Annotated in this window: 51 protein-coding genes and 2 pseudogenes (1 of these 53 running past the window's edge); 38 read left to right on the top strand and 15 right to left on the bottom strand. The window is 39.5% G+C overall.

The features are described from left to right. The 26 genes from FC093_RS21260 to FC093_RS21135 all read left to right on the top strand — a co-directional run. Nucleotides 1–2138, top strand: the 3' portion of a protein-coding gene (locus FC093_RS21260; RefSeq protein ID WP_137263831.1) for a GumC family protein. The gene continues 229 nt to the left of window position 1, outside the view; the window shows 2138 of its 2367 coding nt (coding positions 230–2367); its start codon lies off the left edge, out of view; it ends in the stop codon at nucleotides 2136–2138. A gap of 53 nt (nucleotides 2139–2191) precedes the next feature. Further along, nucleotides 2192–3988, top strand: a complete 1797-nt coding sequence (locus FC093_RS21255) for an ABC transporter ATP-binding protein (RefSeq protein WP_137263830.1) — start codon at nucleotides 2192–2194, stop codon at nucleotides 3986–3988. A 34-nt stretch (nucleotides 3989–4022) separates the two neighbouring features. Continuing rightward, nucleotides 4023–4871 (top strand): glycosyltransferase family 2 protein, encoded by an 849-nt coding sequence (locus tag FC093_RS21250; protein ID WP_137263829.1) that lies wholly within the window; start codon nucleotides 4023–4025, stop codon nucleotides 4869–4871. Next, on the top strand, nucleotides 4868–5740 hold the full coding sequence (locus tag FC093_RS21245; RefSeq protein WP_137263828.1) for a glycosyltransferase: 873 nt from the start codon (nucleotides 4868–4870) through the stop codon (nucleotides 5738–5740). The genes FC093_RS21250 and FC093_RS21245 overlap by 4 nt, the downstream gene beginning before the upstream one ends. Before the next feature lie 25 nt (nucleotides 5741–5765). Then, the gene (locus tag FC093_RS21240; protein ID WP_137263827.1) at nucleotides 5766–6896 is read left to right on the top strand and encodes a glycosyltransferase; all 1131 of its coding nucleotides are present in this window, start codon (nucleotides 5766–5768) and stop codon (nucleotides 6894–6896) included. An 11-nt stretch (nucleotides 6897–6907) separates the two neighbouring features. After that, nucleotides 6908–8065: a glycosyltransferase family 4 protein gene (locus tag FC093_RS21235; protein WP_137263826.1), complete on the top strand. Its 1158-nt coding sequence runs from the start codon at nucleotides 6908–6910 to the stop codon at nucleotides 8063–8065. Then, a complete protein-coding gene (locus tag FC093_RS21230; RefSeq protein ID WP_137263825.1) occupies nucleotides 8052–9224 on the top strand; it encodes a glycosyltransferase in 1173 nt (390 codons plus the stop codon). Before FC093_RS21235 ends, FC093_RS21230 begins: the two co-directional genes overlap by 14 nt. A gap of 55 nt (nucleotides 9225–9279) precedes the next feature. Next, nucleotides 9280–10476, top strand: a complete 1197-nt coding sequence (locus tag FC093_RS21225; protein WP_137263824.1) for a hypothetical protein — start codon at nucleotides 9280–9282, stop codon at nucleotides 10474–10476. A gap of 7 nt (nucleotides 10477–10483) precedes the next feature. Beyond that, on the top strand, nucleotides 10484–11503 hold the full coding sequence (locus FC093_RS21220) for a polysaccharide deacetylase family protein (RefSeq protein ID WP_170971178.1): 1020 nt from the start codon (nucleotides 10484–10486) through the stop codon (nucleotides 11501–11503). Continuing rightward, nucleotides 11475–12446 (top strand): GNAT family N-acetyltransferase, encoded by a 972-nt coding sequence (locus FC093_RS21215; protein ID WP_137263822.1) that lies wholly within the window; start codon nucleotides 11475–11477, stop codon nucleotides 12444–12446. Before FC093_RS21220 ends, FC093_RS21215 begins: the two co-directional genes overlap by 29 nt. A gap of 27 nt (nucleotides 12447–12473) precedes the next feature. After that, a complete protein-coding gene (locus FC093_RS21210; protein ID WP_137263821.1) occupies nucleotides 12474–13544 on the top strand; it encodes a glycosyltransferase family 4 protein in 1071 nt (356 codons plus the stop codon). An 81-nt stretch (nucleotides 13545–13625) separates the two neighbouring features. Beyond that, nucleotides 13626–14801 (top strand): glycosyltransferase family 4 protein, encoded by a 1176-nt coding sequence (locus FC093_RS21205; protein ID WP_137263820.1) that lies wholly within the window; start codon nucleotides 13626–13628, stop codon nucleotides 14799–14801. Continuing rightward, nucleotides 14785–15396, top strand: coding sequence for a sugar transferase (locus tag FC093_RS21200; protein WP_137263819.1), 612 nt, complete (start codon nucleotides 14785–14787; stop codon nucleotides 15394–15396). The genes FC093_RS21205 and FC093_RS21200 overlap by 17 nt, the downstream gene beginning before the upstream one ends. A 3-nt stretch (nucleotides 15397–15399) precedes the next feature. After that, a complete protein-coding gene (locus tag FC093_RS21195) occupies nucleotides 15400–16365 on the top strand; it encodes an ATP-grasp domain-containing protein (RefSeq protein WP_137263818.1) in 966 nt (321 codons plus the stop codon). Then, nucleotides 16349–17020, top strand: coding sequence for an HAD family hydrolase (locus FC093_RS21190; RefSeq protein WP_137263817.1), 672 nt, complete (start codon nucleotides 16349–16351; stop codon nucleotides 17018–17020). The genes FC093_RS21195 and FC093_RS21190 overlap by 17 nt, the downstream gene beginning before the upstream one ends. Nucleotides 17021–17063: 43 nt before the next feature. Then, entirely contained in the window at nucleotides 17064–18230 is a 1167-nt protein-coding gene (locus tag FC093_RS21185) for an aminotransferase class I/II-fold pyridoxal phosphate-dependent enzyme (protein WP_137263816.1), read from the top strand. Between the two features lie 58 nt (nucleotides 18231–18288). Further along, nucleotides 18289–20238 (top strand): polysaccharide biosynthesis protein, encoded by a 1950-nt coding sequence (locus FC093_RS21180; RefSeq protein ID WP_137263815.1) that lies wholly within the window; start codon nucleotides 18289–18291, stop codon nucleotides 20236–20238. Between the two features lie 82 nt (nucleotides 20239–20320). Beyond that, a complete protein-coding gene (locus FC093_RS21175; protein ID WP_137263814.1) occupies nucleotides 20321–21421 on the top strand; it encodes a hypothetical protein in 1101 nt (366 codons plus the stop codon). 97 nt (nucleotides 21422–21518) lie between these two features. Next, nucleotides 21519–22748, top strand: a complete 1230-nt coding sequence (locus FC093_RS21170; protein WP_137263813.1) for a class I SAM-dependent methyltransferase — start codon at nucleotides 21519–21521, stop codon at nucleotides 22746–22748. An 84-nt stretch (nucleotides 22749–22832) separates the two neighbouring features. Beyond that, on the top strand, nucleotides 22833–23969 hold the full coding sequence (locus FC093_RS21165; protein ID WP_137263812.1) for an acyltransferase family protein: 1137 nt from the start codon (nucleotides 22833–22835) through the stop codon (nucleotides 23967–23969). A gap of 39 nt (nucleotides 23970–24008) precedes the next feature. Continuing rightward, nucleotides 24009–24812 (top strand): glucose-1-phosphate cytidylyltransferase, encoded by an 804-nt coding sequence (rfbF, locus tag FC093_RS21160; protein WP_137263811.1) that lies wholly within the window; start codon nucleotides 24009–24011, stop codon nucleotides 24810–24812. A 232-nt stretch (nucleotides 24813–25044) separates the two neighbouring features. Next, nucleotides 25045–26142 (top strand): NAD-dependent epimerase/dehydratase family protein, encoded by a 1098-nt coding sequence (locus FC093_RS21155; protein ID WP_137263810.1) that lies wholly within the window; start codon nucleotides 25045–25047, stop codon nucleotides 26140–26142. A gap of 114 nt (nucleotides 26143–26256) precedes the next feature. Next, nucleotides 26257–26820 (top strand): dTDP-4-dehydrorhamnose 3,5-epimerase, encoded by a 564-nt coding sequence (rfbC, locus tag FC093_RS21150; protein ID WP_137263809.1) that lies wholly within the window; start codon nucleotides 26257–26259, stop codon nucleotides 26818–26820. A gap of 17 nt (nucleotides 26821–26837) precedes the next feature. Beyond that, nucleotides 26838–28187, top strand: coding sequence for an NAD(P)H-dependent oxidoreductase (locus FC093_RS21145; protein WP_137263808.1), 1350 nt, complete (start codon nucleotides 26838–26840; stop codon nucleotides 28185–28187). A 10-nt stretch (nucleotides 28188–28197) separates the two neighbouring features. Further along, the gene (locus FC093_RS21140; RefSeq protein WP_137263807.1) at nucleotides 28198–29151 is read left to right on the top strand and encodes a glycosyltransferase family 2 protein; all 954 of its coding nucleotides are present in this window, start codon (nucleotides 28198–28200) and stop codon (nucleotides 29149–29151) included. Nucleotides 29152–29262: 111 nt separating this feature from the next. Further along, nucleotides 29263–30375 carry an acyltransferase family protein gene (locus tag FC093_RS21135; RefSeq protein ID WP_137263806.1) on the top strand — a complete coding sequence of 371 codons (1113 nt, stop codon included), beginning with the start codon at nucleotides 29263–29265 and terminating at the stop codon, nucleotides 30373–30375. Between the two features lie 276 nt (nucleotides 30376–30651). On the opposite strand, the gene FC093_RS21130 is transcribed toward FC093_RS21135, so the two are convergent. The 3 genes from FC093_RS21130 to FC093_RS23875 form a co-directional block, all read right to left on the bottom strand. Then, entirely contained in the window at nucleotides 30652–33678 is a 3027-nt protein-coding gene (locus tag FC093_RS21130; RefSeq protein WP_137263805.1) for a PKD domain-containing protein, read from the bottom strand. 287 nt (nucleotides 33679–33965) lie between these two features. After that, nucleotides 33966–35501 (bottom strand): sialate O-acetylesterase, encoded by a 1536-nt coding sequence (locus tag FC093_RS21125; RefSeq protein WP_137263804.1) that lies wholly within the window; start codon nucleotides 35499–35501, stop codon nucleotides 33966–33968. Between the two features lie 301 nt (nucleotides 35502–35802). Next, entirely contained in the window at nucleotides 35803–35970 is a 168-nt protein-coding gene (locus FC093_RS23875) for a hypothetical protein (RefSeq protein ID WP_170971177.1), read from the bottom strand. A gap of 29 nt (nucleotides 35971–35999) precedes the next feature. Between FC093_RS23875 and FC093_RS23870 the strand changes: the two genes are divergently transcribed. The 5 genes and pseudogenes from FC093_RS23870 to FC093_RS23865 all read left to right on the top strand — a co-directional run bounded on the left by FC093_RS23870 (nucleotide 36000) and on the right by FC093_RS23865 (nucleotide 38879). Further along, nucleotides 36000–36170, top strand: a complete 171-nt coding sequence (locus FC093_RS23870) for a hypothetical protein (protein ID WP_170971176.1) — start codon at nucleotides 36000–36002, stop codon at nucleotides 36168–36170. Between the two features lie 11 nt (nucleotides 36171–36181). Then, nucleotides 36182–36352: a phospholipase D-like domain-containing protein gene (locus FC093_RS24715; RefSeq protein ID WP_394347980.1), complete on the top strand. Its 171-nt coding sequence runs from the start codon at nucleotides 36182–36184 to the stop codon at nucleotides 36350–36352. A 436-nt stretch (nucleotides 36353–36788) separates the two neighbouring features. Further along, a complete protein-coding gene (locus FC093_RS21115; RefSeq protein WP_137263803.1) occupies nucleotides 36789–37133 on the top strand; it encodes a hypothetical protein in 345 nt (114 codons plus the stop codon). Nucleotides 37134–37341: 208 nt separating this feature from the next. Beyond that, nucleotides 37342–37545 (top strand): annotated as a pseudogene (locus tag FC093_RS24710) (NADPH-dependent FMN reductase); the annotation flags it as partial. Nucleotides 37546–37808: 263 nt separating this feature from the next. Further along, on the top strand, nucleotides 37809–38879 hold the full coding sequence (locus FC093_RS23865) for an AOC03_06830 family ribosome hibernation factor (protein ID WP_170971175.1): 1071 nt from the start codon (nucleotides 37809–37811) through the stop codon (nucleotides 38877–38879). A 35-nt stretch (nucleotides 38880–38914) separates the two neighbouring features. Here the strand turns inward: FC093_RS23865 and FC093_RS24705 are convergent. Continuing rightward, nucleotides 38915–39055, bottom strand: a pseudogene (locus FC093_RS24705) (hypothetical protein); the annotation flags it as partial. 207 nt (nucleotides 39056–39262) lie between these two features. Here FC093_RS24705 and FC093_RS21100 point away from each other — a divergent pair. The 4 genes from FC093_RS21100 to FC093_RS21085 all read left to right on the top strand — a co-directional run bounded on the left by FC093_RS21100 (nucleotide 39263) and on the right by FC093_RS21085 (nucleotide 43511). Then, nucleotides 39263–39568 carry an HPF/RaiA family ribosome-associated protein gene (locus FC093_RS21100; protein ID WP_137263802.1) on the top strand — a complete coding sequence of 102 codons (306 nt, stop codon included), beginning with the start codon at nucleotides 39263–39265 and terminating at the stop codon, nucleotides 39566–39568. A 1288-nt stretch (nucleotides 39569–40856) separates the two neighbouring features. Beyond that, nucleotides 40857–42419, top strand: a complete 1563-nt coding sequence (locus FC093_RS21095; RefSeq protein ID WP_137263801.1) for an FMN-binding glutamate synthase family protein — start codon at nucleotides 40857–40859, stop codon at nucleotides 42417–42419. A gap of 5 nt (nucleotides 42420–42424) precedes the next feature. Then, on the top strand, nucleotides 42425–42826 hold the full coding sequence (locus FC093_RS21090; RefSeq protein ID WP_137263800.1) for a GreA/GreB family elongation factor: 402 nt from the start codon (nucleotides 42425–42427) through the stop codon (nucleotides 42824–42826). Between the two features lie 478 nt (nucleotides 42827–43304). Further along, nucleotides 43305–43511 carry a ferredoxin reductase domain-containing protein gene (locus FC093_RS21085; protein ID WP_206106650.1) on the top strand — a complete coding sequence of 69 codons (207 nt, stop codon included), beginning with the start codon at nucleotides 43305–43307 and terminating at the stop codon, nucleotides 43509–43511. 102 nt (nucleotides 43512–43613) lie between these two features. On the opposite strand, the gene FC093_RS21080 is transcribed toward FC093_RS21085, so the two are convergent. The 11 genes from FC093_RS21080 to FC093_RS21030 all read right to left on the bottom strand — a co-directional run bounded on the left by FC093_RS21080 (nucleotide 43614) and on the right by FC093_RS21030 (nucleotide 54984). Next, nucleotides 43614–46253: an MGH1-like glycoside hydrolase domain-containing protein gene (locus FC093_RS21080; protein WP_137263798.1), complete on the bottom strand. Its 2640-nt coding sequence runs from the start codon at nucleotides 46251–46253 to the stop codon at nucleotides 43614–43616. A gap of 319 nt (nucleotides 46254–46572) precedes the next feature. After that, nucleotides 46573–47112 carry a dihydrofolate reductase family protein gene (locus FC093_RS21075; RefSeq protein ID WP_137263797.1) on the bottom strand — a complete coding sequence of 180 codons (540 nt, stop codon included), beginning with the start codon at nucleotides 47110–47112 and terminating at the stop codon, nucleotides 46573–46575. Nucleotides 47113–47117: 5 nt separating this feature from the next. Continuing rightward, nucleotides 47118–47726 (bottom strand): uracil-DNA glycosylase family protein, encoded by a 609-nt coding sequence (locus FC093_RS21070; protein WP_137263796.1) that lies wholly within the window; start codon nucleotides 47724–47726, stop codon nucleotides 47118–47120. Between the two features lie 52 nt (nucleotides 47727–47778). Next, nucleotides 47779–48318, bottom strand: coding sequence for a DUF488 domain-containing protein (locus FC093_RS21065; RefSeq protein WP_137263795.1), 540 nt, complete (start codon nucleotides 48316–48318; stop codon nucleotides 47779–47781). 99 nt (nucleotides 48319–48417) lie between these two features. Beyond that, on the bottom strand, nucleotides 48418–48762 hold the full coding sequence (locus tag FC093_RS21060) for a carboxymuconolactone decarboxylase family protein (RefSeq protein WP_137263794.1): 345 nt from the start codon (nucleotides 48760–48762) through the stop codon (nucleotides 48418–48420). A 24-nt stretch (nucleotides 48763–48786) separates the two neighbouring features. Beyond that, nucleotides 48787–51564, bottom strand: a complete 2778-nt coding sequence (acnA, locus tag FC093_RS21055) for an aconitate hydratase AcnA (RefSeq protein ID WP_137263793.1) — start codon at nucleotides 51562–51564, stop codon at nucleotides 48787–48789. Between the two features lie 47 nt (nucleotides 51565–51611). Beyond that, a complete protein-coding gene (locus FC093_RS21050) occupies nucleotides 51612–52085 on the bottom strand; it encodes a universal stress protein (protein ID WP_137263792.1) in 474 nt (157 codons plus the stop codon). A gap of 81 nt (nucleotides 52086–52166) precedes the next feature. Further along, on the bottom strand, nucleotides 52167–53099 hold the full coding sequence (locus tag FC093_RS21045) for an SPFH domain-containing protein (RefSeq protein ID WP_137263791.1): 933 nt from the start codon (nucleotides 53097–53099) through the stop codon (nucleotides 52167–52169). A gap of 141 nt (nucleotides 53100–53240) precedes the next feature. Further along, entirely contained in the window at nucleotides 53241–53585 is a 345-nt protein-coding gene (locus FC093_RS21040) for a plastocyanin/azurin family copper-binding protein (RefSeq protein WP_137263790.1), read from the bottom strand. Then, complete coding sequence (locus FC093_RS21035) at nucleotides 53585–54127, bottom strand: DUF4142 domain-containing protein (protein ID WP_137263789.1); 543 nt, start codon at nucleotides 54125–54127, stop codon at nucleotides 53585–53587. Before FC093_RS21035 ends, FC093_RS21040 begins: the two co-directional genes overlap by 1 nt. A 170-nt stretch (nucleotides 54128–54297) precedes the next feature. Beyond that, a complete protein-coding gene (locus tag FC093_RS21030; protein ID WP_137263788.1) occupies nucleotides 54298–54984 on the bottom strand; it encodes a hemerythrin domain-containing protein in 687 nt (228 codons plus the stop codon). A 283-nt stretch (nucleotides 54985–55267) separates the two neighbouring features. On the opposite strand from FC093_RS21030, the gene FC093_RS21025 reads away from it, so the two are divergent. The 3 genes from FC093_RS21025 to FC093_RS21015 form a co-directional block, all read left to right on the top strand. After that, nucleotides 55268–55957, top strand: a complete 690-nt coding sequence (locus tag FC093_RS21025; RefSeq protein ID WP_137263787.1) for a response regulator transcription factor — start codon at nucleotides 55268–55270, stop codon at nucleotides 55955–55957. Beyond that, a complete protein-coding gene (locus FC093_RS21020; RefSeq protein WP_137263786.1) occupies nucleotides 55957–57342 on the top strand; it encodes a HAMP domain-containing sensor histidine kinase in 1386 nt (461 codons plus the stop codon). Before FC093_RS21025 ends, FC093_RS21020 begins: the two co-directional genes overlap by 1 nt. Nucleotides 57343–57419: 77 nt before the next feature. Further along, nucleotides 57420–57671: hypothetical protein (locus tag FC093_RS21015; RefSeq protein ID WP_137263785.1), on the top strand; the 252-nt coding region annotated here is incomplete at its 3' end.

Raw genomic sequence — 57671 nt, 5'->3', positions numbered from 1 at the left:
CGGGAAATGTTGTGGGGGGCGCTGCACAGATTGCGAGTGATGTGAATAATGAAGTTTTTAAACTTAAATCTGTTGCTGTTGTAGCCGCCGTTGTAGATTCACTTAAGCTAGACATTAAGTTGTATAAAAAAGGCAGTACCTTAAATCAGCCAATTGACCTTACAACGTTTCCGGTAGATGTTTTGCTGAATAGAAGCGGGAGTAATACTAACGTTTCTTCATCGGTATATCAGCTTCTTTTGCAGAAGAATTCCTATGAGCTGCGGTCAGAGACCATTCATGCAAAGGGCAGGTATAATGAGCCACTTATTTTGCAAGGTGATACCCTCATGTTTAAACTAAAGGATAATGTTGCAACACCTGCAGATGGTGAATATGTATTTAGTTACATACCCAAAAAGAGTGCAATTATAAACTATATATCAGGGTTGAGTATTAGTCCGGTTTCCAAAGGTGGCATGGGATTGCTGCAGGTAAGTTTAAAAGACGAGATACCCGACAGGGCTAAAACAGCCATAGCTATTATGGTGTCTGTTTATGACATTCAGAATCTTGATTATAATAATCAGGCATTACGTAAGGAAATGGATTTTTTAAGAGAACGGCTTGCTACTGCAGGTGCTGAATTAGATCAGCAGGAGAAAGCAGTAAGCAGTTTTAAAGCAGGCAATCAGATATACGATGTATCGGCTTCTGCTAATCAGCTACTTGGCTCTTTGCCAACTATTGACACTAAAAAGTCGGATAACATGCTGAAGCAGGATATGTTGTCTTTGGTTGAATCGAATATACAAACCGCTGGTAATAAAGAAGAAATCATTCCGAATGTAAGCGGTCTGCAGAATCCGCAAATGGCAGACAATATCAATAAGTACAATCAACTTGTGATGCAAAAACGCCATGTGCTGGAAAATGGCACTGCCCAAGATCCCAGGTTGGCTGGTATCAATAGCCAGATGCAGCAATTGCGCAGTAATGTGTTGAATAATATAAGAACAGTACGGAACGAAATAAAGGTAAACGAAAGCTCTTTATCCAATCAGGAACAAAAAATTAGCAGCAAGTTTACTAACATTCCTACAAAAGAAAAAAAGCTGGTAGAACTAAACAGACTGCTCAACATCAAAGAATCTATTTATACCTTTTTACTGCAAAAAAAAGAAGATAAAGAAATAGAACTGGCATCTACACAGGTAGCTAATTCAATCATTATTGATGATGGCTTAGGTGGTATCAACCAGTTTCCTAAACCACTTAATATTTACGGTATCGCTTTAGGTACAGGTGCTGCATTGCCCGCCTTAGTAATTTTTATTATTGTATTTCTTAACAAAAGGCTGCAAACAAGGCACGATGTGGAGGTATTAACTACACTACCTATTGCAGGCGAGATAAGCAATGTAGAAATAGAGGAAAGTTCTTTGATAGTTACTCCAGCTAATGTTTCATCGGAGGCAGAACAATTCCGAACACTCCGGACGAATATTTATTATCTCACACCCGGACTGAAACGCAAAACACTTCTTATTACATCGGGTAATAGCGGAGAGGGAAAAAGTTTTATAAGTGCCAACCTGGCCAATACAATGGCAATTGCCAATAAAAAAGTGGTGTTGCTGGAGTTTGATTTGCGTACGGTTGGTTTATCAGAAAAAATGGGTGTAAGCAAAACTATCGGGCTTGCCAACTACCTGATGGGTGATGTGGAAATAGAAGAAATTATACAGCGAACATCCAACTCTAATAATCTTTTCTTCATCAGTTCTGGTTATCCGCTCGCACCAAATCCAGGAGAGTTGATTCTGAGTGAAAGGATGGACGAATTATTTGAATTTTTAAAAGCCAACTTTGATGCTATTGTAATAGATACACCACCGGTAGGCCCGGTATCGGATGCGCTTACATTAGCTAAATGGGCTGATGTTTCCTTCTTTGTAGTGCGCCATAAAGAAACATTGCTTACTACATTCAAGCTTATTAACAAATTGTATAGTGAGCAAAAGCTGCCGCAGCTTAAGATTATTATTAATGGCATAACAGATAATAAAGATTTCAACTACGGCAATAACTATGGCTACGGCTATGGGTATAACTACAATGTAAAACAAAAAAGAAAAAGGAAGTTTATTCTAAATTGACCATAGTAAGGCATTTAACCAATTCTGCACTTCCGTTATAAATTCCAAATCCAGTGAAGCTATCATTCAAAAATAACTTTTTAGGTTACTTCAGTTTTTATTACCGCATTATTGGTAATAGCTTTTTTGCGTATCTGTCCCTTAGTGTTTTAGTCTCTATTTTAGATGGTTTAGGACTTGCCATGTTTGTTCCGCTGCTGCAATTGGTAAGCGACGGCAATGCTACCAACTCGGCGGCCCAATCATTAGGTCAGTTTAAGTATATCGTTAATTTTATTCAACTGCTTGGGTTTGGGCTTACGGTGAATTCAATACTGGCAATGGTGTGTATTTTGTTTTTAATAAAGGGGCTTTTGAAGTACATCCATTTATCTTTTAACGCTGGTATCCGGTACAAACTCATAAAAAAAGTAAGGTTTGAACTGCTTAACAATCTGCAAAATTTATCGTTTCCGGCTTTCGTAAAACTGGATGCTGGTAAAATACAGAATACACTAACCACTGAGGTTACAAGGTTGTTCCAAACAATGTCTTATTACTTCAGCGCGGCACAGTCTTCTGCCATGCTCATTACCTATATTGTGCTTGCTTTTTTAGCTAATTACCAGTTTGCAGTATTGGTTACAATAGGTTCGCTGGTATCCAATATCATTTATAAAAGAATATACCGAACACTTAAGAAAACTTCTGCTGAAATATCTAAAAAAGGAAGTGATTTTAACGGCTTTCTCATCCAGGCAGTACACTACTTTAAATACCTGAAGGCTACAAACACTTTCAGCAGCTATGCCACCAAGCTGAGAAATGTGATTGTAGAAACAGAAAGTCTTAACAGGCATACCGGCAAGCTTAAAGCATTGGGCTTAAGTATAAAAGAGCCGGTAATCGTTGTTATCGTAAGCCTTGTAATATTGATACAGGTCAATTTTATAGGAACCAACCTCAGTACTATTGTATTAAGCCTGGTGCTTTTTTATCGGGCATTGAGTTTTTTGGTATCTGTACAAACCGACTATCAAAGCTTTATAGAGCAGATAGGCGCTATGGATAGCATTGCTGCTTTATCTGATGAGATGGCTAAGCTAAAAGAAAATAAAGGAACAGAGGATTTTAAAGTACTCACTACAGGCATTACATTCTGTGATGTAGCATTTAACTACGGTAGCAAACAAGCACTCAGCCAAATAAACCTTTCTGTACCGGTAAAACAAACCATTGCATTAATTGGCGAAAGTGGTTCGGGCAAAACGACCATTGCCAATATGATCGCCGGTTTAATAAAGCCAAATAGCGGTAAAGTAATGATTGATAATGTATCGCTCGAAGACATATCAATGGGTGTTTATCGCGATAAAATAGGCTATATATCGCAAGAGCCGGTAGTGTTTAACGATAGCATTTATAACAACGTAACCTTTTGGGCACCGTCAACAAGAGAAAACCTGTTACGTTTCGAAAAAGCACTCAAAATGGCATCGTTGCAGCAGTTTGTAAAATCCCTGCCCGAAAAAGAGCACACGAAGCTGGGTAATAATGGCATACTCATTTCCGGCGGACAAAAGCAACGTATTTCTATAGCACGGGAATTATTTAAAGAAGCTGAAATTCTCATTTTTGATGAAGCTACTTCTGCGCTTGATTCGGAGACAGAAAGAATTATTCAGGAAAATATACAACAATTACAAGGCAGCTTTACTATGATATTGATTGCGCATCGCTTATCTACAGTTAAAAAAGCAGATATCATTTACCTGGTTGAAAATGGAAGAATAACTGCCTCCGGCTCGTTTGAACAAATGATAGAATCTTCTACCCGGTTTAAGAAAATGGTTTCCCTGCAAATGGTTTAATTTTTTTCACCCTAATACATACAATACAAGCTCAATGATTTCTGTTATCACGCCAACCTACAACCGCGCCGATCTTGTACAGCAAACCATTAAAAGCATACAGGCGCAAACGTTTACTGATTGGGAAATGATTATAGTGGATGATGGTTCTACAGATAATACCCAACAGGCAATACAACCTTATTTAGCCGATAAGCGGATCAGTTATATTAAAAAAAATAATACCGGGCAGCCCGATAGCCTCAATGTAGGTGTAAGCCACGCCAAATGTGAGTTTATAGTTTTTCTGGACAGCGATGATGAAGCATATACCCACTGGCTGCAAACGGTTGCTCCTTACCTGAAAGAAGATGTAGCTATTGCCTGTGCCGGTGCTATACGCAAATTGCTCGATGGCACTAAGATTGAAGAAGGCTTAAGCGATTATAAGCTATATGGCAAAACGTATCGCCTCAAATTTACCTGCGGCTCACTTTTCATCAGGCGTACTATTTTTAATGCCATTGGAGGCTATGATGCTACCATGCGTTCTGCTATACAAACCGATTTAGGTTATCGCCTGATAGATTATATACGCAAAAGACATTACAAAACAGTAGCAGTTGAACAAAACCTGGTACAGATAAATATTCATGCCGGTGAGCGCATCCGTACCAACTGGAGCAGAAGAAGAGAAGGATCTATTCAATTTTTGAACAAACATTTTGCATTCATCCAGCAAAACGATAAACGGGAAATTGCCAGCCTTTGCTCCACCATTGCATTCTCCAGCTACAAACTAAAAAGAAAAAAAGAAGCACTCCGCTATCTGCTGATGGCTATCAAATATCATCCACAAAGAGGAGTTAATTACTTAAGAGTTGTAAAATACACATTGTTATGACAAAACTTGTTTGTGCAGTAATAGTAACCTACAACAGGCTGGAAGTTTTAAAGCAAGCATTACGATGTATTGAACGTCAAACTATACAACCTGCTTGTGTGGTTATTGCCGATAACAATAGCACCGATGGTACGCGCGAGTATCTGGCTACTATCAATGCTAAAGGCAACATACATTGTCTATTGCTGGAAAAAAATATTGGCTATGCAGGTGGCCTTGCTCATGGAATAAATTATGGTCTTACACTCAAACAGTTTGATTACTTCTGGATGATGGATGATGACAGCTTTCATGCCGATAATACGCTGGCAGACCTGCTGCAAAGCATACAGCAGAATGATTGCGACATCATAGGTTCTGCCGGCTTCAATATGAAGTATGGTGTAAAGCAGAAGCTTACTGCGCGCACTACCCTGCAACATGCCGATGTAGTATTGGTGGATGGCGCTTTGGTAAAAGCTGCTGTAGTAGCAAAGGTGGGCGCACCAGATGAAAAGTTCTTTATGATGTGCGAAGACTATGAGTACTGCAAGCGTATGCGTAAGGAAGGCTTTAAAATAGGGCTTTTGCAAATTCCATCAACTAATAGGTTGTATATGGGCGGTGGCGGTACATTTACCAAAGCCACCCTTTGGCGCGGCTACTATCATTCCCGCAATCATATGCTGATATTAAAACAGTATTTTTCTTTTAGCAGCCTTATTGGTTATTGTATCACACAAACTAAATTTCTGTTGGCGGCTGCTGTATTAGCTCCGGACCGTTTTCAGCGTGTAAGGTTTCGTTTAAAAGGCATATGGCATGGGTTGCGCGGCGTAGAAGGCAAATCGCTCGACCCCGCCACACTGCAATTTCAATTGAATAAGTAATCAGCTTACGACAAATTTTTGGGGAATGACGGAGGTTAAACGCATAAAGGTATTGTTTGTAATAGATACGCTGGAAGTGGGCGGAGCAGAAAAAAGTCTGCTCGACAATACATCCCGTTTTACGCATGTTCATCCTGTAGTTTGCCACATCTATAAAGGCGATACACTAAAGCAGCAGTTTGTTGAGAAAGGTATTACCACTTATTCATTAAACATACCGGGCAGATACAACTTTACTAATGCATATAAAGCATTATCAAGAATAATAGTGCAGGAAAAACCCGATGTATTGGTAGCTTATCTTACCCGTGCAGAGATTGTAACAAGATTGGCCGGCAAGCTGCATCATATTCCGGTAATTGGCACATTTGTAAGCGACCTGTATTGCAAAGATTTTAACCGGCATTTATCCTGGAAAGGAAAATTGGGTGTTGAATTTTTCAGGCTTATTAATAAATGGATGAGTAAAATTTGTGTAGGTTTCGTTGCCAATTCATCTGCCATTAAAGAAGCCAACATACAACATTTGCATATCAATCCTGATAAAATAAAGGTAATTAACAGGGGAAGAGAAAGTGTTCGTATTGCCATTAAAGAAAAAAGCTATCCAGAACAGCAAAAGCAGTTGAGATTTTTAAACGTTGGCAGGCTAATACCGGTAAAAGCACAGCAGCAATTGATACAGGCATTCGCAAGGTTTGCTAACGTATATCCCGCTGCAACACTCCACATTGCAGGTGATGGGCCTTTGCACCAGCAGCTCCTTCAAACCATTGCTGAGTGCAGGCTTCAGGGCAAAGTTATCCTGTTGGGCAATCGCAAGGATATACCCACCTTACTTGCCGGCTACGATTGTTTTGTATTTCCTTCGCTGGTAGAAGGTTTTAGTGGTTCGGTAGTAGAAGCCATGTTTGCCAGGCTGCCTGTTTTAGCTTCCAATATTCCACAAAACAGAGAGGCAATTACGCACCTGCACACAGGTTATCTGTTTGAAAAAAATAGTATAAAAGCTATTGAAGAAGCACTCTTTTGGTTTGCCGGCAACACAGTAAAAGCCTATAATATGGCCGAACAGGCTTATATATATGCAAAGCAACATTTTGAACTAAAGGACAGAGTGGAAGAACTGGAAACCTACCTGCAATCAGCTATCTAAATTTTTTTCTTTTGAAAGTTTTACACCTGATACAAAAGCCGCAGTTGAGAGGGGCTGAAGTATTTGCTTCGCAACTATCCACGCATCTGGAAGAAGCAGGTCACCAAGCTATTTTGGTGAGTGTCTTTGCGGGTCCGGCTGCACTCCCTTTTGGTGGTAAAGTATATGCATTAAATGCTAGTCAAAGCCATCGCTTTACAGATGTAAAAGCGTGGAAAAAATTAGCTGCCATCATTGAAAGCGAAAAGCCTGATGTAATACAGGCAAATGCCGGTGATACGCTTAAGTATGCGGCATTTTCAAAGTTACTGTTCGGATGGAAGCAGCCCGTTATTTTTCGCAATGCCAGTATGATAAGTCTTTATATTAAATCGAAATTAATAAGGCTTTTCAACGCATTTCTTTTTAGTAAAGTAGAATTGGTTATATCGGTTAGTAATAGCTCGGCTGAAGATTTTGTAAAGCTGTTCCCCGCATTAAAAAATCACATCATCACCATACCCGTAGGAATCGAAGTGAATGAAGCTGTAGCTACTGGAAAAAATACAATTCCCACTTTACAGGGTAATCCTAAGTTGATACATGTAGGTGGATTTTCTTTTGAAAAAAATCACGCCGGGCTGTTATCTGTTTTTGAACGCATTATAAAAAAAATGCCCGGTGCATTGCTGCACTTAGTTGGTGATGGGCCACTTAAACAACAAACGCAAAGTTTGGTGGAGCAAAAAGGTCTTAAAAAGCAGGTTGTATTTCATGGCTATCAAAAACAACCATTATCATTTATACGCCAGGCCGATGCACTATTGCTGCCAAGCATTATTGAAGGATTACCGGGCGTAGTACTCGAAGCATTTTATTGCAAAACGCCGGTAATAGCTTACGACACTGGCGGCATCGGCGAAGTAGTTATCAATAATAAAACCGGTTATCTAATACCAAAACAAAACGAGGTAGCTTTTGCAGATGCTGTAGAAAGTGCATTGAATAATAGTGAAGAAATAAACCGGTTTATTGCCAATGCTTATCAGTTGGTAACCACCCAATATATGAACGATGATATTGCTGTAAAGTTTGTAAAGGCATATCAAACTATCACAAATAAGCAAGCGTTTTCAACAAATAAAGTACTGCAGCCAACCAAAAATGTAATACAGAATGATTATATCTAAAGTTGAAACAAATACAACAGTAGGCCCTGTGCTTACCAACGGCAAACGCACAGTTGTATTACATATTATTAAGTCGCTTGGCAGAGGTGGCGCCGAAATGTTGCTGCCCGAAACGCTGGCTAAGCACAACCAGTCGCAGTACGAATTTCATTACATTTATTTCCTGCCCTGGAAAGACCAGGTAGTGGGCGATATTGAAAGAGAAAATGGCATAGTTACCTGTATTCCTGCTAAAAACAATATTCAGATTTTTGGTAAGACAGGCGCTATTGTACAATACATCAAAACGCATAAAGTACAAATTATTCACTGCCATATGCCCTGGGCGGGTGTGATTGGGCGTATTGCCGGCAGGCTGGCAAAAGTGCCGGTAGTCTATACCGAACATAACAAGTGGGAACGCTACCACAAAGCCACTTATTTTTTTAATAAATACAGTTTTTCCAGCCAGGCAAAAGTGTTGGCAGTATCGGGCGAAGTAGCTAATTCTATACAAAAGCATTATCATAAAAATACACCGGCAATACAGGTGTTGCGCAATGGCATTAACATAGATAAATTTTCGCGCGACATACAAATGGAACCGCTTGTAAGATCATTGTACAATATTCCCGAAACGGCTATTGTTATTGGTATTACCTGTGTTTTTCGCAAACAAAAACGCCTCACAACCTGGCTTGAAGTTGCAAAGCAGTTGCACAACGTATTTACGGATGTCCATTTTATCATTGTAGGCGATGGCGTGTTGAAAGAAGAAGTATATGCCAAAGCAAAAGCATTGGACATGCACAACTATCTGCACTTTGCAGGCTTGCAGGCAGAAGTGCGTCCATACCTGCAGGCGATGGATATTTTTATGATGACATCGGAGTTTGAGGGCTTGCCGGTAGCCTTGCTGGAAGCGATGAGTATGCGTTGCATGCCGGCTTGCACTGCTGCAGGTGGTATTGGCGAGTTGATACAGGATGGGGAGAACGGTGTACTGGTACCAATAGAAGAGCCGGAGCAATTGATAAACAAATTATCGGAATACATACTTTACCCTGAAAAAATAAAAGCGGCTGCACAACACGCAAGGCAAACTGTAGCAAGCAACTTCAGTATCCAAACGATGGTTGCAGCATTAGAAAATACGTATGAAGAAGTAGTAGCCGGATGAATTAAATAAGGCTGCGAATAACAGAAAATAATATTTACATCAACAATCTCCACCAGTGATCGGCGCATTTATACTGCTCATTATTCTTTACGCACTTACCCAGCCTTTATTAAAAGTATTTAAGAGTAAGTACCGGTGGTTTGATATGGATCTGATGCAAAAATTGTTTTGGTACCATGTGTTTTTTGCCCTTGTGTATTATGTAACGGTAATGAACTCCCGTTCCGATTCGGTATCTTATTTCGAGCGTCCGCAGTATGCATACAGCAGCTGGTGGGAAGCATTTCAAACGGGTACTTTATTTATAGAGTTTGTTGGCTATCCGTTTATCAATTTTTTTCATTTCTCTTACGAAATGATGATGCTGCTTTTCTCCTGGATGGGATTCTGGGGCTTTGTGTACTTCTATATTTTCTTTAAAGAGAACGTAAAATACAAACACTACTACGAGGGATATGATTTAATAATGCTGTTTATGTTTTTGCCAAACATGCATTACTGGACGGCATCGCTTGGCAAAGGCTCCATTATTTTTTTTGGAATGGGAATGGCAACCTATGGGCTAAGCAAACTAAAGGGACGCAAACTGGCACTCATTGCAGGTTTAGCCATTGTATATTATGTTCGTCCGCACATCTTTTTGTTTATGGGAATTGCCATATTGGTTGGCTTGTTTACAGGCAAGCAGGATGTGCCCAAATACCAGAAATGGCTCGTTTTAATTGGTGCTGCAGTTGCGCTTACCCTAATGTATAATACAATCATCAGCTTTGTAGGACTGGATAGCGATAACCTCGTAGGTAGCTTCGATCAGTTTTCGAGCACCCGTGCTTATGAGTTGTCCTCGGCAAATTCGGGTATAGATATTTCCAATTATCCGTTAATATTTAAGCTGTTTACTTTCTGGTATCGGCCATTGTTTATTGATTCACCCGGATTTACCGGAATAGTGGTTTCTATAGAAAATGTATTTTATTTATTACTAAGCTATAAGCTTTGGGAGAAAGGATTTCTTAAGTTTTTTAAAGTTTCTTCCTCTTTGGTAAAGATGAGTGCCGTTCTTTTTATAGGCACTTCACTGGCACTCGGCGAAACATTATCAAATATGGGCATTATCGTACGGCAAAAAAGTATGGTAATGTATTATCTGCTTTTCATCATTATTACTTATCTCGATTATAAAAAAGGGTTAGTGGCAAGCAAAAAGAAAAATGCAGCCGACCTGCAGCTTGCCGCAAGTCCACAAAACTAATCAAACCATGGCCGGAGTTTTTACAATCTCATTAGACTTTGAACTGCATTGGGGCGTATTTGATAAGCGCGACCGCAAAAGCAGGTTATTGTGCTATCAAAATACAATACGCACAGTGCCCAAAATGCTGGCGCTTTTTGAAGCTCATGGTGTGCACGTTACCTGGGCTACGGTGGGCAGCATGTTTGCCAGTGATGCCGAAGAATGGAATCAGTTAAAACCTTCTTTGCAACCCGAATATGCCAATGAAGGCTACTCGCCATACCGCTGGGTGGCACAGCACGGTTTGCAACCCGAGTATCATGTTGCGCATTTTGCACCGGATGCCGTTAAAAGCATTTTGCAATATAAAGGGCAGGAATTAGGCACTCATACATTCAGCCATTATTACTGCCTCGAACAAGTAAAGCAACCCGAAGCTTTTGAAGCTGATTTAAAGGCGGCAAATGCTGCTGCATTAAAGTTTGGAACGCAAACAACCTCATTGATTTTTCCAAGAAATCAATATAATGCACAGGCACTCAGGGTTTGTTACGAAAATGGTATCAGAGTGGTTCGTTCTAATCCCGACGCCCGGTTTTGGACGCCTATTAATGATAAAGATGCCAGTTTGTTGCGCAAAGTATTACGTACCGGCGATGCGTATATACAACTTGGTTCTACGCGCAGTTCTTATCCGCTTACTGCCATTGCGAAAAGAGTCAATGAGCCGATGCTGCTGCCGGCAAGCCGGTTTTTAAGACCCTGGCACCCGGCACATCGCTTTACCAATAAACTGATGCTGCGCAGAATTAATAAGGAATTAGAAACTGCAGCAAAGCTGCATGAGTGTTATCACTTATGGTGGCACCCTGAAAATTTTGGTGACTTTCCGCAGGAAAATTTAGAAAATCTGGCTATCGTTCTGGAACAGTACAAAAAATACAGGCAGAAATATGGTATGCAAAGCTGGAATATGGGTGAATATGAACATCATTTAGCTGATAAATATGTAAAACATGAACATCAGGTCTGCAACGTCGGCTGATAAGCCGGCCATTATAACGCTGTTAAAACAATCTTTGGGAGAATCTACCATTCCAAAGTCTGAAGCTTTGTGGAGCTGGAAGCATGAGCAAAATCCCTTTGGCGAATCGTATGTATTGGTAGCAGAAGAAGCCGGCGAACTAATAGGTTTGCGTGCATTTATGCAATGGCAGTGGCAATGGAACAACACTGTTTATAAAGCAATAAGAGCCGTAGACACAGCTACGCATCCGGCACATCAGGGCAAAGGCATTTTTAAAAAATTAACGCTACAGCAAGCCGAGGCCTGTAAGCAACAAGGCGTAAGTTTTGTATTCAATACACCTAATGAGCAAAGCAAGCCGGGCTACATAAAAATGGGCTGGATAGAACAAGGAAAAATGCCGCTCAAAATAAAGCTCCGGCTATCTGATGCCTGGCTGCCTTTTACAAAAAATAAAACCAAAAAGATCATTGCACCGCAAAACTGGAACGAAGCGCCGCTTGACCGTGTAAGTAATAGTATAACAGATTGCATCACTACTGTTTTAACGCCGGAGTATATTAAATGGCGTTATGCAAATAATCCATTATTCAACTATAACTATTTTACCGATGGGGAACAATTTATAGTTATTACCCGCCTTAAATCTCATGCCTTTGCAGATGAACTGCGGATAACGGATTTCATTTTATTAAATAACAAAGCCAACGTTCAATACATCAATAAAACTGTTGCTGCCTTGCTACGCAGGTTTTGCAGCAAACACCACATTGGTTTTATTACCTTATCCGGCCGCCAATACCTGCAATATCAACCATACTTTAAATGGATGGGAATAGTGCCGGTAAAAGCAGCAGGCCCCATCATTACACTTAAAAATTTAAACCTCAACGGTAGCTTCGATAGTTTCTTAAATACAGCAAACTGGAGCTATTCTTTGGGAGATATGGAGTTGTTTTAATCATTACATTTTAAAACTGTTTTAGTAATGGACACCAAAAACAATTCTGAAAGAACAATACACTTCTTTACAAAAGGAGATCGTAATACAGCCAGCTCGCGGCAGCGGGCATATATTGTTGCCGATAAGCTCAAAGAGGTTGGTTTATCCTGTATAGTACACGAGCCATTTGTAAACAGATTGAACAAAACCAAATGGCCCAAAAAAGCAGTTGTCATCAAAGATTTATTTACCTGTTTGTTGCAGGTAAAAAGCAACGATGTTATTTATCTGCAGCGCACGGTTTACAGCAGTTACTTTATCAATGTTCTTTTGCTGCACCATTCGTTTTTTAAGAGCAAACTGGTATTTGATTTTGACGACGCTATCTTTTTGCACCTGCCGGCCCAAACAGAACGGCTTACCCGCAAAGCAGAACGGGTTATTGTTGGTAGCCATTTGCTGCAGGAGTGGGCACAACAATATAACAAGCATGTTTACCTGCTTCCAACAGCTATTGACTTTTTATGCTACTCAAAGTATTCCATTGAATACAGTGAGGTTAAACCTATTACTATTGGCTGGATAGGACACGGGCCAGACCACTACGAGAATTTAGAAATATTTGCGCCTGTTATAAAAGCTTGTGCCAGCAGAGGATTGAATATTCAACTCTTAATTATCGGCAGTCTCCGTTCCGAAAAAGTAAAATCTTTATTCAGCCATATAGCAGGCGTTACTACTCATTTTATTGATTCACTCGACTGGTCTGCACCTGATGTTATTCCTCAGGCATTACAGCCTTTTGATATAGGTGTAATGCCATTGAAAAACACAGAATGGAATACCGGCAAATGCGCGTTTAAAGCCATTGAGTACATGGCCCTGGGAATACCGGTGGTAGTATCTGCAATTGGAGAGAATAATTACCTGATAAAAAATGGCATAAATGGTTTTAGGGCATCTGATACAACGGAATGGGCAGACAAACTGGAACAGCTCATTTGCAGTGTGGAGCTAAGAAAAAAAATGGGGCAATGCGGACAGCAAACCATTAAACAGTACTACGCCTATCACGCAATTATTCCTACGCTGTACAACATACTGCAATCCGTATAGCGGAGTATAGTTATTTACCCAAAAACTTGCAAAACCAAGGCAATTATTAATATTAAGTGTGCTACAATTTTAAGTACTCCAATGAAATCTCATACCAAACTTGTTCGTGTTACCACCGTTCCGAGTTCATTGCAAATTCTGTTGCGCAGACAACTTCGCTTCGTAAACGGCTACTACGATGTATTGGCCGTTTCTTCACCAGGTAAAGAACTGGAAGAGGTAGCACAGGATGAAGGCGTACGTACATCGGCAGTAAACATGACCAGAACAATTACACCCTGGCAGGATGCAAAAGCATTGTGGCAGCTATACAGACTTTTTAAGAGAGAAAAACCAGCTATTGTGCACACGCATACACCCAAAGCAGGCTTGCTGGGCATGATCGCCGGAAAGATGGCAAAAGTGCCGGTGCGAATGCATACGGTGGCCGGTCTTCCGCTGATGGAAAGTACAGGAATGACCAAAAAATTATTAGAGCTGATGGAACGGCTTACATACACCTGTGCAACGGATGTATATCCCAATTCGGCATTACTGGCCAACTTTATTAAAAACAGAAAATATTGCGGTGCCAATAAGGTTAAGGTATTAGGTAATGGCAGCAGCAATGGAATAGATACGGGATACTTTAAGGTTACAAAGGAAATAAAGCAGGCTGCTGAAAAACTAAGGGCTGCATTGCAAATAAGTAAAAGTGATTTTGTATTTGTGTTTGTTGGCCGGTTGGTAAAAGATAAGGGCATTGAAGAACTGGTAAATGCCTTTTTACAAATGCAAAAAAAATATAATCATATAAAGCTATTGCTGGTAGGCACGTATGAGCCGCAGCTCGATCCGTTATCCAACGAAACAACAAAAGCTATAAGCAACAATGAAGCAATTATTTATGCAGGTTTTCAGCAGGATATTCGCCCCTATCTGGCTATAAGTCATGCGCTCGCCTTTCCTTCTTACCGCGAGGGTTTTCCCAATGTGCCCATGCAGGCTGGCTGCCTGGATTTACCCTGCATTGTTACCGATATTAATGGCTGTACCGAAATTATAGAACATGAAAAAAACGGATTGATTATACCGGTAAAAAACGCACATGCATTGGAGGGAGCAATGGAAAAGCTACTTACAGATGAGTCGCTTTTAAATACATTAAAAAGCAATGCAAGAGCTATGATACTGGCGCGCTACGACCAGCAGCTTTTATGGAATTTATTATTAAAAGAATATCAGCAACAACTCTCTTCTCATGCAGTGGTATCATAAGTGCTTTAAGCGTATTATAGATATTTTTATAAGTGTTGCAGCACTCCTGCTGTTAGCTCCGGTGATAATAATAGTTGCCTTGATGCTAAGCATTGCCAACCAGGGCAACCCTTTTTTTACACAACGCCGTCCCGGCAAAAATGCCAAAGTGTTTTTGCTTATTAAATTCAAAACGATGAATGATAAGCGCGATGAAAAGGGGGAATTGCTGCCAGATGAGGAACGGTTAACGACCATCGGGAAGATGGTTCGCAAAACTTCGCTTGATGAATTACCGCAATTGTTTAATGTGTTGGCCGGCAGTATGAGTTTGGTTGGTCCGCGACCACTGCTGATAGCTTATTTACCCTTATATACGCCACAACAAAACCGGAGGCACGAAGTAAAGCCTGGTATTACCGGATGGGCGCAGGTAAATGGTCGCAATGCCATAAGCTGGAACAAGAAATTTGAACTGGATGTTTGGTATGTAGATCATATAAGTTTTGCCCTCGATATAAAAATAGCAATTACTACTATCAATAAAGTTTTTAAAAGAGCAGACATCAATCAGCAAGGGCATGCCACCATGCCGTATTTTACCGGAACTAATTAACGTATGAATATTCTTATTACTTCTGCAGGGCAGCGTGTTTCTTTAGTAAGAGCCTTTCAAAAAGAATTAAAGATTTTTTTCCCCGAAGCTAAAGTATTTGCTGCCGATATGTGCCCCGAACTTAGCCCGGCATGCCATATAGCAGATCAATATTTTGAGGTGAAAAAAGTAACGGCTATAGAATATATTGATGGCCTTTTGCAGCTATGCATAGCAAACGATATTAAAATGGTGGTGCCAACCATTGATACCGAATTGTTGGTATTATCCAAAAACAAACAGCTATTTGAAAAGGAGGGTATTCATGTAATTATTTCTTCTTTTTCACTTGTAGATAAATGCAGGGATAAGCGCAAAACAACGGCTTTCTTTCAGGAGTGCGGTATAGAAGTGCCCGCTGCAATTGATAAAAACAACCCTACATTTCCCTTATTCATCAAGCCCTACAATGGCAGCCTCAGTGCAGAAACATACCTCATCACTTCGCCCGACGACTTAAAAGACTACCACTTGCAAAATGAGCGGTTTTTATTTATGGAATACATCAATAAAAACAACCATGATGAGTACACGGTAGATATGTATTTCGACCGGAAGCATAATGTAAAATGTATTGTGCCACGGTTAAGATTATTTGTAAGAGCAGGCGAAGTTAACAAAGGCATTACCTCCAAAAATGTACTGGTGCCTTATTTAAAAGAAAAGTTGAGCACTATAAAAGGAGCGGTGGGTTGCTTAACGGTTCAGTTCTTTTTAAATAAGGTAACAGAACGAATTGTAGCTATAGAAATTAATCCACGCTTTGGAGGTGGCTATCCGCTGAGCTATTGCGCCGGCGCCAACTACCCCCAATGGCTGATACGGGAATATTTCCTTAATGAAAAAATAAATTATACCGAAGACTGGGAAAATGGTTTACTAATGCTCCGGTATGATGATGAAATAATAGTACATGCAAGTAACGGTTGATGCTAACAGCTATTTCGTCTTTGACCTGGATGATACCTTGTTTTACGAAATAGATTATTTAAAATCGGCTTACAGGCACATTGCCAAAGCATTGGCAGCACACACTGGCATTGACCTTTATGATGAAATGCTGGCGCGCTTTTACAAAAGCGAAAATGTATTTGAATGGCTGTTAAATAATCTTCATTTCCCTGCTGAAATTTCCAAAGGCTGGTTACTGCAGCAATACCGCGGGCATTTGCCTGATATAACGTTACAAGCTGCTGTAAAAGCCTTTTTGGGAGAACTGAAACAACATCAAATTCCTATTGGTTTAATAACAGATGGAAGGAGCATTACACAACGAAACAAACTGAAAGCATTAGGCATAGAACAGGATTTCACCGACATTATTATATCGGAAGAATTTGGCTCGCAAAAACCCGATGAGCGCAACTATCTTTTTTTTGAAAAAAAATATTCCGGCAAAAACTTCTATTTTTTTGGAGATAATACAGGTAAAGATTTTATTGTTCCGGCAAAGCTGGGCTGGGCTTCTTTCTGTATAAAAAATAACGGTACACATATCCATTTGCAGGAGTTATCTCGGTTACATGACCAATGCCATGTCATCTCTTCATTTGCTGAAATCCATCTGAATTATATTAATCAATAAGGTACTAATTCTACACCAATAAAAAACCATAATCTTCAACACTATGAAACCCAAAATCTGGCTTTCTGCTCCCCACATGGGTGGCAAAGAATTGCAGTATATTCAAAACGCATTTGCCGCCAACTGGGTTGCTCCCGTAGGCCCAAACATCGAATTGTTTGAACAAAAACTGCAAACCTATCTCGGACACAATATGCACGTGTCGGCTGTGAGTTCGGGCACTGCAGCTTTGCACCTGGCACTGATTATTTTAGGAGTAAAAGCAGGGGACGAAGTGATTTGTCAGTCGCTGACTTTTTCAGGTTCGGCAAACCCGATTGCTTACCAGGGCGCTACGCCAATATTTATTGATAGTGAAGAAAATACCTGGAATATGTCGCCGGAGTATTTGGAAGTGGCTATTAAAGACAGGCTTAGTAAAGGCAAAAAGCCGAAAGCTATTATTGTAGTGCACTTGTATGGTATGCCTGCACAGATGGATGCTATTATGGATATAGCCCGCACGTATGATATTCCTGTTATTGAAGACGCTGCAGAGGCACTTGGTTCAAGATATAAAGGCCGGCAATTAGGTACGTTTGGAGACATTAGCATATTGTCGTTCAATGGCAACAAAATTATTACCACTTCGGGCGGCGGAGCTATAGTATCGGCGAATGAAGCCTATATAAAGCAAGCTAAGTTTTTAGCTACGCAGGCGCAAGACCCAGCACCACATTATCAGCACTCGCAAATAGGTTACAATTATCGTTTAAGCAATATTGCTGCATCTATCGGCTGCGGACAAATGGAAGTGTTAACGGATCGTATATTACAACGCAGAAGCAATTTTGAATATTACAAAAATGCTTTTGCAGCTATTAAAGAAATACAACTGCTGGAGGAGCCGGACGAAGACTATTATTCCAATCATTGGCTTACCACGTTTATTGTTGATAGTGATATACTAATGCGCGAAGACCTGCGTCTGGCACTTATTGGGCAAAATATAGATTGTCGCCCCGTGTGGAAGCCTATGCATCTGCAACCGGTATTTGCCGGCGCGCCATATTATGGTGCGGATGTAAGTGAAAAACTCTTTAAAAACGGCTTGTGTCTGCCATCGGGCTCTAATATCTCCGATGCTGAATTACATACAGTAACATCGGTAATACTGCATACCGCTACTGCTGTACTTCAGGCAGAAAGCACAAAGATGTATGCCTTATAAAACATACTAAATTTTTAGCTTTTACTACGTTACTTAATCAATCATAAACCTCATTTATATGGATAGGATTGTGTTACATACCAAAGTGATACCTCGTTGGGTAGTTTTGCTTATTGACCTTGCTGTTTGCTCCTTATCTTTCGGTGTGTCTTACTTTTTAGTAAAGCATTTCGAGTTTACATTCATTCTGCGCGGACATTTCTTTTTTTATACCATATCGTATGTATTACTCACAGGCATTGTATTCTACTGCATGAAGGTGCATACTTGTTTAATCCGGTATTCCAATATACATGATATGCTGCGCATTTTCCTGGCAGTATTAGTAACCAGCCTGTTATACCCGCTGGTAAATAAACTGTTACTTGTTAATTACTTCGATATTCGTTCGCTCAATGTTCTTCTTGCTTTATCCATCAACTTTTTCATTACTTCTTCGCTGCTTATTATGCTCCGCGTAAGTGTAAAGGAAATGTTTTTGTATGGCACCAAAGCATCTGAAAGCAGTAAAGAGCAGGTACTCATCTTTGGTTCCGGCAAAAATGCTATACTCATCAAGCAGGCTATAGAAGCAAGTAAAGAGAATGCTTTTGTAATAGCCGGTTTTATTGATACTAATACGAAGCGGATAAACACTGTTATTGAGCAGAAAAAAGTGCACAGTATAAGAGAATTGTCTGTATTGAAGTACCGGAAAAATATTACCAAGTTGATTTTACATGCCGAACAAACACGTGGTTTTGATAAAAAAAACTTGCTGGAACGCTGTCTCGAACTGGGCATACAAGTACTTACTGTGCCGCCATCCGATGAGTGGGTGTATGGGAAATTAAGCCTCAATCAAATGCAGGCTTTGCGCATAGAAGATTTGCTGCAGCGGGAACCGATAGTTATCAATAACACCCGTATATCCGAAGAACTGTTTAACAAGCGCGTACTTATTACCGGCGCAGCCGGCTCCATTGGCAGCGAAATAGTAAAGCAGGTATTATCCTTTAAACCAGAAATGGTTATTCTCTGCGATCAGGCAGAATCTTCACTACACGAGATGCAACTGCACATGCAGGACATGTTTCCGCAAGCTGTCATCCAGGTTTTTATTGGCAACGTCCGCGAGTTTGCGCGCATGCAAATTCCTTTCAAAGAATATAAACCACACATTGTGTTTCATGCGGCGGCTTACAAGCATGTGCCCATGATGGAAAACCATCCGTCCGAAGCAGTGCTGACCAATATTCTGGGTACTAAAAACATAGCTGATCTGGCAGCGGCCTATGGGGCAGAAAAATTTGTAATGATTTCTACCGATAAAGCAGTGAACCCAACCAATGTAATGGGTACATCCAAGCGCATAGCAGAGATGTATGTGCAATTGCTGAGTAGCACGCCGCAGCTTATAGATAATACCACTTTAAAAACCAAATTTATAACAACGCGCTTTGGCAATGTATTAGGTTCCAGCGGTTCTGTTATTCCCCGTTTTAAAGAGCAAATACAAAAAGGCGGACCAGTTACGGTTACACATCCCGAAATAACCCGCTTTTTTATGACGATTCCCGAAGCAGTGCAATTGGTACTGGAAGCCTGCACAATGGGTACCGGCGGTGAGATATACATATTTGACATGGGCAAACCGGTAAAAATTGCCGACCTCGCGCGTAAGATGATACAGCTTGCCGGCTTAACACCCGATCAGGACATCCGTGTTGCTTTTACAGGTTTAAGACCCGGGGAAAAGCTGTACGAAGAACTGCTGAACAAAGAAGAGCTTACGCTGCCTACTTATCACGAGAAAATAAAAATTGCGCGGGTAATGCCCAACCATCGCAGGGTAAGATATGATATAGAAACATTGATAAAAATGTGTTCGATAGCCGGCAGCGAGGAACTGGTGAGAAAAATGAAAACGCTGGTACCGGAGTATAAAAGCAAAAATTCGCGCTTTGAAAAACTGGATGTAGAACTTGAAGCCGGAATTACTGAAACCACTATTACAGCGGGTGTATAATTAGTTGATCACAAAACATCAGCACTAAACCTGCAATGCCTAATTGCTTATTCCAGCACCGATAACAATTCAATACCAAAACATGAAACCTTTATTCGACTGTACAATAGAATATTTAAAAAGTCCTCACCTGCAGCAGTTATATACCGGTTTTTTTGAACTGCAAAAAAGGGGAATCGCACAGTTGCATTTTACACAAAAAAATAAGAGTGCAGATGCTACTGCCATTACTACCGTCATAATCAACAATAAATACAAGGTTATTTATGATGCAATTGATGGGTTATCATGGATAAAAGGTACTGAGGAAGAGAATCTGCTGTATTTTCAAAAAAACTTTAAAGCTGACTTTTACTTTAAGAGAAGTTACAGCCCCAAAATGCTGGCTTATGCACCCGAAGGCTGCACTGTTTTGCCATTAGGGTTTAATTATAACATGCAACCTCGAGCCAATCTGTTACGCTTTAATAATTCGCTGCCGGAAAAAATAAAATATATACTAAAAACAGGCAACCTCACAAAGCGTTTTTTTGGCAAGAGCTTTTTTTACGCCAAAGATTTCGAACAAGCACCGCTTGAAGCCGGGCAGGATAAAGTCTTGTTTATTACACGTCTCTGGAATCCTGATGAAGCTAAAAGTGAACCTTCCAGAGTGCATCGGCAAAGCATCAATGCCATGCGTGTAGCTTGTATAGAAATGTGTAGAAAAAAATACGGCAAGCAGTTTACCGGAGGATTAATTAAAGATGCTTTTTCTGCTAAGCATTATCCCCAGCTTTTACTACCCGATGAGCTGACATGTAAAAAAGGTTATTTAAACACTACAAAAAAACACGCTATTTGTGTTGCAACTACCGGTTTGCACAATTCTACAGGCTGGAAGATGGCTGAGTATGTTGCAGCTTCCAAAGCCATTGTATCGGAGCCGTTGCATTTTGAACTGCCGGGCAATTTTGAAAAGAATACAAATTATCTGGAGTTTACAACTGTGGATGAACTGATAAACAAGATTGACTACTTATTGCAAAACAAAACTGCTTTATTGCAGATGATGCAAAACAATCATCGCTACTACCACCATTATGTAAAGCCCGATGTGCTGGTGTTGAACACACTGAATAAAATAGTTGCACCAAAGCAAGAAGATGCGTTCATTCAGCAAGCTGTTCAGGCATTAGTATAAAAACGTCACCGGCACTCCTGAAGGTCGCTTTAATAAAATACCAAAGCATCATTTTTAAAACCATATCATCACTCTTACACTAAACTGTTTAATTACTATGCACTGCAGATTTTGTAAAGCTCCGCTATCACAGGTTTTTGTTGATTTAATTAATTCTCCTGCTTCCAACTCCTTTCTTACACAGGAGCAGCTTAATGAGCCGGAAGTATATTATCCATTAAAAGTTTATACGTGCAGCAACTGTTTTCTGGTGCAGATAGAAGAGTATAAAAAGTCGGATGCCATCTTCAATAATGAGTATGTGTACTTTTCTTCTTACTCTACCAGTTGGCTGCAACATGCAAAGAAGTACACCGAAAAAATGATTGGGCGGTTCCATTTTTCGCATAGCAGCCAGGTAATAGAAATAGCTTCTAATGATGGTTATTTGCTACAATATTTTAAAGAAAAAGGAGTGCCCGTTTTAGGCATTGAACCAACTGCCAATACAGCCGAAGTAGCACGCAGCAAAGGCATAGAAACAATTACTGAATTTTTTGGAACCCAACTGGCGCAGCAGCTTGCAGCACAAGGCCGAAAAGCCGATTTATTGCTGGGCAATAATGTGCTGGCGCATGTACCCGACATTGTAGATTTTGTAAGTGGCATGAAGCAGGCATTAAATGAGCGAGGCGTTATTACAATGGAATTTCCGCACCTGATGCAGTTGATAGATAATAACCAGTTTGATACTATTTACCATGAGCACTTTTCTTATCTCTCTTTCTATACCGTAAAGCAAATATTTGAAGCGCAGGGATTAGCCATGTTTGATGTGGAAGAATTGCCAACGCATGGCGGATCGCTTAGAATATATGCCAAACACCAGGATGATGCAAGCAAGCCCGTTTCGGAAAATGTAACACGGCTGTTAGAAAAGGAATTAGCCAAAGGCATCAACAGATTGTGCTACTACAGCCATTTTCAAAAGCAGGTAATGGAGGTTAAAATAGCATTTACACAATTTTTAGTACAACAGAAAAAAGCAGGTAAAAAGGTGGCAGGCTATGGAGCTGCTGCTAAAGGCAATACCTTGTTGAATTATTGCGGCGTAAAAAATGATTTAATTGAGTATGTGGTAGATGCCAATCCGCACAAGCAAAATAAATGGTTGCCCGGCAGCCATATTCCGGTGGTAAATGAAGCGTATATGAAGGAGTCAAAACCCGATTACGTTATTCTGTTTCCGTGGAATTTAAAGGAAGAAATTATGAAGCAGCTTTGCTACATTAAAGAATGGGGCGGACAATTTGTTGTGCCTATTCCTTCTTTACAAATCATTGATTAGTGTCCTGTTTTTCACAGGATACTTATTAATGTAAAATACCAATTACAATAATCCTTTTTTATTGATATAAAGTATAGTTTTTTAATGTTTCCAATCCAAGCCCCTTCGCAAACACACACAACACCTGCAAGTGAACAGCAGGCATCAGATGCAGCAAAGAGTACTCATCATGCAGTGCATCTTAAGGGATTAAACGGCTTCAGAGCCATGGCCGCGCTGGCAGTTATTTACATGCATCTTGCCAATGTATTCGATTATAAAGTGCAATCCGGCAGCCTGGGAGTAACCGTTTTTTTTACGCTCAGTGGTTTTCTCATTACTTATTTACTACTGCTTGAAATGAAGAGAACGCAAACAGTTGCGATTAAAAAGTTTTATGTGAGGAGGGTGTTACGGATATGGCCGATGTATTACCTGTATATGATTATCGCCATACTGGCAACCGTATTTATTTACACCGAAAGAGTAGAAATAAGCCACATACTGTATTACATATTTTTCATGGCTAATGCACCTTCCCTGGTGGAAAATAGAATTGAGCTGATGTACCATTATTGGTCGCTGGCGGTAGAAGAACAATTCTACTTGTTTTGGCCCTTAGCTATCCGGTTGTTCTCTAAGCGGTTTGTACCGTTTTGTTTACTATTGATAGGCGTAATGTTTGGCGCACGCGTAGCTGTAAATGTATTTTACGGTACCGATAATCCTATATATATTCTGTTTTATTCGCTGCGCTTCGATTGTATGGCAATAGGTGGGTTAGCTGCTTATTTATACTTTCAAAAGTCTAAATATATTACGATAATACAGCACAAAGCTTATCAGTGGGTTGCCTGGTTGATACTGTTGTTGGCTCTGTTAGACTTTTTCCGCACCTTCCGTATTCTGGACCATGAGATTATTGCTGTTATTACCGCTATTCTTATTGTTAATCAGGTAAGTAATCCCAAAACCATCATAAGCCTCGAAAATAAGTTATTCGATCAGCTAGGTAAATTATCGTACGGTATTTATCTTATTCATCCATTAATAATAGCGCTGCTTATTTTGGTGTATCAAAAGTATGAGATACCATTTACCGGAATCTGTATCCTCCATTTTCCGCTCATCACCATCACACTTACTTATTTGTGCGCCTATGTATGCTATCATTTTTTTGAGCATCGGTTTATAAAGATGAAGCAGCAGTTTGCACCGGTAAAAAGCAGCAGTTCTATTTAATGATGTATTTATTTTATTACTAACACAAAAAAGTCCTATATGAAAGCAGTTATTCTTGCAGGTGGCTTCGGCACCCGCATCAGCGAAGAAAGTGGCATACGCCCCAAGCCCATGGTTGAAGTAGGCGGCAAGCCCATCTTATGGCATATCATGAAAATTTATTCTTTTTATGGAATTAATGAATTTATTATCTGCTGTGGTTATAAAGGCAATATCATTAAAGAATATTTTGCCAATTATTGCGTCAACAATTCCGATGTAACATTTGATATGCGAAAGAACAGCATGGAGATACACCGCAACGATACTGAAGACTGGCGTGTAACTCTTGTACATACAGGCTATTCTTCTATGACCGGCGGACGTTTAAGACGTATAAGACACTATTTGGACAATGAAACTTTTTGCATGACGTATGGCGATGGTGTAAGCAACGTAAATATTCAGGAGTTAATAAATTTTCATCACAGCCAGGGAACGTTAGCTACACTGACTGCCGTACAACAGCCGGGCAGGTTTGGTGTATTTAACCTCGATCCCGAAGATACATTTATTCATCGCTTTCAGGAAAAGCCGGCAGCGGGTGGCAGCATGCCATGGATAAATGGTGGTTTTTTTGTGCTGGAACCTGAAGCAATAGATTACATTGATAGTGATGATACTGTATGGGAACGGGAGCCGCTGGAGAATCTTTCGCGTGACGGGCAGCTATCAGCTTACAGACATGCCGGCTTTTGGCAGCCAATGGATACGCTTCGCGATAAGAATGTATTAGAAGACTTATGGCAAAAAGGCGAAGCCCCCTGGTACGTTTGGAATCCGACATTTGCAGCGGCTTATTAAGTTGGAGAGGTTTGTTTTAAAATAATTATTTGAACCACAAAAACACAAAGGACACAGAGATGCATAAAGCATACTTTGTGCAATTTTCATCTTTATAAGCCTTAGTGATTCCTGACCCGAAAAACTTAAACAGCTTTTAAGTAAATCTTCAAACGCACTCTGCAATTACAATTTTGCAGCATCCGCTTTAATCACCCATCTTTTTTCATTACACAAAAACACATCTGTTTATATGAAAATCTTAATTACCGGCAATATGGGTTATGTAGGCCCTGTTGTCGTAAATCATTTACGCGCTATTTATCCTGGTGCAACGCTCATTGGTTTCGATATGGGCTATTTTGCTTCTTCGCTTACGCATGCACCCGTGCTGCCAGAGAGCAAACTGGACACACAACTATTTGGCGATATACGCACCATCAAACCCGAAATGCTACAGGGCATTGATGCTGTTGTTCACCTGGCTGCTATCTCCAACGATCCTATGGGCAACCGCTTTGAAGAGGTAACCATGGAAATCAACTTTATGTCCAGTGTACGGCTTGCAAAATTGGCTAAGCAGGCAGGTGTACAATCATTTGTTTTTGCTTCTAGCTGTAGCATGTACGGTGCTGCCGAAGGCAGTGCCAAAACCGAAAATGCCCGGTTGAACCCGCTTACTGCCTATGCCCGTTCTAAAGTATTTACCGAAAAAGAACTCGAACTGCTGGCAGATGCAGATTTTACCATTACCTGTCTTCGCTTTGCCACTGCATGTGGCGCAAGCGACCGGTTGCGGCTCGATTTGGTGCTCAATGATTTTGTTGCAGGCGCAGTTGCTTCGGGTAATATTCATATTTTAAGTGATGGCAGCCCCTGGCGCCCATTAATACATGTAAAAGATATGGCACGCGCAATTGATTGGGCAATTAACCGCGAAGCATCTAACGGTGGCAACTTTCTGGCAGTAAATGCCGGCAGTAACGAATGGAATTATCAGGTAAGTGAATTGGCTCATGCAGTAGCTAAAGCTATTCCGGGCACACAAGTACATATTAATAAAGACGCGGCGCCGGATAAACGATCCTACCAGGTTAACTTCCATCTGTTTCAAACGCTGGCACCACAGCACCAGCCGCAGGTTACATTGGTGCAGGCTATTTTGCAACTGCAAGCTTTATTGCAGGCAATGCAGTTTAAAGATCACGACTTCAGAAACTCGCATCTTATGCGGCTAAAGGTGTTGAATTATTTACAGGAAACCGGACAGATTGACGATCAGCTTTGTTGGAAAAATCGCTCATCTGCAGTAACAGGCAATAAACCATTGGCAGCAACAGTAAATGTGTAAGTTTTTTTAAGTGATCCTGCTTTTGACCGGCATTATTAAACTACAGCACTAAACAATAGAAATAAAATTATCAGCATATTTTCAAAATCAGATAGTACCAAACAAATAAATTGTATGTTATTCACCAAAACCAAATTAAAGGGTGCTTATGTAATAGAAATTGAACGTAAGAAAGATGAGCGGGGCTTTTTTGCCAGAACTTATTGTCAACGCGAATATGAAGCACAAGGAATAGATTTCAATATAGTGCAGGCAAACGTTAGTTATAATAAAAAGAAAGCAACTTTACGTGGCTTGCATGCTCAGCTTGCTCCTTACAAAGAAAGTAAATTGGTACGTTGCAGTTGTGGAAGCATATACGACGTAATTGTAGATATGCGTAAAAACTCTTCTACTTATCTGCAGTGGCATGGGGAAGAACTCACTGCCGATAATTCTAAGATGATGTATATTCCTGAAGGTTTTGCACATGGTTTTATTACATTGGAAGATAATACAGAGGTGGTTTATCATATGTCGGAATACTATACTCCCGGAGCTGAGATAGGCTTCCGCTGGAATGATCCCGCCTTCAATATTCAATGGCCCTTGATGCCGGTGATTATGTCTGCAAAAGATCAGTCGTATGCAGCATATGAACCAACACTTGATTACAGTAATAGTACATACTCTTTTTAATAACAAATAAACCAAACATGATAATAGTTGACCAGTTATTAAAAAACCGTGCAAAGGCCGATAAACCTATCCGGGTAGCTATGGTTGGTGCTGGATTTATGGGTAAAGCAATTGCGCTGCAAATATGCAAATACACCCAGGGTGTTCAATTGGTTGCTATATCCAACCGGAATGTGGAAAAAGCAGCAAAAGCTTATGCCGATGCCGGTATCACGTTGGTAAATGAGGTAACTACTGTACAGCAACTGGAAGGTAATATTGCACAAGGCAACTATAGCATTACCAATAATCCACTGCTACTTTGCGAAGCGAAAAGCATTGAAGCCATTATAGATGTTACAGGTGCTGTAGCGTTTGGTGCCAATGTTGTATTTCAAGCTATTCAAAATGGGAAGCATGTACTATCGGCCAATGCTGATCTGGATGGAACGGTTGGGCCTATCTTAAAAGTTTATGCCGATAAGAGGGGCGTTGTTTATACCAATATTGACGGAGACCAGCCGGGCGTTATTATGAATCTATACCGCTTTGTAAAGTCAATGGGTGTAAAGCCAGTACTTTGCGGCAATATTAAAGGGCTGCACGACCCGTACCGCAACCCCACCACTCAAATAGCATTTGCCAAAAAATGGGGACAAAAACCTGAAAAAGTAGCTTCTTTTGCCGATGGCACCAAGATATCTTTTGAGCAGGCGATTGTTGCCAATGGTACCGGCATGCGTGTGGCCAAGCGCGGCATGCACGGACCTACTGTACCAGCCGGCACTACCATCAAGGAAGTAGTTAATTTATTCCCTTTGGAGGATATGCTGACAGGTGCTGGTATTGTAGATTATGTAGTGGGCATTAGCGAGCCGGCACCGGGTGTGTTTGTGTTAGGTACGATTGATGATTCGGTGCAGCAGCATTATCTTAACTTGTATAAATTAGGTGAAGGGCCGCTTTATCTTTTTTATACACCTTATCATCTTTGTCATTTTGAAGTGCCTAATACCATTGCAAGAGCAGTATTATTGAATGATGCTGCTTTGACACCCCTTGGCAAACCTTATGTAGAAGTAATAACTGCTGCCAAAAGGGATTTAAACGCCGGTGAAACGATTGACGGCATTGGCTATTACATGACCTACGGACTTTGCGAAAATGCGGAGGTGCAACAAGCAGAAAGATTACTGCCTATTGGCCTGGCAGAAGGCTGTGTGCTAAAAAACAACATACCTAAAGATGGAGTAATTACTTATGATAATGTAATACTGCCCGGTAATCGCTTCGTAGAACGCCTGCGCAAAGAGCAGGACGATTATTTTTTTGCTGCAAACAGCAACGACATTCAGGAACCCGTAATAGCCGATACGCTTTCAATGTAAAACAACTTACATGTACACGCCAAAAGTATCTGTACTCATACCTACTTACAACTATGCACATTTTTTAGATGAAGCGATACAAAGTGTGTTGCAGCAGACTTTTACTGATTTTGAAGTAATTATTTGCGACAATCATTCTACCGATAATACACAGGAAGTGGTAAAAAAATACCTATCCGATTCGCGCATTTACTATTATAGAAATGCTACAAATATTGGACTGGTTGGCAACTGGAATAAATGTTTGGAGCTGGCAAACGGAAAGTACATAAAATTCTTATGTGCCGATGATAAATTTAACCCGCAACTACTGGAGAAATTTATTGCTGTAGCCGGAGAATATCCAACGGTATCATTAATTACCTGCTACAGGCAAGGCTTCGGTAGCAATAGTAGCATATTTAAAGTACCCGTGACTGGTTTTTACACCGGTCATCACATTACTAAACTTACCTTGCAAACGTATGGCTGGCTGGGCGAGCCATCGGCCGTAATGTTCAGAAGCAACACCAAAAAAACTACTGCATTTAAGGGAAAATATAAGTGGCTTACCGATTGGGAAATGTGGCTACAGCAATTGCAATACGGCGATTGCTACATTATACCCGAACCACTCGCCTGTGTACGAATTCACGCTTCGCAAATCACAAAATCGGTAATGAAGAATTATGTAAACTATTTTGAAGAATATGAATTGTGCCAGAATATTAAAGCACATCGCGGCTACAACATAGATACGACCGATATAGATATGGATGCGGTACTGAAAATGCGGGCAGCTAAATGTGCCAAGGTTGTATATAAAGTGCTGCCGCAGTTGTATAAAAAAGCACAACGCCAGCTTTTTGTAAATGCCTTTAAAATAGCCTGGAAAGAAAGCGTATTACTCGATCCGCTGAAGAAGATCATCATCGGGAGAGGTTTTAAATCTACAAAAGCAAAAACTCAGATGGGCATGGCATAAATTGTAATTACCTCACACTCCTTATAACTACTTCCATCTGTACTTCACAATTCAGCTTACCTATCATTTAATTTTCCCAATAGCTATCCTATAACACTCAATAACACCGTTATGAATAGAAAAATTAGCGATTATCTGCATAGCAGAGATAATAATTTTGATTTCATCAGGTTTATGGCTGCTTTGCTTGTCATCTTTCACCATTCTTTTTTTCTTACTCCATCTATACACGAACCTTTATTAACTTTTACCCATGACCGTTATACGATTGGCGGCATTTGCGTGGCTGTATTTTTTATTATCAGTGGTTTTTTAATTACCCGCAGCTTTGATAAAAACCGGGATATTTCAACGTATTTTACAGCCCGCATGTTAAGAATTTATCCAGCTCTAATGGTTGTGGTCTTTTGCACGGTTTTCATTATTGGGCCGCTGCTTACTACCAATACGTTATACGATTACTTTACCAACTTTACTACATTTAAGTATTATTACTCCAACACATTCATGGTGAGTGTGCAGTATTGGCTGCCAGGAATATTTGAACATAATTATGCACCAAAAATGGTAAATGGCAGTTTGTGGACCTTAAGCTACGAACTATTGTGCTATTGTTTAGTAGCTGCTGTAGGCTCAATCTTTAGTAAAAAGAAGATAACAGGTATAATATTGCTGGTGCTTACGCTGCTGGTTTTCCGTAATAAAATCATGTATGGGAAAGAAGAGATCTTTGAAACCATTTTTTTCTTTGCATGTGGCACACTCATATATATTTATCGCCAGAAAATAACCCTGAACAGTTTTGCTGCACTGGTAGCTTTTGTTTTATTGCTTGTTAATATGCACTATAATCCCAATTATACTTCCAGCATGATTATAACAGGCATTATGCTTAGCTATGTTACTATCTTTTTATGCTTCGTAAAAACAAAACATCTGAAGCATTTTGCTAAGCATGGTGATTATTCTTATGGTATGTATATATGGAGCTATCTGGTACAGCAAATGCTTTATTTGTACTTTAATCACCTGAACACGTATGTCTTCTTTATCGTAAGCGCCGGCATTACGTTAGTATTTGCAATGCTTTCGTGGCATTTGATAGAAAAAAGAGCTTTAAAACTAAAAGACAACCTGAAGTACAAACAGGCAATAGCACGCAGAGTGGCACAGATAAAAGAAAAGTCCTTAGCTGTTGTGCCATCTCTTATGTTGAGAAAGTAATATTTCTGTACTGCCAAAGCGTAGTAAGTATGCTGTTTTCTATTGCATGGTTATCTAATTTTTTGTAAACCCAATATGCTACTACCCTGCTTAGGAATGCAGTAATACTTAAATGTGCACTAAATGGTTGACACTACATGCAAACCAGCCATGTTAGATTCTATTTTTATAAGCATTCCTTAAAAGACTTTTGATAATAATTTTTAATCCAAATAAGTACAACAAAAAACCGCCTGATGTAAAAGGCGGTTTTTTGTTAAAGTGATCTTATTAATCCTATAGCTTCAACAGTTTAATTGATTGTTTTTCATTTCCCTGCTCTACCACTCCGTAGTAACTACCTCTTTTAAAGTTGTCACCTACAGTAACTGTTGCCGGGCTGGTAAGTCCTCTGCGTGCAAACACCTGTACTCCCCATTTATTGTAAATAGTAAGGTTGATAGGTGATGGATCATTGCTCTTTACTTGTATTTTAAAGCTGTTGAGTGTTGGATTTGGAGCAGCCGTTATAGATAGATTACGCTCATTACTGCTTTCCTGCGCCTCATCATTTTCTACTATTATTTTTACATTATCCTGCGCAGTATTACCGTTACTATCCGTTACCTGCACACGAAAAACATACTCGCCCTCAATAAGACCTTTAATGTTTGTTGAAGACTTATCCGGATCTACAATGGTGTAAGATGCAGGGCCGCTTATTTTTACCCATTGATAAGCAATAGCTGCATCATCAGCATCATTTGAAACAGTAGCTTTTACATAGGTATTGTTCAACGGCAAGGTCAGCGTTATATCATCGCCAGCGCTAACTGCTAAAGGAGCGGTGCGGGCAGTAGTAGAAGAACCGTTGTATAACTGGCATTGTGGTATTATGGAGATAACGGGTAAACTTGGACATTTCCAAAGCAGCGTACACCCACGGCTGCCACCACTATTATAATGTTCTATTACAACATCATACTTATTTTTTTGGGTAAGTAAAATGGGTTTAGATAGCACCATTTCGGCATTATCCACCCTGTCTGTCCAACTGTCAATAATCAATTTTCCATTAAGCCACATACGGTGCCCGCCACTACCTTGCAGATAAAAGGTGTATGACTCTGAGTATTGTGCTTCTACCTGGCCAGCCCAGCGTATAGAATACTGATCGCCGGTTATTTTATAATGCACCCCGGTTGGTGAAGCTGCTTTATCGTAAGACCATTGCTGAAACATAATCATGGAATCCAGCCGCTTAAATGCAAAATTGTTAAACGCTGTTCCATTATAATAGCTGCCCATAAGCCCCATACCTGTGCCATATACTTTTGGTGCAAACACATTAATATCAGAGCGCTGCTTACTGTTGCTGCCAATTGTTTGAAAACATTGTCCTTTTATCGGTTGCACCCTTATTTGCGATTGGCTCTTAAGTGGATACAAACTTCCGTTGTCAAAAAAATAAGGTTGTCCGGAAGCGTAATCGCAACAAATGATATCTATTATCTTGTATTGTTTTTCAGCATTACTGTCCATCATTACACTGGCAAGCTGCACTGCAGAAATCTTAAAATTCCTGAACACACAATTAATAAATTTATTAGTACTGTTGATGTTGGAAGGAATAGGAGAATCTATTACTTCTGCACAATGGTTTGCTCCGCCTGCATCCATATACAAATCCTGAAATACAACGCCGCTTGTATTGCTCGAAGTAGCCTCATCAAACAGCAATGATTTGTAGTGATGCCCACCACGGTATGTATAAGAATTTGAATACGCTCCATGCGTTATTCCTTCATGGCAATAAAAAGAATCATAGTCAATAATAGTGTGATTATTACTGGTGTTTTGCCAAACAAATATCCCGGAAGTGCAACTATGCGCTATATTGTTTTCAAAAACCCACACTCCTTCCGCATCAGCTTCCCATTTATAGCAGCCCCCATTATTATGTAATTCACCACCATTTGCATACACCGCAACATTATTTCTGGCTTTGTTGCCATCGCCCTGCCCCAACATCATTCCCGTACTACTGAGGCTTACGCCATTTAAGCGTATAGCTGCCATAAGGTTTTTATCCCAGATGCAGTCGTGCGATATATCCTGGAAATCGTACCAGAAGGCTTCTTCCAACGCATCAAAAGCTACATTATTTCGCATTTTAATACCATGACTTACATGTGGTACATAGCACCGGGTACCAATGTGAGCCATTACACAACCTTCTACCACTGAACCCCTGGAACCATCTTCGCAGTGATGAAAGTGTAAACCGTAACGGCCGGTTACAAGCGTTGGACGGCTGGCATCCTGATACTTCCTCGGCCCCAGGTATTTACCTTCCATATAACGTATGCTTTGCGCCGCAGTAGATCGGATAAATATATGCGCCCTTTTAAAAGAAGCGTAAGCATCTGTAGAACCTTTTGTACCCTGTATTTTTACATTACGGCTAAGGTTAGCCACTTCCGGTGTCCATTTGCGGTATGAGTTGCCTAATGATGAATCTATATTAGAAACAACAGCCGTATGATCATATTGAAGTGCATCTTTAAACGATACTTTATTACCGCTAATAGCAGTTATAATGCGGCATTCAAACTTCACGAGAAAATAGTCAATAAGCGTTGCCGTATTATCATCCCAATCTGTTGGGTTAAAGTTGGGCTGCTCCATAGGTGCAATCATAACCTCATCACCCACCTGCCAGCCTGTAGCATCTTTAACAGTAAAAGAAGTGGCACCTTTTTTTACTGAATCGGTTGCATTGGTCCAGCTTTTTTTGGCAGTGCCGGATACATCCATTTTTCCGGCACCCATTACCCACAAGCCAACATCGGAAGCTACAGGATCCATTGTACTACCCACAAATTTCGATTCAGCCACATTAATAAACTGCAATGTTTGAACAACTTTGGCAGAAGAGGGGCGCATTTTTAAAAGCCCTTCAATTACAACATTCTTGTTGGATTGCAATGTGGTACTCTTAGCTGCACTAAACTGCAATGTACCGCCACTGCTTACATTTAGTCCCGCTACTACAACGTTAGTATCAAGTGTTACGATGTGACCAGATGCAATAAAGGCTGTATCATTTGCATCTGGTACAACCCCGCCCCAGGTTGTTTTGTCTGACCAGTTTCCCGACCTTACACTGGTAATAGTGCCTGTAATAGATTCTATAGCTTCAGGAGAGCAGCTAATAGCTTCTGAGGCGCGATAAGATGTTTTCTTTTTTGTAGCTGAAACGAACACCATTCCTAATGCCGCAAGCGAAGTGTTGCGAATAAATAGTCGCCTTGATTTTCTCATAATGACATTGATACCGGAATAACCCTTGTAAAAGAAATGTTAATCGCCGCCAGTTACCAACAATTATGCCTATAAGTATATACTAAGTTAATTTACAGGCTTTTAACAGCTTTTTAGGATGCTTAAAGGAGCGTAAAGGATGCTCTATTATTGAGCTTAAGAGTAAAAGGCTTTCAATAAGTGTAATTGTGCTGAAGCGCGCAATGAGCATCAGGAGAATTATTAATAATAAAAAAAGCCACAAAACAAACGTTTGTGGCTTTCACTTTCTAAAACTTGCTACAATATTATTGAGCCCAGGTGTCTGTACGGAATGGTTCCATGGGCAAACCATCTGAATTTTGAATACTGGTAAGGGGAAAGTTGGTAAATGCGTATCGTATGGCTTTTATGGGCAACGGCGTGGCAGCAGGTGCAGTTAAAATAATCTGGCTACCATTTATTTTGGCAACTGCCTTCCTGAACACTCTATCAGCACCTGCAACATAAAAGCGTTGTTCCATAGGTCCGTTGTTTATGGTAGTTAATCCGTTAGCAGTGCCGGATACAAAGCTAATAGTAGCCGTAGATTGATTGGTTGTAAAGGAAGAATATTGCGGGCCTAATGGATTTACATGCATACCATAAGCACCTTGTAAGGCCAGCAAAGCCAAACGTTCGCCTACGGGTTGTTTGTTTTTAGGATGAATGCGTTTTACTTCTCCAACATCCATTGTTACCACCATACCGGTATTTGCCACATTGCGGATTTTCGATTGTGCCTCTCTAAAACGTGCATAATCATCAGCCGTAGAATCGCCTCCTTCCGATGAAGGATTGTCGAAATAAGTGTCATCATAAGGTGTCATTTGTACCAAATAAAAAGGAAGACTTCCCTGGGCAAATTTGTTGCGCCAGCCTCTGATCAATGCACTGTTTAGCTTGGTATAATTGCTGGGTGGCCTGTCATATCTGTTATTTTCTCCCTGGTACCAGATAAATCCCTTAATAGCCATATTTCTCAATGGATTTATCATACCATTATACAACTGCGAGGAATTATTATTCCCTGAATAATAAGCATCCAATGTAGTATTGCCCTCTATTACTTCTTTGTTTGTCCATGCTTCACAATATGTATTACCCACTGCAGCTACTATCAATCCAATAGGTACATTAAGTGTATTCATCAGCTTTCTGCCAAAATAATAAGCTACAGCACTGTAATTTCCTGCCGTGGCAGGGCTACATACCGTCCAGCTTGTATTAAAAGCAATATTATTAATTGGGCTGGTACGCTCATCTTCCTGTATAGGGATCAGCCGTAGATTGGGCCAGTTAGCTGCGGCTATCTCTGCCTGATAATTAAGCACACCTTCATAATATGGACTAGGACCTAACGAGTCCAGTGGCATTACCATATTTGATTGCCCGCTGCAAACCCACACATCTCCAATTAGAATGTTGGAAAACGTTTTAGAATTATCATTATCGCTCACCGTTAATTGCTGAGGCATTGCATTGGCAGGAGCACCCGAGATAACCACACGCCAATTGCCGGAACCAGGGGTAACAGTTGTAAAAGTAGAATCCTTCCAGGAGGCTTTTACACTAATGGTGTGACCTGCAGGCGCTGTTCCCCATACCGAAGCAGGCTTATCGCGCTGTATAACCATATTATTGGTAAATACTCTCGCTACTTTAAGAGTAGATTTTGCAGTTGCATTAATATCCATGCTTGCACCTGCAAGCGCCTGAACCTGCTGCTCATTCATTGTTTTTTGACAACTATTAAGGATGATTATACAAAGTAGAAAAAAAGCATACAGCGTTGCTGTTTTCATAAGGGTGAGATTTTTTGGTAAATGTAATAATTACTTATAAAGTTTATAGTATTAAGTTACTTATAAATAAGTTTTATAAATAATTGAAATTGGTTCAGGTGTTTGTTGTCATTTTATAGATATGCAGTTGCAAGTCATTACAGCGTTACATAGCCCTGGTGCGAGTGAAGCCGTCGGCTCCATCCCGGAGGCACTGCGCTAACGCAGTGAAGAATAAAAACTTACTATGGTTGTGCAAAATTCGAGCAAATAGATATCTATCTGTTTACATTACAATATGGTAAGGCATTTATTTCTAAATTTATTCTGTACAATCTCCAAAAAAATAGTTGTAGCCACCAATATTATACCCGCTATTTTTCCATTGTTCTTTTGCATCTTGTCTCTTTAACTCTGCCTCTTCTTGACTATTAAATAGTCGCTCATTTCGGCCTGTACTATAGCCATTTTTATTTACATACTTATTCAATTTTTCACTTAATGTAAACGAAGAACAATTTGAGTAAAAAATATACGCAGTTGCAAAAAGGGGTTGCCATTATTGCCATAGCAGCCAATGGTCCTGATTCCGCAGTTTCCTATGTCATGGAAAGCATCCTCCTGGCTATCCGCCAGGCTAAAAAACAATTCGTATCTGCGTTCCTTATTTTATTTCCACTGAACAATTAACTTCAGCCCTGGTGATTGCTGCCTCTAATAGTATTAAAGTGGAACTTATTCTGCCTGCAAAATCGGATTCTTTTATCGTTCAGCATGCTTCGTTTTCTTTCATAAAACCGCCATTGCAGCGGGGTGTTCGTGTATATTTTTACGAAAAAAAGGTTTATACATTCCAGGACTATTCCGATTGACAGCATCCTTGCTTTCATAGGCACCGTAAACATGGATACCCGAGCTTTTGCCTGAACTTTGAAATTACTGCTGTTATTCACTAAGCAGAGTTGTGCAAGGCCTGGAGGATAGCTTTGACCGTGACAAGCAAAGCAGCCGTTTAGTTACATTGGAACAGTGGCAAAACCGCCTGGTATTGCAAAGAGGAATGGATTCGGTATATAGGCTGATGGCAGCATTGTTATAATTATTATAAATGATATTTCTATATTATCAATACGGGTAATGTACCAACTTGAAATTTATCTGAAAATTTTTGTTTTATCCGGATATGGTTTGCCTGGCAAGGCTTTTGAACAGTTACTAAGAAATCAAAGCTTTTAATTGTGCTTTTACACGCAAAAGTGAAATGCTTTTTTAACCCTTCATTAAAATAAACATTCAAACAAAACAATCATGAATGAAAAATTTAAATACGGCACCACATCGGAAGCCATTGCAAAACTCAGAGCATCAGGATTTGATAAAGACTTTACGTTAAAAGACGGCTTCATTTGGTGCGGAGCTGAAAAATTTGAAGCGGAAGATTTAAAGATCGCTTCTGTAAACCGGTATGAAGGGGCTTCAGATCCCGGGGATGAAGCAACCGTTTATGGACTGGAAACGAAAACCGGCCTGAAAGGAATACTGGTGAAAGGCGATGGCATCTACTCTGACACAAACACGATTGCCATTTTACAAAAATTACATCGTGCCAAACTGGACAACTACAGCAATAAATCCGAAGACCAACAACAATGAGCATTGTTGTTTTAATTTCTTTTATAAACGAAGGAGATAGATGTACAATGTAAAGATCATTACCGCTACGGTGCGCCCCGGCAGAAAGGGCCCGATGGTTTGAATGTAGCCTTAGCCCAAAACCACGGCAGCTTTAACGTAGAAATATTAGACCTTACCACTATAAACCTGCCCCTGAAGATGAGCCAAACCATCCTGCCAGCAGGAATACGAGCACGAACATACCAAACGCTGGAGTGCAAAGATTAGCGAGGCAGACGTATCTATATTTGTAACGGACGAATACGACTACGACTATCCTGCGCCTTTACCGAACGCGCTTGAATATTTGCATCACGAATGGAATTATAAAGCCACGTGTCTTGTAAGCTATGGCGATGTATATCCCGTTTTTTATGCAGTTCATCAATGAACAAAACGAATTTGTATTGAATGAACTCTCTCATAAAACAAGCTTCATGTTTAAAGAAATGATCTGCTGGACCAAAGGTTTAAAAACGATCAGAGAAGATAGGGTGTAAAAAACGCTTGCGTGTTCCATTGCAACGGAACTTTTCAAAATCCCATACCGGGCTTCAGCAATACGGCGTGAAGATGCGGTTTCCGGCATTATATATTTGAATAGGCATTCAAAATCAGGTTATCCAACTTTTACAACTAAAAAATTCCCATCATATGAATAACATTTTAAAAAAACTAAAAGACACCACATCAAATTGCTGTGTTACTATTATCTTAAACACGCACCGCACCCTGCCGGATAATGAAAAGGATCCGATTGTATTAAAAAACCTGGTAAAAGAAGCGCAGGCGCGGCTTGCTGATGAGTGTAATCAGCAATCGCTCAGCCTCATCACGAATAAGCTAAATACGCTGGCAGCTACCATTAACCACAGGCACAATTTAGAAAGCCTTGTATTGTTTGTAAATGAAGAGATAGCCGATTTTACCCGTTTACCCATTGCTGTGGAAGACAGGGTTATTATTGACAAAAGCTTTGCCACCCGCGATCTGATAAGAGCCTTGCACAAAGAAAAAGAATATTATGTGCTGGTACTAAGCCGCGACAAAGCCCGGTTAATTGAGGCGTTCAATGATAAAGTAGTGCAGGAGATGGAAGGCAACTTCCCTATTGAAAACGTTTCTCTGCACCCGAAGCAAAGGGCTGAAGCAGCGATTGCCAACCGCCAGACCAATCTGATGCAGGAGTTTTTTAATATTGTAGATAAGCAACTGATTGAAGTAATAAAAGAAAACCCTTTGCCGGTGTTGATATGCACCGAGGAATCTAATTACTATGAGTATCTGAAAATTGCTGACCGGAAAGCAATCTTTATTGGGCATTTGAACGGGAACCGGATGGAAGAAAAAGCACATCATATTGTTGATGCTGCCTGGCCTATAGTGCAACAGGTAAGAAAAGAAAGAAACAGCCAGCGACTGCAGGAACTTTCTGCTGCTGAAAATACCGGAAAACTGGTTGCAGACTTCAATGATATATGGCATGCCGTGAACCAGGGAAGAGGTGAAACGTTATTTGTACAACGGGGCTACTTTCAGCCTGCCCGTTTGGTGAATGATACAATTGAACTGGTGCCGGAAGAGCAGACAGATCGAACCGGTGTCATTGATGATATTATTGATGAAATGATAGAAGTCAATATGCAATATGGCGGTGATAGCGTATTTCTTTCTGAAGAGGAATTGAAAAAGTACAAGGGACTTGTGCTGACTACCCGGTACTGATTCCAAATGAACCGTTGCCTTTCCTTTTTTATTGTCTCGCTTTCATTGTCTTTCAAAAGGCGCTGCACGTGTGCCGGATCATTAGGAGCAGCAATGATGGCTACAGCCTTAACAGAAGAGATTCTTGCGGCAGCATACTGGGCTACAGACCCACCCAGGGAATGGCCAATAATCAAGGTGGGAGCACTTGCAGAGATATATTTTTATAAATAAGGTTTGCTAAAAATTCGAGTTAATTTGCGGTTTGTTTCTTCTTTGGATAAATACTATATAAAATAAATAAAATCGGGTTACGCAATATTTAAAGGTAAACACAACAAGCCTCTATTAAAATAATGGAGTTTTGTAAATGATATTAATGGGAATAATAAAAAAGTTTAATTATGAATTATACAGAAAATTTTGACGGCATTAAGTTAGATGTACAGGCGGTGGATATTACCATCAGCGACGATATACAGCAAAGCATAAGAGATATGATTGTGCGGCTGCGGCGCCACATATCGGAAGTAAATTGGGTGGATGTATATTTTGAGGATAAAAGCGGAAAATCCACCGACCCCAAAAGGGTTAGTGTCAGGTTCGGTGTTCCGGGTAACGATGCTTTTGCTTCTGATTCCGGCGACAACTTTATGGCGCTGCTGAAAAATGTGGAGGAAAAGCTGCGCCGGCAACTGGAGAAAAGATAAAAGCTGAAATATAAAAAAGTTAGAAGAACTGGATGACTTCTAACAGACCGTATATATACATGAAAAAATACAATAATTCCCCTTACGGTTCTGTTTTTTGACAGTACAAATTATTGGCGCCAACTCTTCTAACAAAGAAAGTTCTGCTAATGTTCCTCGTATGGATAGCAGCTCAGAAGTATCTTCAGCAATCCATCCGGCAAAAGACAATTAAGCAAAAGAAATGGGGGATTTTGTGGCGGCTTCCAATGAGGTGATACCCGGCTTTAGTGCATATAAAAACAACTTACAACTTGCCATCAGCAGGTTCCCGCAATCCATTCCGCCAGTTATATGGTGCGCCGTCATTTATTCCGTTTCTTTCTGTCTCAATTAACCCCAGCATAACATTTAATAACGTTTTGAAAACGTATGATAAAAGCCGGAATGATACTTAATCATTCCATTCAATTATTTATTTGAATAAAGGTTATTTGCATTTCTGCAGAGAATGTAGAGAACATTATAATTTGTGTAATTTGTATTGTGTAATCATTTGTAACCTTCTATCAATTAGTGTGTTATCAATAATAGATAAGCACAACAGTTTAACTATTTAATTAGTTTTAATTTCTTAAGTTTGTTTCATGTCAGGTAAGGCACTACATATCAACTATTCAACAATCAACAAGTATAATACTTTACTTGATACTTGTAATTGGGTTACCTGTTCATTTACAGAATTTCTTCCCTTTAATTCGGCAATGTATTACTACTCCAGCTTTAAATACTTTAAAACTATAACTCTGGCCTAACATGTTCTTCCGGGCAGGGTAAATCATTTCTTTATTTCAGCTTAACGTAGGGCATAATTTATTATGCCTCGAAATCACCCGAAAGTTCCGGCAAGAAAAAGCGTGATTGCAATTTTTGTATTACTTACCGCAGTTATACTTAGAACAGCACTAACATCGGATGTAAGGTGATATTTGGGGTTGTTCATTACTATTCCTGTAATAGTAATTGACGCATTTACTTCAAGCGATAAACGATGACCATAAATAGGATATAGAAGTATTTCAGAAATAATAATCCATTTATGACAACGATTATAGTTCTCTTATACGGATTTTTTTAATAGCAGGATAAAACAACTTTTTGGCCTACGTTTCAAAACTGTTGCAGGTACAAATACTTGAAAGGGCTTAGAAAGATGGTTTAGTTTCTTCATGATAGGAGGATGCTGCTTCGATGTGTTGATTTGCATTGAAGGGTGTGCAGCCTTTATTTAAAACATATATATTCTACCATGTCACATAAAGAAAAAAGTGTTTCACTTAGTGGAACTGTCATTTTACTTCTTGTTATAGCAAGTATTCTTTTTTTAATAATGGGATATATCCACAACGTAAATTGGTACTGGGGCTCGCTTATTACATTGCCCTTATTATTGATTGCTATTGTTGATGTACGTCAATCAAAACACGCTATTTTACGCAACTATCCAATCATTGGTCGTTTACGCTACTTCTTTGAACGTATCAGACCCGAACTCAGGCAATACTTTTTTGAGACCGATTTAGATGGCAAGCCATTCAACAGGCGTCAACGTTCTATTGTTTATCAACGGGCAAAAAACGAAAAGCAAACTGTCGCTTTCGGAATGCAGTCTAATCCCTCATCGCCCGGTTACGAATGGTTAAGTCATTCTGTTTATCCTGAACAGCTTAGTGTAAATGACTTAAAGGTGTGGATAGGAAATGAACAATGCTTACAACCTTACCATGCCAGTATTTATAACATTGGCGCAATGAGTTATGGCGCTTTAAGCAAAACAGCCATAACAGCATTAAACGAAGGTGCTGCAATAGGTGGCTTTGCACACAACACAGGCGAAGGTGGTATAAGTAACTACCATTTAAAAGGTGGTGACCTTATTTGGCAAATAGGTACAGGCTATTTCGGCTGTCGTACCGAAATGGGTAGGTTTAATCCGGTTGCTTTTAAGCAGAAGGCATTATGTCCTTCTGTGAAAATGATTGAACTAAAACTTTCGCAAGGTGCTAAGCCAGGGCATGGTGGCATTCTCCCAGCTGCTAAAAACACAGAAGAAATAGCGGCAATAAGGCACGTAATGCCCAATACAACTGTTCATTCTCCTGCACGCCATGCAGAGTTTGACGGTCCTGCAGGCTTATTGCAGTTTCTTCAACTTTTACGGCACCTGTCCGGAGATAAACCGGTGGGCTTTAAATTATGTATTGGCGACAAGCAGGAGTTTATAGATATATGTAAAGCGATCTGCTCAACCTGTATCATTCCTGATTTCATTTCTGTTGACGGAGCAGAAGGTGGTACCGGTGCAGCACCGTTAGAATTTACAGACCATTTAGGTATGCCGCTATATGAAGCACTTGCTTTTGTTAAGCAAACACTTGATGACTATCAATTATCAGAAAGCATTAAAATAATTGCCGCAGGTAAAATAATAACAGGCTTCGACATACTGAAAGCTTTAGCTCTTGGCGCTTCTGCCTGTTATAGTGCCAGGGGGATGATGTTTGCCTTAGGTTGTATTCAGGCGTTACAATGTGATAGTGGAAAGTGCCCTGTGGGTGTAGCAACTCAAAATCCTGCATTATATAAAGGCCTGGATCCTGCGGACAAAAAGGTAAGAGTAGCAAACTTTCACGTCAACACATTAATTGCTACGAAAGAAATGATGGAAGCATGTGGTTTTAAAAGCATTGATGATGTTAAGGCTTCTAAATTTTTCAGAAGGATTGATGAACAAACTACGAAAAGCTTTGAGCAGATTTATTTCAGAAGAAATAACAAGGTATTACAACAAAATTTTCAGCATCTAAATTAAACACAATGAAAACAACTAAAAGTAAAATAATAATAGCATACGAGGATTATGAGACCTTAAACGCTTATATAAAAGGTTCAAGTTCTGTAAGGGATTTTGACCGGAAGAACGCAGCATTACTGCAGGAAGAATTAAAAAAAGCAACGCTGGTTAAAAAAACTGAGCTACCTGAAGACGTTGTGAGGCTTAACTCAAGGGTAATTGTAAAAGAAGGCAGTAAAGACAAATTGATTGAACTTGTTCTAGTTCTTCCCGAAAAGGCAGATATAAAGGAAAGAAAGATTTCGGTGTTTGCTCCTGTTGGTACTGCTCTTATAGGCTTCAGACAAGGAGAAAAAATAAAGTGGGATGTACCGGCAGGTAGCAAAACATTTACAATAATGAAAGTTTACAATCAGAAAGAATAGCATTAACAATAAAACTATAAAACATGGGTTGGACATTATTCGGAATAATAATCTTACTTATTCTCTTTTTAATCTGGTTCATTATTAAGTACAAAAGAGATTTACGTAAAAACCGGGAAATTCTTGATGAATACCTTGAAAGCCAAAGAAGACTAAAATTCAGGCAGGTACATACCAGTTGGGACAAAAAATCAATATAAGAATTTCTTTGTAAATCGGCGGAAACAAACTTCAGCCATCGTTTCTTCGATAGCTGAAGTTTGTTTTTCTTTATTATTTGCTATCCCTCAAGGATAGCACGTTTAATTCATACTTTCTTAATTGTAATAATCAGATCAGGAGCAGCATTTATTTACCAAGGTTTTCATGCAACATTGTTTATCATTTTAACAGCAGGCATAATTAGATGCGTGTTGTCAAAGAATTTGCGGAGTATATTCTTCAGTTTCTTATTATTGTATCACGTTTGTTGCTGTCTATGACAGCCACTGAACGATCAGAAGAATGGCAGGGCGAAAGAGGTGTCTTTACCGGGGAAATGTTGCAAAAGTATATAGGTGATTTAACCTTGCCCCATTATTACGTTTCCGGCCCTGCAGCTATGGTAACTGCTATCTGCAAAACACTGAACGAAGCAGGTGTTGATGACGATAATATCAGAACAGAAGAATTCCCGGGATATTAATCATACTAAAATCGGTAATGATAGTTGGGTTGGAATTGCTACTATTTCCCTTTTGCACACATAGGTTCTATAATAAAACAAAAGCGGGTTTAATACATGCAATTAAGGGTTTAATTTTCGAATAATTTCTGTAATGATACCCGTCCACCCGGTTTGATGCGAAGCACCTATTCCCCGGCAATTATCTCCATGAAAACATTCATAAAACAATACAAGATCTTTAAAATGTTTATTGTGGTTGAATATATTATTCTGTCCATTTAAAAGTCTCTTTTCTTTTAAATTCATAGCAAATATGTTGGTCAAACGCCTCCGCAATTCATTTGCAACCGTTTCAAGATTTACCATATTTCCTGAATGCGACGGCAACTCAACCAGTAATTCATTCTGAAAATATTTATGATACTTCTCCAGCGCCAGAATTATCAGATAATTCATCGGCATCCAGACAGGTCCACGCCAGTTAGAGTTGCCCCCAAATAAATCAGAGTTTGATTCACCAGGCTGATAGTTAAGGCCAAACTCTTTACCATCAATAATGATTTTATAGGGCTTTTGATGAATTTTTGAAAGCGACCTAATGCCACCAGGCGATAAAAATTCATTTTCATCAAGCAAGGCATTTAAAATCTTTTTTAATCTTTTATATGGCACCAGCGAAAGTAATATGCCACTCTTCGCATCTATATCTTCTATGACCTTATATTGATTATTTTTTTGCCGGTATCGTACAAACCATTTCAAACGGCGGTGGAATTCGGGAACTTTTTCCAGCAATTCTTTATTAATAACATGAACCGAAAACAAGGTGGTAAGACCAACAAGTGAGCGGACTTTAATGGGAATAAATTTTCCATTGGGCATTTTCAGCACGTCGTAAAAGAAACCTTCCTCTTCATCCCATGATCCCGGAAAATCCTGGCTGATTCGGTTCAGTGAGCTGGCGATATAAGTGAAATGTTCAAAAAACTTAGTAGCGAGGTCTTCATAGGCAACGTTAGACTGCGCCAGTTCGAGTGCTATTTCCAGCATATTCAGGCAATACATTCCCATCCATGCGGTACCATCTGCCTGCTGCAAAACGCCTCCGCCGGGTACTTTATTTCTGTCAAATAATCCAATATTATCCAGCCCTAAAAAACCTCCTTCAAAAACGTTGTTATTAAACCGGTCTTTGCGGTTAACCCACCATGTGAAATTGATCAGCAACTTTTGAAAAATTCTTTCCAGAAATAAAGTATCTCCATTGCCGGTTCGTTCTTTATCTGTTTTATACACCTGCATACAGGCCCAGGCATGTACCGGCGGATTTACATCGCTAAACGACCACTCATAAGCAGGCAACTGGCCGTTGGGACTCATATACCATTCCCTTAATAAAAGCACCAGTTGATCTTTTGCAAATTGCGCATCCAGCATAGCAAAAGGAATACAGTGAAAAGCAAGGTCCCAGGTGGCATACCAGGGATATTCCCATTTATCGGGCATCGAAATAATATCTTCGTTATTTAGTGTAGGCCAATCGCTATCACGACCAGACTTTCGCTGTACCGGTGGCGCCGGCTGACCTTTGTCGCCATTTAACCACGAAGGAATATCAAAATAATAAAATTGTTTGTTCCATAACATTCCGGCAAAGGCCTGCCGTTGTATGTTTTTTAAATCTTCATTTGCTGATTTTATAAGATGGCTATAAAATTCATTTGCCTCGTGTATTCGCTTTGTAAATACTTCATCAAATTCACGATTCAAAGGATCTGGTAAGGATTGCTTGCTCAAACGCAATTTAATAATAACAGAACCTCCGGGTTCTATATTGAAGTGATAAACGGGCGAACATTTGGTGCCATTTTTTTTGTTGCTGAATAATGCAAAACCCTCGTGAATAACCGCATTATGAAAAGCATCTTTTACAAAAGGACTTTTATTAGGTGCGTTATATAAACGTTGTGTATTTGTGTCGTTTTCTGTAAATAAAACAGTGGCTGTTTTTTGAAAATAAAATGAGTATTCTCCTACCTGCATGTTGGTGATTTTTAATTCACCGGTCATCTCATTTTTTATTAATTCAATTACAGGCTTCCCGTTAGCCAAACCATAAGACCAAAGATTGCGCATCCACAACGTTGGTAATAAGGTAATGGGTGCATTATCCTCAGACCGGTTATATACAGTGATCCTGATACAGATATCTTCTTCATCCCTTTTGGCATATTCAGTATAAACATCAAAATAGCGGTTGCCATCAAATATCCCGGTATCAGTTATCTCATATTCATCATCATCTTTATTGCGTTTTCTGTTTGTTTGCTCCAGGTCATGATAAGGAAAAGCTGCCTGTGGATATTTATACAAATATTTCATGTAGGAATGCGAAGGCGTATTATCAAGATAGTAATACAGTTCTTTTACATCCTCACCATGATTTCCGTAGTTAGGTGTTAGTCCAAATAATCTTTCCTTTAATATATCGTCTTTGCCGTTCCATAAAGCAATGGCAAAGCATATTCTTTGGAGGTTATCAGCAATACCTGCTATTCCATCTTCGCCCCAGCGATACGCTTTTGAGCGGGACATATCATGAGTAATATAATTCCAAACATCGCCATTAGAACTATAATCTTCTCTTACGGTAGCCCATTGTCTTTCAGACAGGTATGGTCCCCACTTCAACCAATTTTTCGTCTTGGAATAATTTTCATTTAACCGTTTTTGTTCCTCCTCCTCATTAATATTCTGCATGTATTTATAATTAAAAAACCTTCACGATAGTAATTGGAGTAATTGGACACAGCAGAGGTTACGTTATCATCTTATTTTTAGCACAGCATATGTAGTACACTGTTATACGAATATGTTTAAGTTGTAAGCAGATGATGCACCCGTCATTGCGAGCAACGCGAAGCAATCTGCGGATGTTAATAAGATCATGATAAACCATTAGTATTGAACACTTATTTTAAAGTTCTAGCTAAGCCACAGATAATGATTTATAGCTAATCACAGATTGCTTCACTGTCGCTCGCAATGACGAATACGACCATCTTTAACCATCATCTGCTTACAACTTAATCTTATTTTTCAGCACTGTATATTTAGTAATCAATGTCCCTTGTTCATTTACTTTTTCACAGTGGATTAAATGTAAATTGATATCCAGGTTTACATCTGTTACAAAATTGCCACCTGTTCCAAATATCTTTGGTTCCAGCGTTAGCCATAATTCATCTATTAATTGCTCTTTTAAAAATGACGTGGCGATATGCGGACCTCCAACTACCAGCATTTGCTCGTATCCTTTATTGTTAAACCGTGTAAATATTTCAGCGGGTGATTCATTTGTAAATTCGATTTGGTTAGGAACCTGCAACCCTTTGTATGTATCAGGCTGCCTTGTCATAACAATAAGCTGGTGGTGAGTGGAGGGGTTAAATGTCTCAGCATTAAATGTGGTGCTTCCCATAACGATGAGCCGGGATTCATTCCACACGTTTTTATAATAATCCTGATCCTGATGAGATGACCACAACTTAACATGCGGGTTTCCCCATTTTGTTACCTTTCCATCGAGTGTTGACACAAATATGAGTATGGTTTTCATTTTGATTATTTAAAAATATTCAGGCTGTTCAAAGGCGCTTCTGTGTACATTGCTAAATGTACTCTTTTCTGTAATTCAGGAATCGCCTCTTTCATAAACCACGGGTTGATCTTCACCCAGTTTTGATTTCGGGGAGAAGGGTGTGGTAACGGAAAATATTTTGGAAGAAACCCTTGATAATTTTTTACCGTTTCGGTGAGGCTGCCTTTAAAATCTTTCTTTAAATAATAACGTTGGGCATACTGTCCTATCAACAAAATAAGCGGCTCGCTTTTAAAATATTTAAAGACCTCCGGATGCCATAGCGGAGCACATTCTGGCCGCGGTGGCAAATCGCCTGAGATTCCCTTTCCGGGATAACAAAAGCCCATTGGCAGGATAGAAAAAAATACCGGGTCATAAAACGTTGCTTCATCAACATGCATCCATTCTCTTAATTTTTTTCCACTCGCATCATTCCACGGAATTCCTGTTTCATGAACACGCCTGCCCGGCGCCTGCCCGATAATAATAATTTTCGAAAATTCGCTTAACTGGACAACCGGCCGTGGTCCTAATGGTAAATGTTCTTTGCAAACTTCACATCCTCGTATGTTGTTTAACAATGTATTCATTTCGATTTGAAATAAATCAGGTGGTTATTGCGCTTTAAAAAGGAATAAAATTCTATCCATTTTCATTTACATCCATTTCATAATTCAAAGCCCCGTTTATTATTCGTGCAGGCGAGGTGTAAGGATGCTCTTCTGCTTTACCAATATTCATAATATGCATTACGTTCCAGCCATGTAACTTTAGATAGTCGGAAATCATAGCGCGGTGGCATCGCCACCACACTGCTTCGGAACACATATAGGCAGTTCTTTGCTTCATTGCAACCATTTCAAGTTCCTGCATTCCTTCTTTAAAAGCCGCTGTTTCCATATAATCGGCATAGCCTCGAAAAGCAACATGCCGCCACCCAATATTTTTAGAATGTGCGTCTGGCTTTCTTCGTCCTCCAAGATTTTTTAAATGAAGGTATTGAATGTTGTTTTGGGGTAAAGAAACCTCCAGTGCATCTTTGTTGTACTGCGGGTACTTTCGCGAACCAGGATAATTTCTTACATCGGCAATCAATTCAATTTTAAATGCATGCAACAGGGCAATAAATTCTTCAAACGTGCGGGTAGAATGACCGATTGTCCAGATAGATTTATCTTTCATATCTTCTTTTAGCGCTGTTTAAAAGAAAGAATTGCGCCGTAATTATAATGAATGTTTTGATTAAACATTTTAAATACAAAGTATATACGCTACTGCAAGTTATATGGATGCCTTATTTCCTTCCATTTCATCCAATGCAATGGCAGCATGTGCATAAGCACCACCGGCACGCATTTCGGCAGCCACCCAAATTGCTTCCATGATCTCTTGTTTGCTTGCCCCTTTTTTCATGGCTTGTTTGGTATGAGAACGGATACAATACAGGCATTGCGTTACATGCGCCACTGCCACCGCAATGAGTTGTTTTGTTTTTTCGGGCAATGCACCTTCTTTGAAAACTGTTTTACTAAAGTATCTGAAAGCATCTGTAATTTCAGGAGCAAGACCCGCTTTCTTTTCAGCCATTTCTCTTGTAGCTTCCGGATAAAGTTGATTGCTGTTCATGCTGTATAATTTATGTATGAATAATTAATTGGTCTTTTCCAGAAATTGCCGCAATACATATTGCAGTATTCCCCCATGGCGATAATATTCAATCTCTATCTTTGAATCTATCCGTGCTATTGCCTCGAATTTTATTTCCTGTCCATCTTCTTTCCGCGCAATCACCTGCACTTTTTTTAAAGGTTTCAGATTTTCCGCAATGCCTGTTATGGTAAATAGCTCACTGCCTGTGAGCCCTAATCTCTCGGTGTTGTCTCCGGTTATATACTGAAGGGGCAGCACACCCATTCCTACCAAATTACTGCGGTGGATACGTTCATAACTTTCTGCCAGTATTGCTTTAATACCCAACAGGAATGCGCCTTTTGCAGCCCAGTCTCTCGACGAGCCGCTGCCATATTCTTTACCCGCCAATACTATTAATGGTGTTTGGTCCTGCCTGTATTTTATTGAAGTATCATAAACAAACATTTCTTCGCCCGAAGGCAAATACCGTGTATAGCCACCTTCGTTTTGCGCCAGTTTATTTTTAATACGCACATTGGCGAAGGTGCCGCGAACCATTACTTCGTCGTTTCCTCTTCTTGAACCATAAGAGTTGAAATTTTCCTTTTTTACGCCGAGGCTGATTAAATATTCGCCTGCCGCAGAAAACTGGTTAAACTGTCCTGCAGGAGAAATATGGTCTGTAGTAATACTATCGCCCAACACTAATAAAGCTCTTGCATTCGAAATATCTTTTAATGGTGGTGCTTCATCGGGTAGGTTATAGAAAAAAGGCGCCTCTTTAATATACGTAGAACTTTTGTCCCATACATATAACGTATCATCCGGGATAACAAGGTTTCTCCAAATGTCGTTTCCTTCGAATATCTCTCCATAATTTTTAGCAAAATCGGTCGGAGAAAGCACGTTGCTCATCAACTCGTTAATTTCATCATCCGAAGGCCAGATATCTTTTAAATAAACAGGCTGTTGGTTGGGGTCGAAACTCAGCGGTTCATTGATAAGGTCTATATCAATTCTGCCGGCAATGGCATAGGCAACCACCAGCATTGGCGACATTAAAAAATTCATTCTTACCTGCGGATGAATCCGGGCTTCAAAATTCCTGTTGCCCGAAAGCACTGAAGCTACCACCAGGTCATGTTCATCTATTGCCTTGGCAACATAAGACGGTAAAGCACCGGAGTTACCAATGCAGGAGGTACAGCCATAGCCGACTGTATGAAATTGCATTGCTTCCAGGTCATCTAATAAATCTGCTTTTTCAAGATAATCGGTTACCACTTTTGAACCCGGAGCCAAAGAAGTTTTAACCCAGGGTTTCGTTTTCAATCCATGTTCTCTTGCCTTTCTGGCTACCAAACCGGCACCCACCATTACAAATGGATTGGAAGTATTGGTACAGGAAGTAATAGCGGCAATAGCTACAGCACCATCGGAGAGCATAAAACTTTCCTTGCCAAAAGTTACCCATACATTTTTCATTCCGTTTACAACAGTTTCTTCAATTTCCGGCTCGGGCATTAGCTCAGTGGGCGCCTGCTTTATAGGCTGGCTGCCGCCTTCTGCCATCCAATTGCTTAATTGTTTTACTTCTGTGTATTTGCGACCGTAAGTTTCATCCAACAGCCCTATAAATTTTGATTTAAAATCCTTTAATAAGACTTTATCCTGTGGTCGTTTAGGTCCGGCCACCGTAGGTTCTATGGATGAAATATCTAACGCTATAACATCTGTATAAACAATATCCTCAGCTCCCGTTCTCCAGAGCATATTGGCTTTGCAATAATCTTCCACCAATTTTACCTGTTCTTCAGAGCGATTACTTTTACGCATATATTCCAGCGTTTTATCATCTATCGGGAAATAAGTAATCGTGCATCCAAATTCGGGAGACATATTGCCAATGGTTGCCCTGTCGGGCACTGAAAGATTATTAAGTGCTGAGCCGAACACTTCAACAAATTTTCCAACCACTCCATATTTTCTTAGAAGTTCAGCAATAGTCAGTACCAAATCTGTAGCTGTAGAACCCAACGGAAGTTTTCCCGTTAACTTTAATCCTATTACTTCCGGCATGATAAAATAAATCGGTTGCCCTAAGATGGCGGCTTCCGCTTCTATCCCGCCAACGCCCCATGCCACCACACCTATTCCATTAACCATAGGCGTATGGCTATCTGTTCCCACCAGTGTATCAGGAAAAATTTCTCCGTTTCTTTCAATTACACCTTTTGATAGATATTCCAGGTTCACCTGGTGACAAATGCCCATGCCCGGAGGAACCACGCTGAAATTATTAAATGATTTTTGTGCCCATTTTAAAAATTGATAGCGTTCTTCATTACGCTTATACTCTTCCTCCATATTGCGGGCATAAGAATATTCCGTTCCAAAAAAATCAACCTGTACGGAATGGTCAATGATAAGGTCAACAGGTATTAATGGATTTATCTCGTTGGGATTTTTTCCTTTCCTTGCTATTTCTGCACGGAGAGAAGCAATATCCACTACCGCCGGAACACCGGTAAAATCCTGCATCAATACGCGGGCGGGTTTAAAGGGAATATCTTTATCTGAGCCGAGCGGCTTCCATTGAAGAATGGTTTCAATGTTTTCTTTGGTTACAGCAAAATCATCAAAATTGCGTAATGCATTTTCCAACAGAATACGAATGGAAAAAGGCAGCTTGCTAATACCATGTCCCTGCTTTTCAAGCTCCGCCAGACTGTAATAGGTGAACGTGCCATTTTTGGTGCTTAATAATTTCTTTATTTGGTAAGGGTCCTTTGTCATAATTATTATATCTATTTGTTAAACACTTATTTTGTTAAGGATTTCTATTACTTGTTTTCTCCGGAAGCGCTGATTGGAATAATGAATAAAGGAATGGAACTGTGATGCAAAACCTTTTCCACTACACTTCCCATTAAAATTTTATCGAGCCCACACCTTCTGTGTGTACCTATAACAATTATATCAACATTTAAACCGGTTGCTGTTTGCAAAATAGTTTCTCCAAAATCACCCGTTTTTAAAACCGTTTCAATGGATTCATCTCCAAGATGGTGTTTGAATTCATCCAGATACTCCTGAGCCCGTTCTTTTAGTTTGTTGTCAGCATCTGTTTCAACCACATTGCTAAAACTATCAAAACCCATTATGGGAGAATAGTTAAGAGAGGAATAGTAAGTGGCAGTAGAAATTACATGCAACAAAATTGCGCTGGCATTCATTGCCCTTGCTAAACGATAACCCGTTTCTGCAACTTTTTGTGCAGTTGGATTGTAATCCAGTGCAATTAGTACTTTGTTCATTTTTGCAATTTTTACTAATCCTTTTTATAATCATTGTATGCCTTTGTGTGATGTTGTATTTATTGCTTCAGCAATCCTTCATTATTCATATATTTCCTGCTCCTGTTCCATTTTCTTATAAAGCTCATTTCTGCTTTCTTTATTTTCTCTTTTCTTTGCCGGCAATGGCAGCACACCAGCCATATCACCAATAATATTTACCAATTCTGATCCCGCAGGAACAACAATTTTTGTGTTCAACTTAAAGGAAGCCTCCACTGTTTCTAACTTCTTTAATAATTGAGCATTCCCTGTAAAGTATTTATCGGCAGCTTCATTCACCAGCATAATCGCTTCGGCTTCTCCTTCGGCATGCAATACCTGGGCACGTTTATAGCCTTCTGCTTCTTTAATTTTTGCCCGCTTTACGCCATCTGCCACTGTTTCTGTCGCCGTTGCATAGTCAATAGCAGCTATTTTTTCATTCTCTGCCTTCACTACTTTATTCATCGTTTCCTGCACATCACGGGGTGGATCTATTTCTTTTAATTCAGTTCGCACAATTACAATTCCCCAGCTTGCGGTTTCGTTTCTAAGCGTGGTGTGTAATTCAGCATTAATTTTTCCCCGCTCACTATTGGCAGATCGTAATGTAAGTGTTCCTATAATATTCCTGAGGGTTGTACGGGCAAGATTAACAATCTGCAATTTGTAATTGTTTACATTATATTGAGAGCTCTTTACACTTTCCTCTGCCTCTATTACCCTGAAATATACCTGAGCATCCACACTGGCGTTAAGGTTATCGTTAGTGATAATTTCCTGCGGCTGTGCATCTACCATTTGTTCAGTTGTATTTACCACATACATCTTATCTATAAAAGGAATAATCCAGTGAAAGCCGGGTTGGGCAAATTTTATGTATTTACCTAATCGCTCAATTAAACCCCTGTGGGTGGGGCGAACTATTTTAACGCCAAGAAAGAATAACAATACTATTGCTATTATAATAATTAATAAAATTTGCGTTGCCATTTAGTTGTTGTTTAGTTATTAATACAATAATTGTTTATTATTTTAAGCTTCCCTTTCAGCGAAACTCTTTATGCTTACATGTTGAAAAAAGATGCGCACTAAACCTATGTAAAAATTACTTTCAACAAGCTCATGCAAAATTTATTGCACAATCAACTTCCCTTTCATTACCACATGAATACTGCAATAGTAATCTGCGCTTTTTGTAACCACCAAACTCCACGATTCACCCGGAGCAAGTGGTCCTGAAGTCCAAAGCTTGCCTGCCTGTTCTGTTACATCATGTGCTACAATATCATGGTTTATCCAAACTATGGTATCGCCCTTTTGTACGGTAAGTGATGCGGGCTGAAACTGCATTTGCTTAATCTCAACGTTAGACACTCTATGTGTCACTTTTACCGGGCTTGAGGTGCAACCAATTAACAGAAAAACAAAGCATAGCAGGCAAGCGCAGGTCTTTAATATGGAGTATGGGTTAGCCATTATTTATTAAATTCTTTTTGTACCATTTCTGCATGTGCAAGATGTGCTTTAAAAAGTGGTAATGCAGATTGCAATAAACTTTTCAATTCGCTGTTTGTTGCATCCGGAATTAATACATTTTCAACTTCGTTGATTGCGGCTTTGTGATAGGCTACTTCATTATCAATATAAGCTTTGTTGAAAGCGTTACCATTTGTTGAATTAAGCATCGCTTTTGTTTTAGCTGCCCCTTCAAGAAACGATTTTGTAGTGGCATTATCTTTTGGTGTAACGCCGAGTTTGGTAGCCAATGCCACTGCCTGGTCAATTACAGATTGGTGGTCTTTTGCCATTGTTTCTGCAAATCTTAAAACGTCTGCGTTCTTCGATTTTTTCTGTGCAATTTGCGCGTATTCAATGTCAATCTGGTTGGCAGTTACAGCCACAGAAGCAATCTCCGCATCTGAAAGCCTGGTGTTTTCCTGGCCAAAAACAGGAACAGAAATTATAGCAGATGCTATTGCTACAGAAGCAAATACTTTAACTGATTTAATAATTTTCATTGCTTAATTTTTATAGATGAATGAACGGTAAAGGGGCAATGTACGATGCCAGTGTTAGAGGCAGGTTAGGAAGGGATTAGAAACTGATTAGAATATAGATATATGATTAATAGTAAGAGTGCGGCTTCTTCGTTTTTTTTAAAGGTTTCATTTGTAGTTGATTACTTATTTTAGTTAAGTGCTTCATTCATTGCTATCAGTTTAGGAAAAAGTATCTTGTTTTCAAGATAAATATGCATGAGCAAATCATTTTCAAATTCGCTCATTTTCTTAAACAGCAAATTACATAAGGCGCAGGTGTCTTCCGGTACTTGATAATCATTAGTAAGTTCTCTAAACACATTCAAATCTTCCTCTGCAACAAGATGTTGCTTCTGCATTAATATTACTGCATCTTTTATTAAGTCTAACGTGGTATAAATCGCTGTTCCTGTAATCTTTTTGTTTTTTATTAATTGTTTCATTTCCGGGAACAGTAATTTTTCCTCTTTCGTCAGGTGATTTAATAAACCATGAAGGAAGAGAAAGATTTGCGAAGCCAGTTTTTTGAACTCAGGATGATTTTCGCTATGTCTATACATAACTTTTTGCGCCAGATTATAGATAATAACAGCATTATCTTTCACATATTGATGATGGAAATCAATGATGTAATCAATAAGCATTTCAATATCCCAGGTATAAAGTTCCTGCAATGCTATCGCTTTACCTGTAGTGGATTGTTCCAATACCGATTGTAATTGCCCGGTTTTATTAGCATCATAGCAAAGTGATGTTTCACTTCTTAATACTGCTGCAATACGGGAATCTTTAGCAGCAAAGTCACCTAATGTGATTGTTAATTGTTTTGTACTCATGATAAATTTTTTAAGTTGAATAAGGAATTATTTTTCAATTTACTTGCCTGTGAATTCATCAGTATGTTACTGAACAACTTCTAAGGTCAATTGGTTCAAGACACCCTGGAATAGCTTACATTGAAATCCTGTAATTTGAATAATGCGACCTGTTTTGGGGGTAAATGTATAGCTGCCTTGTTAGGCTAACATTAAGGTGGTATTAGAATGTGATTAGAATAAGCAAACTTTGTATAGATGTTAAATGATGAAGAGTAAATTGCTTAAAAACCGGCTTACATTTATGGATGGAAGAAAAATTTTAATTGTTGAGGATGAAAAAAAGATTGCCGACACACTTAAGTTTGGACTTAGTGAGATGGGTTTTTATGTAGAAGTTGCATACGATGGAACCTTAGGTTATCATATGTTTAATGCTCATGATTTTAATCTTGTAATACTTGATATAAATCTGCCGGGAATGAATGGATATGAGCTATGCAGAGCCATTCGTTTAAAAGATCAGCGCATACCTGTGCTTATGCTAACTTCAATGATTGCCTTAAATGATAAGATAGAAGGGTATGATTCAGGAACAGATGATTACATGGTTAAACCATTTGAATTTAAAGAACTACTTTTAAAAATAAGAGCATTGCTTAAACGTACAACCAATCAAAGTTTACCGGTTGGCAATATTTTGAAAGCCTCTGATTTGGAAATGAATCTGGATTGTAAAGAAGTAAAAAGAGATAATAAGATAATTAACCTTACTGCTAAAGAATTTCAGCTCTTAGAATACCTGTTGCGTAATAAAAACAGGCTTGTATCAAGGGTGGATATTGCAATAAATGTGTGGGATGTAGATTTTGAAACGAATACCAATGTAATTGATGTGTATATTAGTTATCTGCGAAATAAAATTGATAAAAATTTTCAACATAAGCTGATTCAAACCCACGTTGGTATGGGTTATATCTTAAAAGACCATTAATGGCTGTAAGAATTAAAATAACATTGCTATTCACCACAATAGTATTTTTATTGTTATCATTACTATGTAGTTCCATCTATTATTTTGCTTATACCCGCCGGTTAGAGAATATTAAAGCCCACCTGATCAACCAGGCTTTAACTACGTCCACCTTGCTAAACGAATCTAATATATTCAATCAGCAACTGATGAATAAAATTGATTCAGCAACGATCATATCTATGAAAGACAAGACTATCCAGGCATATAATAATGTAAATGAAAGAATATATACTTACAGCGACTTCCCGGGTGACACTTTAAAGCTTAGTGAAGACATGCTTAGTGAAGCAAGGATGAAAAATAGTATTTTTTTTACTGCCGGCAGAAAAGAGGCGGTTGCATTTTATGCTAATAAAAATAAGGAAGGCATAGTTATTCTTGCGGCCGCTTTTGATGAAGAAGGAAATAGAAATCTCCAACACTTAAAACTTATTTTATGGTTGAGCTTTATTGGTGGTACCGTAATCGCTTTTATATCCGGGTATATTTTTTCTAAAATATTGTTGCAACCTGTTAAGAAAATTGCTGACGAGGTAAACATTATTTCTGCGCAGAGCCTCACCCATAGAATAAAATCAGGCAAGTCGGATGATGAATGGAGTTATCTCATCAAAACATTAAATGATTTATTAGACCGTTTACAGGAGAGCTTTGAAATACAACGTCGCTTTATTTCTTCTGCTGCGCATGAATTATCTACTCCGCTAACCTCTATCTCCAGCCAGTTGGAGGTATCGCTTCAAAGAAACAGGGCAGTTGAAGATTATCGCCTGGTGATGCAGTCGGTTTACCAGGATGTTCGTGAGCTTACCAGGCTTACGCAAACGTTGCTGGAATTTGCCACCGCATCGGGTACAGCAGGAGGCATCGAGCTTAATCTGCTCAGAATAGATGAAGTGCTGATGCGGTTACCGGCGGAGATGATAAAGCAGGATAAAGCCTATTCTGTAAAACTGGAATTTGATCAATTGCCTGAAGATGAAGAGCAATTGTTTGTATTTGGTAATGCTGAATTATTATTTTCAGCTATAAGAAATGTTGTTTCCAACGCTTGCAAATACTCCCATAATCGTTTGGCGAAAGTAAGGTTAGCTGTTGATGAAACAGGAATAAAAGTTTCTGTTGAAGACGCTGGTAAAGGCATTTCTGAAAGTGAATTAAAGAATATTTTTCACCCTTTTTACAGAGCCGAAAACAACCGGGCAATAACCGGTTTTGGCGTGGGTTTACCATTAGTTAAACGCATTATAAAAATACACAAAGGGCAAATAGCGGTTAGCTCTGTTGTTGGTAAAGGAACTATTGTTGTTATAAGCCTACCTATTGCCAGAACAAATAAGTAATTATCCGCTAACTACTTTCTAACTTACATTCAATATCCTTCAAAACAACTTGGCCTCCCGATATTGCCAAAAGAAATATGTGGTATGGAAAAAATGACTCAGCTATTAAATTCAATTGTACCGCTTTCAACATTACCGATGCGATACAGCAGGCATTGCGAATAGAAAATGAGCAGAAAGCCATACGTGCCAAAGCGGAAAATGACATTATAGAAGCGAAGCGCGACAGTGCTGTGCTTGTAATTGGTGCATTGAGTGAAGCGCGTGCTATCCGGGAAAAACAAAATGCACTCACGCCTGAATATGTGGAGTATCAAAAAGTATTGAAA

The organism is Ilyomonas limi, assembly GCF_005233845.1.
In the GTDB taxonomy this organism is placed as follows: Bacteria; Bacteroidota; Bacteroidia; order Chitinophagales; family Chitinophagaceae; genus Ilyomonas; species Ilyomonas limi.
The sequence above is the reverse complement of the archived record's forward strand: the minus strand, read 5'-3'. Positions and strand labels throughout refer to the sequence as shown.

Coding starts and splice junctions, on each gene's coding strand:
- acnA (WP_137263793.1), bottom strand. CDS start 51,564: ATGACAAAGGACCCTTACCAAATAAAGAAATTATTAAGCACCAAAAAT.
- FC093_RS21020 (WP_137263786.1), top strand. CDS start 55,957: ATGGCTGTAAGAATTAAAATAACATTGCTATTCACCACAATAGTATTT.
- FC093_RS21220 (WP_170971178.1), top strand. CDS start 10,484: ATGGCCGGAGTTTTTACAATCTCATTAGACTTTGAACTGCATTGGGGC.
- FC093_RS21085 (WP_206106650.1), top strand. CDS start 43,305: ATGACAGCCACTGAACGATCAGAAGAATGGCAGGGCGAAAGAGGTGTC.
- FC093_RS21190 (WP_137263817.1), top strand. CDS start 16,349: ATGCAAGTAACGGTTGATGCTAACAGCTATTTCGTCTTTGACCTGGAT.
- FC093_RS21040 (WP_137263790.1), bottom strand. CDS start 53,585: ATGGCTAACCCATACTCCATATTAAAGACCTGCGCTTGCCTGCTATGC.
- FC093_RS21195 (WP_137263818.1), top strand. CDS start 15,400: ATGAATATTCTTATTACTTCTGCAGGGCAGCGTGTTTCTTTAGTAAGA.
- FC093_RS21100 (WP_137263802.1), top strand. CDS start 39,263: ATGAATTATACAGAAAATTTTGACGGCATTAAGTTAGATGTACAGGCG.
- FC093_RS21250 (WP_137263829.1), top strand. CDS start 4,023: ATGATTTCTGTTATCACGCCAACCTACAACCGCGCCGATCTTGTACAG.
- FC093_RS23865 (WP_170971175.1), top strand. CDS start 37,809: ATGAATAACATTTTAAAAAAACTAAAAGACACCACATCAAATTGCTGT.
- FC093_RS21075 (WP_137263797.1), bottom strand. CDS start 47,112: ATGAAAACCATACTCATATTTGTGTCAACACTCGATGGAAAGGTAACA.
- FC093_RS21090 (WP_137263800.1), top strand. CDS start 42,425: ATGAAAACAACTAAAAGTAAAATAATAATAGCATACGAGGATTATGAG.
- FC093_RS21180 (WP_137263815.1), top strand. CDS start 18,289: ATGGATAGGATTGTGTTACATACCAAAGTGATACCTCGTTGGGTAGTT.
- rfbF (WP_137263811.1), top strand. CDS start 24,009: ATGAAAGCAGTTATTCTTGCAGGTGGCTTCGGCACCCGCATCAGCGAA.
- FC093_RS21045 (WP_137263791.1), bottom strand. CDS start 53,099: ATGGCAACGCAAATTTTATTAATTATTATAATAGCAATAGTATTGTTA.
- FC093_RS21240 (WP_137263827.1), top strand. CDS start 5,766: ATGACGGAGGTTAAACGCATAAAGGTATTGTTTGTAATAGATACGCTG.
- rfbC (WP_137263809.1), top strand. CDS start 26,257: ATGTTATTCACCAAAACCAAATTAAAGGGTGCTTATGTAATAGAAATT.
- FC093_RS21230 (WP_137263825.1), top strand. CDS start 8,052: ATGATTATATCTAAAGTTGAAACAAATACAACAGTAGGCCCTGTGCTT.
- FC093_RS21130 (WP_137263805.1), bottom strand. CDS start 33,678: ATGAGAAAATCAAGGCGACTATTTATTCGCAACACTTCGCTTGCGGCA.
- FC093_RS21245 (WP_137263828.1), top strand. CDS start 4,868: ATGACAAAACTTGTTTGTGCAGTAATAGTAACCTACAACAGGCTGGAA.
- FC093_RS21035 (WP_137263789.1), bottom strand. CDS start 54,127: ATGAAAATTATTAAATCAGTTAAAGTATTTGCTTCTGTAGCAATAGCA.
- FC093_RS21200 (WP_137263819.1), top strand. CDS start 14,785: ATGCAGTGGTATCATAAGTGCTTTAAGCGTATTATAGATATTTTTATA.
- FC093_RS21175 (WP_137263814.1), top strand. CDS start 20,321: ATGAAACCTTTATTCGACTGTACAATAGAATATTTAAAAAGTCCTCAC.
- FC093_RS21050 (WP_137263792.1), bottom strand. CDS start 52,085: ATGAACAAAGTACTAATTGCACTGGATTACAATCCAACTGCACAAAAA.
- FC093_RS21210 (WP_137263821.1), top strand. CDS start 12,474: ATGGACACCAAAAACAATTCTGAAAGAACAATACACTTCTTTACAAAA.
- FC093_RS21080 (WP_137263798.1), bottom strand. CDS start 46,253: ATGCAGAATATTAATGAGGAGGAGGAACAAAAACGGTTAAATGAAAAT.
- FC093_RS21095 (WP_137263801.1), top strand. CDS start 40,857: ATGTCACATAAAGAAAAAAGTGTTTCACTTAGTGGAACTGTCATTTTA.
- FC093_RS21140 (WP_137263807.1), top strand. CDS start 28,198: ATGTACACGCCAAAAGTATCTGTACTCATACCTACTTACAACTATGCA.
- FC093_RS21205 (WP_137263820.1), top strand. CDS start 13,626: ATGAAATCTCATACCAAACTTGTTCGTGTTACCACCGTTCCGAGTTCA.
- FC093_RS21135 (WP_137263806.1), top strand. CDS start 29,263: ATGAATAGAAAAATTAGCGATTATCTGCATAGCAGAGATAATAATTTT.
- FC093_RS21070 (WP_137263796.1), bottom strand. CDS start 47,726: ATGAATACATTGTTAAACAACATACGAGGATGTGAAGTTTGCAAAGAA.
- FC093_RS21215 (WP_137263822.1), top strand. CDS start 11,475: ATGAACATCAGGTCTGCAACGTCGGCTGATAAGCCGGCCATTATAACG.
- FC093_RS21165 (WP_137263812.1), top strand. CDS start 22,833: ATGTTTCCAATCCAAGCCCCTTCGCAAACACACACAACACCTGCAAGT.
- FC093_RS21025 (WP_137263787.1), top strand. CDS start 55,268: ATGGATGGAAGAAAAATTTTAATTGTTGAGGATGAAAAAAAGATTGCC.
- FC093_RS21155 (WP_137263810.1), top strand. CDS start 25,045: ATGAAAATCTTAATTACCGGCAATATGGGTTATGTAGGCCCTGTTGTC.
- FC093_RS21065 (WP_137263795.1), bottom strand. CDS start 48,318: ATGAAAGATAAATCTATCTGGACAATCGGTCATTCTACCCGCACGTTT.
- FC093_RS21030 (WP_137263788.1), bottom strand. CDS start 54,984: ATGAGTACAAAACAATTAACAATCACATTAGGTGACTTTGCTGCTAAA.
- FC093_RS21145 (WP_137263808.1), top strand. CDS start 26,838: ATGATAATAGTTGACCAGTTATTAAAAAACCGTGCAAAGGCCGATAAA.
- FC093_RS21185 (WP_137263816.1), top strand. CDS start 17,064: ATGAAACCCAAAATCTGGCTTTCTGCTCCCCACATGGGTGGCAAAGAA.
- FC093_RS21115 (WP_137263803.1), top strand. CDS start 36,789: ATGAATGAAAAATTTAAATACGGCACCACATCGGAAGCCATTGCAAAA.
- FC093_RS21170 (WP_137263813.1), top strand. CDS start 21,519: ATGCACTGCAGATTTTGTAAAGCTCCGCTATCACAGGTTTTTGTTGAT.
- FC093_RS21125 (WP_137263804.1), bottom strand. CDS start 35,501: ATGAAAACAGCAACGCTGTATGCTTTTTTTCTACTTTGTATAATCATC.
- FC093_RS21060 (WP_137263794.1), bottom strand. CDS start 48,762: ATGAACAGCAATCAACTTTATCCGGAAGCTACAAGAGAAATGGCTGAA.